Here is a 56122-nt window from a genome sequence, read left to right as displayed (position 1 = left end):
GCCCGGTTACATTCCGAACCCGGAAGCTAAGCCTCACAGCGCCGATGGTACTGCAGGGGGGACCCTGTGGGAGAGTAGGACGCCGCCGAACAAATTTTGATAAAGGGTTGGACCCAGGACTTCGGTTCTGGGTCCAACCCTTTTTTGCTGTCCGTCACTTGAAGTTCACGTTGCGGAACCACCATCCGTTTCATGGGTACTGCTGCAATGCTCAGGGCCGCCGGCGTCGGAGTCGGTGACGAGGTCGTCGTGCCGGCCTTCGGGAACGCAGATGTCGCCGAGGCCGTGATCCTGGCCGGTGCGCTTCCGGTGTTCGCCGACATAGATCCCGTGACGTACTGCTTGGACGCGCAGGCTGTCGAAGCGGTCGTCACCGCCAGGACCGCCGCTGTCGTCGTCGTGCACCGCTTCGGCAGGTCCGCCGACATCGCGCGGCTGCACGCACTGGGACAGCGGCACGGGCTCCTCGTGCTGGAGCAGGGGGAGTCCGAGGCGCCGTACGACGAGATCGCCCAGCGGCGGCAGCGGGCCGCCTACCTGGACGCGAAGCTGAAGGGTGTCCGCACGCCCGACGGGGGCGACGGGCACACCTACCAGCAGTACGTCGTGCGCGTACCCGGCAACGGTCGGCCCGACCGGGACGCCTTCGCTCGCGCCGTACGGGCCCGCGGTGTTGACTGCTCGGTGCCGGTGAAGACGCCCGTGCACCGGTTGCCCGAGTTCCGTCGCTGCGTGTCCCTGCCGGAGACCGAGCGGGCCGCCGACGAGACGCTCACACTGCCCGTCGACGCCGTGCTGACGCGCCGGGACATGCACCGCATCGTCTCCGCGTGCAACGCGCTGGGTGGTCTGTTGCAGGCCGCGGTGTAGTGATCGCCGCGGCTGAGGACCTGGTTCGAAGCACGCGCGAATTCAGGGTATGATCTCTCTTGTTGCCGCGCGGGAGACCGCGAAGGGAACAGGCCCCTATAGCTCAGTCGGTAGAGCGTCTCCATGGTAAGGAGAAGGTCAACGGTTCGATTCCGTTTGGGGGCTCAAGAAGAAGAGGCCTCCGCCCTCGTGGGCGGGGGCCTTTCTCATGTCCCCGGTGGCCCGGGGACCTTGAGGTCTCAGTCCGTGTGGAGGCCGGGCACGCGCATCGCCAGGATCGCCATGTCGTCGGACGGGGCGTCCGAGGCGAAGCGCTCGACGGCGCGCATGATGCGCGCGGCGACCGCGCCGGCCGTCAGCCCCGTACAGGTCGTCAGGACGTCGCTGAGGCCGTCGTCGCCGAGCATGCGGGTGCCTTCGCGGCGCTCGGTGACGCCGTCCGTGACGCAGAGCAGGACGTCTCCGGGATCGAGGGTGACCGTCTGCTCGTAGAGCTCCAGGTCCTCCATCACGCCGAGCAGCGGCTGGGGTTCGGCGGCCGGTTCGACCGTGCCGTCCTGGCGCAGGCGGAGCGGGAGCGGGTGGCCGGCGCAGACCACCTTGAGTTCGGCGCTGCCGTCCTCCTGGGGGCGCATCTCGCCGTACAGGAGGGTCAGGAAGCGGCTGCGGGCGCCCTCGTCGAGGATCGCGGAGTTGAGGCGCTCCAGGACCGCCGGGCCGCTGAGGCCCTCGCGGGCGAGGAGCCGCAGGGCGTGGCGGGCGAGGCCGGTCACCGCGGCCGCGTTCGGGCCGGTGCCGCAGACGTCGCCGATGGCGAAGCCGTACGCGCCGTCGCTGATCGGGAAGAGGTCGTAGAAGTCACCGCCGACCTCGTTGCCCTCGCCGGCCGCGCGGTAGATGACCTCGACCTCGACGCCGTCGATCTCGGGGAGTTCCGGCGGCAGGAGGCTGCGCTGGAGCGACTGGCTGATGGCCGTGCGCTCCGAGTACAGGCGGGCGTTGTCCAGGGCGAGGGCGGCCCGGCGGGAGAGGTCCTCCGCCAACTCCAGGATCTCCTGGCGGAAGTGTTCGTCCGTCGGCTTGCCGAGGGTCAGCATGCCGATGACACGGTTGCGGGCCACCAGGGGCAGGACGACGGTCTCGCCGCCCACGGCCGAGGCGGTGGCGAGGGTCGGGCCGATGCCCGAACCGGTCCGGGGGAGTGTCTCGCCCAGGCCGAGGCTGCGCATGGAGGAGCGCAGGGCCGCCTGGTGGGCCGCCTCGGCGGGCGCGGGCCAGATGCGGGCGCCCGGGGTGGGCACCGGGTCGGGCGGGGCGATCTTGGAGAGCAACGACTTGATGCCGTCGATGAGTTCCTCGTCCTCGTGCAGGACGTACGACAGGTAGGGCTCGGAAGCCTGGTCGGCGATCGTGTAGACGGCGCACCAGGTGGCCAGCGTCGGGACCGTCATCTGGGCCATCAGGGCGAGGGTCTGGTCGCGGTCCAGGGTGCCGGCGAGGAGGTCGGAGGCCTCGACCAGGAAGCTCAGGGAGCCGCGGCGCAGGCGTTCCAACTCGCCCAGGCGGGCGGACTCGACGGCCAGGGCGATGCGGTCGGCGGCGAACTGAAGGCGCAGGGCCTCTTCGTTGGAGTATCTGCCGGGGGCCTCGGCCGCGACGCCGAGGGAGCCGGTGAGGCGGCCCTCGACCTTCAGCGGGACGGTCACCACCGAGCGCATCCCGGTGCCGCCGAGCAGGGGGACGGCACCCGGGACGGCGGACAGGTCGTCGTGGACGGCCGGCATGCGCGCGGAGCCGTAGCGGCCGGGGCCCGCCTCGACGGGCACGCGCGCGAAGCGCTGGCGGGCGCTGGGCAGGCCGGTGGAGGCGCGGACCTCCAACTCGGTCTCGTCGTCGGTCGCCAGGAGCAGGAAGGCGGAGTCGCCGTCGAGCATGTCGCGGGCGCGCTCCACGGTGCGCTGGAGGAGACCGTCGAGGTCGTCCGGGGCGGGCGAGCCGATGAACACCTCGAAGGGGTCGGCGCTCTGTCCCTCGCCGGACCCGCTGTCGGAGGCCGGCATGCGCAACGGCGTCTGAAGGACCGCGCGTTCGTTGTCCCGGACCAGGAGGCAGACCGTGGAGGGGTCGCCGTCGGTGTCGCGGACCCGGAGGTGGGAGGCGTAGACCGGGGTGATCCGGCCGCTGGCGCCGCGGATGCCGTAGCTGCCCTCCCAGCGGGACAGTTGGAGGGCTTCCGCGATACCGGTGCTGGTGCCGGGGGTGTGCGGCCAGGCGGCGAAGTCGGTGAGGGGTTTGCCGGTGACCTGCTCCGCTGCGTAGCCGAAGAGTTCCTCGGCGTCCTCGTTCCAGGCGGAGACGGAGCCGGTGCGGTCGATCTGGATGACGGCGACGCGGACCCGGCCGTCGGCGAGGGGGAGGAGGTCGGCGGGGAGGGAGGGGCCGGCCGCCCTGGTGCCCACCGGGCGTTGGGGGAGGTCCAGTTGGAACCAGACCTGCTTGTGGGTGGGGGCGTACTCCACGCCCCAGCGGCCGGCCAGGGCCGCGCACAGCTGGAGGCCGCGGCCGCCCTCGCGGTCGAGGCTGCCCATGTTGACGGCGGCGCCCTGGAGCGGCACCTCGCGCTCCGGGTAGCGGTCCGCGACCTCGATGCGCACGCCGTCCTCGGAGCGCAGGCACAGCACGTCGGCGGAAGTGCCCGCGTGCACCACGGCATTGGTGACCAGTTCGCTGGTGAGGACGACGGCGTCGTCGACGATGTCGGCGAACCCCCAGCCCTGGAGGGTGTCCCGGACGAAGGAGCGGGCGCTCGCGACCGATCGTCCGACGGGCTCGAAGCTGGCGGCCGCGCGCGCGGTGATCACTGAACTCCTCGACCGGTTGTCGACGTGCAGGGCTCCGTGGCCGACCGGCTCCTGCCGCTGATGCGGCAGGCCGCCCTTCGGCCGGGGTTCCGAGGGCTGCTCCCCCGGGATCAGTCCGGTGGTCATGTTGTGCGGCCGCCCCTCCGATGCCCGCTCGTTTCCGTGCCACCGCCCTAGCCGGACGGACCGGTGCGGCTGGACAGCCGCTGCCAAGGTTACTTACCTTCGCCGTCCACGCGGATGCCGGTCTGCAGTGTTTCCGCCCGGAGGGTGTGCGGACGGTGTGCGAAGCTGCCGAACTGTTATGGCCGGGTTCGGCCGGGGTGAAACACTGGGCAGGCTTCTTGTGATGGTCCGGGCAGCCTGAGTGGGCCCGGTGCCCCGCGGGCAGCAGCCCGTGGTGCGGACTGATGCATCGGGCAGGATGACGCAGCAGCAACCGGCGTATCGAACAGGTGTGCCGGGAGTACGGCAGTGACGGTCGACCCCCGCGGGAGGGACACGTGGAGTCTGGCGCAGCGACGCGGGGCACGAAGGCGCGCGCGAAAGGCGGACAGGCCCAGATGAACCAGCGCAAACCGCGTGGCGGTACCACCGCGGTGGACACGGCCGCGCTGAACCGCCTGCTGGCGGCCCTGGTGTCGATGCGGGAGGGCAACTTCCGCAAGCGGCTCACGGTGTCCGGCGACGACGTGATGTCGGAGATCGCCGCGGTCTTCAACGAGGTGGCCGACCGTAATCTGCATCTCACCGGTGAGCTGTCCCGCGTGCGGCGTACGGTGGGCCGCGAGGGCAAGCTCACGGAGCGGCTGGAGACGGGCGCCTGCGAGGGCTCCTGGGCGGCCGCGATCGACAACTCCAACGCGCTGGTCGACGATCTCGTACGGCCCGTCTCGGAGGTCGGACGGGTCCTGACGGCGGTCGCCGAGGGTGATCTGTCGCCGCGCATGGAGCTGCGGACGCAGGCTCCGGACGGTGCCGGGCATCCGCTGCGCGGGGAGTTCCTGAAGGTCGGCCGTACCGTCAACAATCTGGTCGACCAGCTGTCCACGTTCACCGACGAGGTCACCCGGGTGGCCAGCGAGGTCGGTACCGAGGGCAAGCTCGGCGGGCAGGCGCGGGTGCGGGGCATGTCGGGTTCGTGGAAGGACCTGACGGACTCCGTCAACACCATGGCGTACCGGCTGACCGCGCAGGTGCGGGACATCGCGCTGGTGACCACGGCCGTGGCCAAGGGTGACCTGTCGCGGAAGGTCACCGTCCATGTGGCCGGCGAGATGCTGGAGCTGAAGAACACCGTCAACACGATGGTGGACCAGCTGTCGTCGTTCTCCTCCGAGGTGACCCGGGTGGCCCGCGAGGTGGGCACCGAGGGTGAGCTGGGCGGGCAGGCGCAGGTGCCGGGTGTGGCCGGGGTGTGGAAGGACCTCACCGATTCGGTGAACCTGATGGCCGGCAACCTCACGGCCCAGGTGCGCGGTATCTCACAGGTCACCACGGCCGTCGCCAACGGTGATCTGTCGCAGAAGGTGACCGTGTCGGCGCGCGGCGAGGTCGCGCAGCTCGCGGACACCATCAACCAGATGACCGAGACGCTGCGGATCTTCGCGGACGAGGTCACGCGTGTGGCGAACGAGGTCGGTGCCGAGGGCCAGCTGGGCGGCCAGGCCAATGTGCCGGGTGCCGCGGGCACCTGGAAGGACCTCACCGACTCCGTCAACACGGTCTTCCGGAACCTGACCATCCAGGTGCGGGACATCGCCGCCGTGACCACCGCGGTGGCCAGCGGTGACCTCTCGCAGAAGGTCACCGTCGACGTGGCCGGCGAGATGCTGGAGCTGAAGAACACCGTCAACGGCATGGTCGACCAGCTGTCGTCCTTCGGCTCCGAGGTCACGCGCGTGGCCCGGGAGGTCGGTGTCGAGGGCGAGCTGGGCGGGCAGGCGCAGGTGCCCGGGGCCGCGGGAACGTGGAAGGACCTGACGGACTCCGTCAACACCGCGTTCCGGAACCTCACCGGGCAGGTGCGCAACATCGCCCAGGTGACGACGGCGGTGGCCAACGGCGACCTGTCGCAGAAGGTCACCGTGGACGTCTCCGGCGAGATGCTCCAGCTGAAGAACACCGTGAACACGATGGTGGACCAGCTCTCGGCCTTCGCCGACCAGGTGACCCGGATGGCCCGGGACGTGGGCACCGAGGGCCGCCTGGGCGGTCAGGCGGTCGTGCCGGGCGTGTCGGGCACCTGGAAGGAGCTGACCGACTCCGTCAACTTCATGGGTGGCAACCTCACCTCGCAGGTGCGGCAGATCGCCCAGGTGACGACGGCCGTGGCGCGCGGCGACCTCTCCCAGAAGATCGACGTGGACGCGCGCGGCGAGATCCTGGAGCTGAAGAACACCATCAACACGATGGTCGACCAGCTCTCCGGCTTCGCCGAGCAGGTGACCCGGGTGGCCCGCGAGGTGGGCACCGAGGGCCGCCTCGGCGGACAGGCGCAGGTGCCCGGCGTGGCCGGTGTGTGGCGCGACCTGACCGACTCCGTGAACGGCATGGCCGGCAACCTCACCGCCCAGGTCCGCAACATCGCGCAGGTCGCCACCGCGGTGGCCCGGGGTGATCTGTCCCAGAAGATCACCGTGGACGCCCGCGGGGAGATCCTGGAGCTGAAGAACACCCTGAACACGATGGTGGACCAGCTGTCGTCCTTCGCGGAGGAGGTCACCCGGGTCGCCCGTGAGGTGGGTACGGAGGGGCAGCTCGGCGGGCAGGCCGAGGTGCAGGGTGTCTCCGGCACCTGGAAGGACCTCACCCAGTCCGTGAACTTCATGGCGAACAACCTGACCATCCAGGTGCGCAACATCGCCGAGGTCACGACCGCGGTGGCCAAGGGCGACCTGTCGAAGAAGATCACCGTCGACGCGAAGGGCGAGATCCTCGAACTCGTCACCACCGTCAACACGATGGTGGACCAGCTGTCCTCTTTCGCCGAGCAGGTGACCCGGGTGGCCCGCGAGGTGGGCACCGAGGGCATCCTGGGCGGCCAGGCCCATGTGCCCGGTGTGGTCGGCATCTGGAAGGACCTCAGCGACAACGTCAACCTGATGGCCAAGAACCTGACCATGCAGGTGCGGAACATCTCCCAGGTCGCGGCGGCCGTCGCCAACGGTGACCTGACCCGGACGGTGACGATCGAGGCGCGCGGCGAGGTGCAGCAGCTCGCCGACACCTTCAACACCATGGTGAAGACGCTGAGTTCGTTCGCCGACCAGGTCACCAAGGTGGCCCGCGAGGTGGGCACGGACGGCATCCTGGGCGGTCAGGCGCACGTGCCGGGTGTGGCGGGCACGTGGAAGGACCTCACCGACTCGGTGAACGGCATGGCGTCCAACCTGACCGGTCAGGTGCGGAACATCGCCATGGTCACCACCGCCATCGCCAAGGGCGACCTGACGAAGAAGATCGACATCGACGCCCGGGGCGAGATCCTGGAGCTGAAGACGACCATCAACACGATGGTGGACCAGCTGTCGTCCTTCGCGGAGGAGGTCACCCGGGTCGCCCGCGAGGTGGGTACCGAAGGGCAGCTCGGCGGCCAGGCACGCGTGCGGGACGTCGACGGCACCTGGCGCGACCTCACCGAGTCGGTGAACGAGATGGCCGGGAACCTGACCCGGCAGGTGCGCGCCATCGCGCGCGTGGCGACCGCGGTGACCCGCGGCGATCTGAACCTGAAGATCGACGTCGACGCCTCCGGCGAGATCCAGGAGCTCCAGGACTACATCAACAAGATGATCGCCAACCTGCGGGACACCACGATCGCCAACAAGGAGCAGGACTGGCTCAAGGGCAACCTGGCCCGGATCTCGGCGCTGATGCAGGGCCGCCGCGACCTCCAGGACGTGGCCTCGCTGATCATGAGCGAGCTGACCCCGGTGGTCTCGGCGCAGCACGGCGCGTTCTTCCTGGCCATGCCCGACGCGACCCAGACCGCCGAGGACCAGTACGAGCTGCGGATGCTGGGCTCGTACGGCTACTCGATGGGGTCCATGCCGACCTCGTTCCGGCCCGGTGAGGCGCTGGTCGGGACGGCGGCGCAGGAGAAGCGCACGATCCTGGTGGAGAACGCGCCCAGCGGCTATCTGAAGATCTCCTCCGGGCTCGGCGAGGCACCGCCCGCGCAGGTGATCGTCCTGCCGGTGCTGTTCGAGGGCCAGGTGCTCGGAGTGATCGAGCTGGCCTCGTTCACCGCGTTCACGCAGATCCAGAAGGACTTCCTGAACCAGATCGCGGAGATGATCGCGACCAGCGTCAACACCATCTCCGTCAACACCAAGACCGAGCAGCTGCTGAAGCAGTCGCAGGAGCTGACCGAGCAACTCCAGGAGCGGTCGGCGGAGTTGGAGAACCGGCAGAAGGCGCTCCAGGCGTCCAACGCCGAACTGGAGGACAAGGCCGAGCTGCTGGCCCAGCAGAACCGTGACATCGAGGTGAAGAACACCGAGATCGAGGAGGCGCGGCAGGTCCTGGAGGAGCGCGCCGAGCAACTCGCGGTGTCGATGCGCTACAAGAGCGAGTTCCTCGCCAACATGTCGCACGAGCTGCGCACCCCGCTCAACTCGCTGCTGATCCTGGCCAAGCTGCTCGCCGACAACGCCGAGGGGAATCTCTCCCCGAAGCAGGTCGAGTTCGCCGAGACGATCCACGGCGCGGGTTCCGACCTGCTCCAGCTGATCAACGACATCCTGGACCTGTCCAAGGTCGAGGCCGGGAAGATGGACGTCTCCCCGACACGCATCGCCCTGGTCCAGCTGGTGGACTACGTGGAGGCGACCTTCCGGCCGCTGACCGCGGAGAAGGGCCTGGACCTGTCGGTCCGGGTCTCCCCGGAGCTGCCCGCGACGCTCCACACCGACGAGCAGCGGCTCCTCCAGGTGCTGCGCAACCTGCTGTCCAACGCGGTGAAGTTCACCGACTCCGGGTCGGTCGAACTGGTCATCCGGCCGGCCGCGGCGGACGTTCCGGTCGCGATCCGGGAGCAGTTGCTGGAGACCGGTTCGCTGCGGGACGCGGACGCCGGGCTGATCGCGTTCTCGGTGACCGACACCGGCATCGGGATCGCCGCCAGCAAGATGCGGGTGATCTTCGAGGCGTTCAAGCAGGCCGACGGCACGACCAGCCGCAAGTACGGCGGTACGGGCCTGGGGCTGTCGATCTCCCGGGAGATCGCGCAGCTCCTCGGCGGCGAGATCCACGCGCAGAGCGAACCGGGCCGCGGCTCGACCTTCACCCTGTACCTGCCGCTGCACCCGAGCGAGCTGCCGCCGCAGGGGTACCAGCAGGCGATGCCCGCCCTGGAGGCCGGTGACCTGGTGGCGTCCGCGGCCGAGTTGTCCGAGCTGGCCGAGGCGGAGATCGAGACGCCGGCCGAGGTGAAGTCGTACCGGGAGACGCAGAACGGTGCCGCCGCGCTGTTCCGGCGCCGTCGCCGGCCCGAGCTGGAGCCCCGGCCTGCCCCGCAGGAGCAGTGGCCGTCGGTGGAGCGGGAGCCCGCGCCGCAGGTGCGCCGGGGCATCCGGTTCGGCGGCGAGAAGGTGCTGATCGTCGACGACGACATCCGCAACGTCTTCGCGCTCACCAGCGTCCTGGAGCAGCACGGCCTGTCGGTGCTGTACGCCGAGAACGGCCGTGAGGGCATCGAGGTGCTGGAGCAGCACGACGACGTGGCGGTCGTCCTGATGGACATCATGATGCCGGAGATGGACGGCTACGCGACGACCACGGCGATCCGCAGGATGCCGCAGTTCGCCGGGCTGCCGATCATCGCGCTGACCGCCAAGGCGATGAAGGGCGACCGGGAGAAGGCGATCGAGTCGGGCGCCTCCGACTACGTCACCAAGCCCGTCGACCCGGACCACCTGCTGTCGGTGATGGAGCAGTGGATGCGGGAGGAGTGACGGGATCGGTCGGGCTTCGTACGGGCCCCGTGAGCATGCCGTCACCTGGGCGTGCGGCGTCCTACGGTGTTCACACGGAGTACCCGACCCGCTGTGCCGGAAGTCGTGTAGAGGGGCGGGAAACGGGGAACGTTCTGGTCTCCTGCCGCGTTTCTGGTAAGTGCACAGTGACATCGCGGTGACAGGGTGTGGCGACGGGCGGGGTGCGGCTACCATGACCGGCACGAGGACGGGCGGCGCAAGGGAGTCGTCCCCCGGGGCGGCGCCGGTCGGTGCTGCCCCGAGTCCTGCGGACAGGGGAGGCCCCATGCCGGGGCGAGGAGGGCGGGCCATGGTGCAGAAGGCCAAGATCCTCCTGGTCGATGACCGGCCGGAGAATCTGCTGGCGCTGGAGGCGATCCTCTCTGCGCTCGATCAGACCCTGGTCCGGGCATCGTCCGGGGAGGAAGCGTTGAAAGCGCTGCTCACGGACGACTTCGCGGTCATTCTGCTGGATGTGCAGATGCCGGGGATGGACGGCTTCGAGACCGCCGCGCACATCAAACGGCGCGAGCGGACCCGGGACATCCCGATCATCTTCCTCACCGCGATCAACCACGGGCCGCACCACACCTTCCGCGGGTACGCGGCGGGCGCGGTCGACTACATCTCCAAGCCGTTCGACCCGTGGGTGCTGCGCGCGAAGGTCTCGGTGTTCGTCGAGCTGTACATGAAGAACTGCCAGCTCAGGGAGCAGGCGGCGCTGCTGCGGCTCCAGTTGGAGGGCGGCGGCAAGGTGGCGGGGACCGAGCCGAAGGAGCCGGCGGGGCTGCTCGCCGAGCTGTCGGCGCGGCTCGCGGCGGTCGAGGAGCAGGCCGAGGCGCTGTCGAAGCAGCTCGACGACGAGTCGGCGGACGCGGCGGCGGTGGCCACGGCGGCCCACCTGGAGCGCAAACTCACCGGACTGCGGCGGGCGCTGGACGCGCTGGAGCCCGGCACCGGCAGCGCCTCCTCGGTGCCCTCGCAGAACTGATGCCCCGATGACGCGTGTTGGAGGCGGCCTCCCGGTGAACGTGCGTCAGTTCAGCGCCGTCACAACGGCGACACGAACGGGTGAAGCAGTGGGCACACGTGTCCGCCGTCGTCTCCACCGGTAATCTCACACCCATGGCCTCACGTCCCTCCGCAGCCAAGAAGCAGCCCGCGAAGAAGGCGGCCGCTCCCGCGAAGGGTCCGGTGAAGAAGGCCGCCGCGAAAAAAGCCCCCGCGAAGAAGGCGCCCGCCAAGAAGGCAGCGGCGGGCCGACCCGCGCCCAAGCCGGCCCCCAGCCCCACCGGGGGCGTCTACCGCCTGGTGCGCGCCCTGTGGCTGGGCCTCGCGCACGCCGTCGGCGCGGTGTTCCGGGGGATAGGGCAGGGCGCCAAGAACCTCGACCCGGCCCACCGCAAGGACGGTGTCGCGCTGCTGCTGCTCGGCCTCGGCCTGATCGTGGCCGCCGGCACCTGGTCCAACCTGCGCGGTCCGGTCGGCGAACTGGTCGAGATGCTGGTGACCGGCGCCTTCGGCCGGCTCGACCTGCTGGTGCCGATCCTGCTCGCGGTGATCGCCGTACGGTTCATCCGCCACCCGGAGAAGCCCGAGGCCAACGGCCGGATCGTGATCGGTCTGTCGGCGCTCGTCATCGGCGTCCTCGGCCAGGTGCACATCGCCTGCGGCTCGCCCGCGCGCAGCGACGGCATGCAGGCGATAAGGGACGCCGGCGGTCTCATCGGCTGGAGCGCGGCGACCCCGCTGACGTACGCGATGGGCGAGGTGCTCGCCGTACCGATGCTGGTCCTGCTCACCGTCTTCGGGCTGCTGGTGGTCACCGCCACCCCGGTCAACGCCATTCCCCAGCGGCTGCGTCAGCTCGGGGTCCGGCTCGGGGTGCTGCACGATCCCGGGGTGTCGGAGTTCGCCGACGACGACGAGCGCTACGACGAGCAGTGGCGTGAGGGGCTGCCCGCGCGCGGCCGCAGGCGCGGCACCCCGCCCGAGGGGTACGACCCGGACGGCGCCGAGCAGGAGGCGCTTACGCAGCGACGGGGCCGTCCCCGCCGGTCGGCCGTCTCCCAGCCCGACATGGGCCGCCCCATGGACGCCGTGGACGTCGCGGCCGCGGCTGCCGCCGCGCTCGACGGGGCGGTGCTGCACGGCATGCCGCCCTCGCCGATCGTCGCCGACCTCACCCAGGGCGTCAGCGTCGGAGACCGCGAGGAGACCACCCCGGCACCGACCCCCGTTCCGGCCGCCCGGCCCCGTCAGGAGCGGCTGCGGGGCGAGGTCGCCGACCTCACCAAACCGGCGCCGGAGGCCCCCGCCGACCTGCCGCCGCGCGCCGAGCAGCTCCAGCTGTCCGGCGACATCACCTACTCACTGCCCTCGCTGGACCTCCTCGCCCGCGGCGGCCCCGGCAAGGCGCGCAGCGCGGCCAACGACGCCGTCGTCGCCTCCCTCACCAACGTCTTCTCCGAGTTCAAGGTCGACGCCGCCGTCACCGGCTTCACCCGCGGCCCGACCGTCACCCGCTACGAGGTCGAACTGGGCCCGGCCGTGAAGGTCGAGCGGATCACCGCGCTGACCAAGAACATCGCCTACGCGGTGGCCAGCCCGGACGTCCGGATCATCTCGCCGATCCCCGGCAAGTCGGCGGTCGGCATCGAGATCCCCAACACCGACCGGGAGATGGTCAACCTCGGTGACGTGCTGCGCCTCGCGGCCGCCGCGGAGGACGACCACCCGATGCTGGTGGCGCTCGGCAAGGACGTCGAGGGCGGCTATGTGATGGCCAACCTGGCGAAGATGCCGCACGTCCTGGTCGCCGGCGCCACCGGTTCGGGCAAGTCGTCCTGCATCAACTGCCTGATCACCTCGATCATGGTCCGGGCGACCCCCGAGGACGTCCGTATGGTCCTCGTCGACCCCAAGCGGGTGGAGCTGACCGCCTACGAGGGCATCCCGCACCTGATCACACCGATCATCACCAACCCCAAGCGGGCCGCCGAGGCCCTCCAGTGGGTCGTGCGGGAGATGGACCTCAGGTACGACGACCTGGCGGCCTACGGGTACCGGCACATCGACGACTTCAACCAGGCGATAAGGGACGGCAAGGTCAAGTCGCCGGAGGGCAGCGAGCGCGAGCTCCAGCCGTACCCGTACCTGCTGGTCATCGTCGACGAGCTCGCCGACCTGATGATGGTCGCGCCGCGGGACGTCGAGGACGCCATCGTGCGCATCACCCAGCTCGCCCGCGCGGCCGGCATCCACCTGGTGCTCGCCACGCAGCGACCCTCCGTCGACGTGGTGACCGGCCTGATCAAGGCGAACGTGCCCTCCCGGCTGGCCTTCGCCACCTCCTCGCTCGCCGACTCGCGCGTCATCCTCGACCAGCCCGGCGCCGAGAAGCTGATCGGCAAGGGCGACGGACTGTTCCTGCCGATGGGGGCCAACAAGCCCACCCGTATGCAGGGCGCGTTCGTCACCGAGGACGAGGTCGCCGCGGTCGTCCAGCACTGCAAGGACCAGATGGCGCCCGTCTTCCGGGACGACGTCACCGTGGGCACCAAGCAGAAGAAGGAGATCGACGAGGACATCGGCGACGACCTGGACCTGCTGTGCCAGGCGGCCGAGCTGGTGGTCTCCACCCAGTTCGGCTCGACGTCCATGCTCCAGCGCAAGCTGCGGGTCGGGTTCGCCAAGGCGGGCCGGCTCATGGACCTGATGGAGTCCCGGAACGTGGTCGGTCCGAGCGAAGGCTCAAAGGCTCGTGATGTTCTTGTGAAGCCTGATGAGCTGGATGGCGTGCTCGCGCAGATCCGCGGGGAGGCTTGAGACGAGGCCGGTGCGGGCGAGCCGCCGATGTCCGATCGTGACTCACCCGTAAGGGATCAGTGAGCAACCGTTTCCCTTCGACGCACGTCAAGTTGAGGGAAGCAAAAAGCTCCCGCCCCACCATCGGTGTGTCCGGCCATACCGATGGCGTACAAAGTCCCACCGTCCGGTTGCCCCTCCCTTTCGCACCCCCCCTAGACTGAACCTCCAGCACAGGTGGCTACACGCTCGAAAGGCGCCCCCGTGTCCATCGGCAACTCCCCTGAAGACGAGCGTCCGTTCGAAGACGTTTCCGACGAATCCCGCACCTCGGTCGGCCGTGCCCTCCAGCAGGCCCGCATTGCTGCCGGGCTGACCGTCGACGACGTCAGCAACGCCACCCGGGTCCGCCTGCCCATCGTCCATGCCATCGAGGCCGACGACTTCGCCCCCTGCGGCGGCGACGTCTACGCCCGCGGCCACATCCGGACCCTGGCCAGGGCTGTCGGCATCGACCCGGGTCCACTCCTCGCCCAGTACGACGCGGACCACGGCGGCCGTCCGGCGCCGACCCCGGCGGCCCCGCTGTTCGAGGCGGAACGCATCCGCCCGGAGCGGCGCGGTCCGAACTGGACCGCCGCCATGGTCGCCGCGATCGTCGCGGTGGTCGGCTTCGTCGGGTTCACCGCCTTCAAGGGCGGCGACGAGGGCGGCTCGGCGCAGGTCGCCGACGGCGCCACGCCGTCCGCCGGCAAGTCCGCCACGTCCGAGCCCAAGACCGAGAAGCCCGAGGACCCCAAGCCCGAGCCCTCGGACAGCGCCATCGCCGCAGCGCCCCAGGACAAGGTGACGGTCAAGGTCAGCGCCCCCGACGGCAAGAGCTGGATCTCCGCCAAGGACCACAACGGCCGGCTCCTCTTCGACGGGCTGCTCCAGCAGGGTGAGTCGAAGACCTTCCAGGACAGCGAGAAGATCAACCTCGTCCTCGGTGACGCGGGCGCGATCCAGCTCTACGTCAACGGCAAGAAGATCGACGACGACTGGCGCCCCGGCGCCGTGGAGCGCCTCACCTACACCAAGGGCGACCCGCAGGTCGGCTGAGAGCGGTGCAGGTCCGTACGGGGTTGGCCAAGATCGGCCAACCCCGTCGACGTGGGGTGTCAGCGAGACAAAGTAGTCTTGAGCCCATGCCTGAACGCCGTACCGTCGCACTCGTCACTCTTGGCTGCGCCCGTAACGAGGTGGACTCGGAGGAGCTCGCAGGCCGCTTGGAGGCGGACGGCTGGGACCTCGTGGAGGACGCCTCCGACGCGGACGTCGCCGTCGTCAACACCTGCGGCTTCGTCGACGCCGCCAAGAAGGACTCCGTGGACGCCCTCCTGGAGGCCAACGATCTCAAGGGCCACGGAAGAACCCAGGCGGTGGTGGCGGTCGGCTGCATGGCCGAGCGGTACGGCAAGGACCTCGCGGAGGCCCTGCCCGAGGCCGACGGCGTCCTCGGCTTCGACGACTACGCGGACATTTCCGACCGCCTCCAGACCATCCTGAGCGGCGGCATCCACGCCTCCCACACCCCACGCGACCGGCGCAAGCTGCTGCCCGTCAGCCCCGCCCTGCGTCAGGAGTCCGCCGCCGAGGTCGCCCTGCCGGGCCACGCCCCGGTGGACCTTCCCGAGGGCCTCGCGCCCGCCTCCGGGCCCCGCGCGCCCCTGCGCCGCCGCCTCGACGGCGCCCCCGTCGCCTCGGTGAAGCTCGCCTCCGGCTGCGACCGGCGCTGCTCCTTCTGCGCCATCCCCTCCTTCCGGGGCTCCTTCATCTCGCGCCGCCCGAGCGACGTGCTGAACGAGACGCGCTGGCTGGCCGAGCAGGGTGTGAAGGAGGTCATGCTGGTCTCCGAGAACAACACCTCCTACGGCAAGGACCTCGGCGACATCCGCCTGCTGGAGTCCCTGCTGCCCGAGCTGGCCGAGGTCGACGGCATCGAGCGGGTCCGGGTGAGCTACCTCCAGCCCGCCGAGATGCGGCCCGGACTGATCGACGTGCTCACCTCCACCCCCAAGGTCGTGCCCTACTTCGACCTCTCCTTCCAGCACTCGGCCCCCGACGTGCTGCGCTCGATGCGCCGCTTCGGCGACACCGACCGCTTCCTGGAGCTGCTCGACACCATCCGGAGCAAGGCCCCCCAGGCGGGCGTGCGCTCCAACTTCATCGTGGGCTTCCCCGGCGAGTCCGAGGCGGACCTGGCCGAGCTGGAGCGTTTCCTCAACCACGCCCGCCTCGACGCCATCGGCGTCTTCGGCTACTCCGACGAGGAGGGCACCGAAGCGGCGACGTACGAGAACAAGCTCGACGTGGACGTGGTCGCCGAGCGGCTGGCGCGGGTCTCGCAGCTGGCCGAGCAGCTGGTCTCGCAGCGCGCCGAGGAACGCGTCGGCGAGACCGTGCGGGTGCTGGTGGAGTCCCTCGACGAGGAGGAGGGCGTGTACGGCCGCGGTGACCACCAGGCGCCGGAGACGGACGGCCAGGTGCTGCTCACGAGCGGCGCGGGGCTGAGGGTCGGCCGTATCGTCGAGGCGAAGGTGGTCGGCACCGAGGGGGTCGACCTGGTGGCCGAGCCGCTCGACGGCGTGCCCGTACCCGGTGAGGAGGGGGCCAGATGACGGGAGTCCCGGCATCCGCCGCGGGCGGTTCCGCCAAGGCGGCGCCGGCCGGCCCGCCCCCCGGTGAGACCGGGGGCGCCAAGCCGGTCCGGGGCGGGAAGATCGCGGCGGCGGCCGTCAACCAGGCCAGCGTCTGGAACATCGCCAACCTGCTGACCATGCTCCGGCTGCTGCTGGTGCCGGCGTTCGTGGCGTTGATGCTGGCCGACGGCGGCTACGACCCGGCGTGGCGCTCGCTCGCCTGGGCGGCCTTCGCCATCGCCATGATCACCGACCTGTTCGACGGTCACCTGGCGCGGACGTACAACCTGGTCACCGACTTCGGGAAGATCGCCGACCCCATCGCCGACAAGGCGATCATGGGCGCGGCGCTGATCTGTCTGTCGGCGCTCGGCGATCTGCCGTGGTGGGTGACGGTGGTGATCCTCGGCCGGGAACTCGGGATCACCCTGATGCGTTTCCTGGTCATCCGGTACGGCGTCATCCCCGCCAGCCGGGGCGGCAAGCTCAAGACCCTCACCCAGGGCGTGGCCGTCGGCATGTACGTGCTGGCACTGACGGGGTGGCTGGCCACCCTGCGGTTCTGGGTGATGGGTGCGGCGGTCGTCCTGACGGTGCTGACCGGGCTGGACTACGTAAGACAGGCCATTGTGCTGCGCAGAGAGGGAATCGCCGCGCGCGAGGCCGCGTTGGAGGAGACGGAAGCGTGAGTTCCCCGGCCGCCGACGTGGTGCGACTACTGATGGTGAGGGGTGAGACCCTCGCCGTCGCTGAATCGCTCACCGGTGGCCTCGTGGCGGCGGAGATCACCGCGGTCCCCGGTGCCTCCAAGGCGTTCCGGGGCTCGGTGACGGCCTACGCCACCGAACTCAAGCACCGCGTGCTGGGCGTCGACCAGACCCTGCTGGAACGGCGGGGCGCGGTGGACGCGCAGGTCGCCGCCCAGATGGCGGCTGGCGTACGGACGGTTCTGGGCGCCGACTGGGGCGTCGCGACCACCGGCGTCGCCGGACCGGACGAGCAGGACGGGCACCCTGTCGGCACCGTCTTCGTGGCCGTGCAGGGACCCCTCGCGGCGCATCCCGGCTCCTTCGGTGGCGGGAAAGTGGCCTCGCTGCGGTTGAACGGCGACCGGGCGGAAATTCGTATGGAGAGTGTACGGAGCGTACTCGCGTTGCTCCTTCAGCAGCTTGCGAGCGAACAGACCGAGAATGAGCGGGCACAGGATACGGAACAGAACGGGGGGTTTTGATGTTTGCAGCCCTGAGTGAACACGACATCGCTCCCCGCACGGCCGCAGCGCGAGGCGGTACGGTGGGGCGTGAAGGATGCGGCTACGCGGTCCGAGGAGGGAGCCACCGATGATTCTGCTCCGTCGCCTGCTGGGTGACGTGCTGCGTCGGCAGCGCCAGCGCCAGGGCCGTACTCTGCGCGAAGTCTCCTCGTCCGCCCGAGTCTCACTCGGCTATCTCTCCGAGGTGGAGCGGGGGCAGAAGGAGGCATCCTCCGAGCTGCTCTCCGCCATCTGCGACGCGCTGGACGTACGGATGTCCGAGCTCATGCGGGAAGTGAGCGACGAGCTCGCCCTCGCCGAGCTGGCCCAGTCTGCTGCGGCCACCCCCAGTGAGCCCGTGCCCACGTCGGTCCGGCCGATGCTGGGTTCCGTCTCGGTGACCGGCGTGCCACCGGAACGGGTGACGATCAAGGCGCCCGCGGAAGCTGTGGACGTGGTCGCCGCGTGAGTCCCACGCGCGAGCATGAGTCGATCGTGCGTTCGATCAGGCGCTGAGGACGTGTGCGAAGCCCCGGCCGGGGCCCCTCCGGAGGACTGGAGAGGCGACGGCCGGGGCTTTCGTGCATCGTGGTGCGGGGGACTCGGGGCCCGCACACCGATCGGAGTATCCGAATGTACGTCGTCAAGAGCCCGTTGCCCGAGGCCGACCTGAAGACCGTGTCCGAGGCGCTGAAGGGCGCCCTCGTCGACCTGGTGGACCTCGCCCTGGTGGCGAAGCAGATCCACTGGAACGTGGTCGGACCGCGCTTCAGGACCGTCCACCTCCAACTGGACGAGGTCGTGGACATCGCGCGGGCCCACTCCGACACGGTCGCCGAACGGGCCTCCGCGCTGGGCGTGCCGCCCGACGGGCGGGCCGCGACGGTGGCAGCGGGCAGCGGCATCGCGGCGGTACGGGACGGCTGGATCAAGGACGTGGACGCGGTGGGGACGCTGGTGGACGCGCTCGGCGCGGTCATCGCCCGGATGCGCGAGCGGATCGAGGCCACCGGTGAGGCCGACCCGGTCAGCCAGGACATCTTCATCACCATCACGGCGGACCTGGAGAAGCACCACTGGATGTTCCAGGCCGAGAACGGGTGATGCCGCGACGGTGACATCGGTCCGCGCTGCTTCCGTGCCCCGCCGATGCGCCCTCCCGGCGGGGGCGGGCGGTGATCTAGCTTCGGGCTGTTCGGGCTGGAGGTGGCGGTCATGGCGGGGATAGCGCGCTGGGGGGCTGCGCTCGGCGCCGGGGCACTGTGGTGGTGGGCCGTGCTGCGGCTCGCCGTGGCGCCGGACGCCGGAGCGGTGGAGGGGGCCATCGCCGCCGGAGGCTGGGGACTGAGTCTGCTGCCGGTGCACTCGGTGCCGAAGGCGCGGGCGGCCGGGGTTCTCGCGGCGGGGCGGTGGGGCCGGGCCTGGCGCACGGGCCGGATCACCACGGCATCGCCACACCCCCGTTCGGACGGAGGATCTGACCCGTCGTGAACGCGGACGCGTCCGAGGCCAGGTAGAGCACCGCGTGGGCCACGTCCTCCGGGGTGCCGACCCGGCCCAGGGGCGCCGTCCTGGCCATGCGTGCCTCGGTGTGCGCCTGTGCCGCCTCGTCGTGGCGGTCGGTCATCGGCGTGCGGATCCAGCCGGGGGCGACGGCGTTCACCCGGATGCCGTAGCGGCCCACCTCGGTGGCGAGGGTCCTGGTCAGCTGGACGACGGCCGCCTTGGCCGCGCCGTAGCAGAGCAGCCCGGGGGCGCCGGTGTCGACGGCGCCCGAGGCCATGGTGACAATGCTGCCCCGGACGCGCTGGGCGAGCATCAGCCGGGCTGCCTCCTGGCAGGCGTGGAGGACCCCCTTGAAGTTGACGCTCAGGACGCGGTCGAGGTCCTCGTCCGTCGTCTCCAGGACCGGGCTGCTGTGCATGATCCCGGCGATCGCGGCCATCACGTCGAGGCGGGCGCAGGAGGCGACCGCCTCCTGGAGGCCGGCCCGGTCCGTGACGTCGAGGTGATGGAGGTGGGCGGTGCCGCCCTCGTCCTTGATCCGGGTCGCCGTGTCGTGCAGCCCGCGCGGGTCGCGGTCCGCGCAGTGCACGGTGGCTCCGGCCGCCGCGAGCAGCACGGCCGAGGCGCGGCCGATGCCGCCGGCGGCTCCGGTGACGAAGGCGGTGCGTCCGGTGAGGTCGTACGCGCTGACGGCCATGGAGGGACCGTACGAGCATGTCTGACGGTCCGTCAATTGGCGGGGCGGCGGTTGCGGCCCGGTGCGGGGGACGGGCCGCTCTGGCAGCTCGGGCACCAGTACGTGGGGCGTTCGCGGGAGCCGTCGCCCTGCTGGGCGGTGCGGATCGGGGTGCGGCAGCGCAGACAGGGGCGCGGGGCCCGGCCGTAGACGAAGAGGTCCTGGCCGCGCAGGCCCGTGGTGCTGCGCGCCGGGCGCTCCCGGTTGGCTTCGAGGAGCTTCTTGGCGAGGACGGGGAGCAGGGACGCGCGCTCGGGCGGGAGGGCGCCGACGGGGAGCCAGGGGGTCACGCCCAGGAGGAAGCACAGCTCGCTCTTGTAGATGTTGCCGATGCCGGCGAGGTTGCGCTGGTCCAGGAGGGCCTCGCCCAGGGCGCGGCCGGGGTCGGCGAGCAGGTTGGCGAGGGCCTGCTCCGGGTTCCAGTCCGGGCCCAGGAGGTCGGGGCCGAGGTGGCCCACGGCGCGGGACTCCTCGCTGGTGCGCAGCAGTTCGAGGACCGGGAGGCGGTAGCCGACGGCCGCCAGGTCGGCGGTGGCGAGGATCGCGCGGATCTGGTGGGCGGGGCCGCCCGTCCAGCGCTGCCCGGCGGCGTAGATCCGCCAGGAGCCCTCCATACCGAGGTGCGAGTGCACGGTCAGGCCGCCCTCGACGCGGGTGAGGAGGTGCTTGCCGCGCGCGGTGACGTCCAGGACGGTGCGGCGGCTGAGGTCGGCCGTGGCGAACTTGGGCACCCGGAAGTCGCTGCGGGTCAGGGTGGTGCCCGCGAGGGCTGTGCGCAGGCGTTTCGCGGCCTGCCAGACCGTGTCACCTTCGGGCATGGGTCAAGGGTGGCATGGGGGGGTGCTCCTGGGGGTTCCTGTCACGGGGGCCGGGTTCAGGCGCGCAGGCGCAGGCCGCGGGGGGTGGCGACGAAACCGGCGCCTTCCAGGAGTGTGCCGGTGGGGGAGGTGAGCGCCGGGCTGCCGTTGATCCGTTCCACGGTGACCGTGCCCAGCGCGCCGGCGCGGGCGGCCGCGGCGAGGGCCTCGGCGGCGGCGGGCAGCCGGGGGTCGTCCGCGGGGGAGTCGTCCGGGGCGGTGGGCCAGGCCAGCAGGGTCTTGCCGCCGCGTTCCATGTAGAGGGTCAGTTCGCCGTCGACCAGGACCACCAGCGAGCCCGCCTTGCGGCCCGGCTTGTGGCCCGCGCCCGTCGGGGGCTCCGGCCAGGACAGGGCGGCGCCGTACGCGTTCGCCGGGTCCGCGGCGGCGAGGACCACCGCCCGGGAGTCCGGGGCGGAGCGGGGCGGGCGTGCCGGGGAGCGGAAGTCGCGGGGCGAGACGTACTCGTCGGGTCGGGCGGGCGGGTGCGGGGCCGCGTCCTCGAAGCCCTCGCCGAGACCCGTGGCGAAGCCGTGGTCGGTGAAAACCTGGTCGTTGAACGCGTGGTCGGTGAAGGCGTCCGGCGGGAGGGTGGCGTCCGGGAACGCCGCGTTCGGGAAGGACCCGGCCGGGAAGGACCCCGCCGGGAGTGCCGAGGCGGGCAGAGCCTCGCCGCGGTCGCGGGCATTGGCCACCGCGCGCAGCCGGTCCACGGCACCGTCCATCGCGAACTGCGCCGCGCCGAGCCCCTCCACCACATAGCCGCGCCGCGCCTGACCGCTCTCCTCGAACACGGACAGAATCCGGTACGTCGCGGAGAAGCCGCCCTCCACGCCTTCCGCGGAGACCGCGCCCCGGGTCACCACGCCGTGCCGGTCGAGGAGGGTGCGGGCCAGGGCGTGCGCGCGCACGGTCGGGTCGGACTCGTGCGCCGGGAGCAGGGACCAGCGCCCCGCCACCGTCGGCGGGCCGGAACGGGAGGCCGGGCGGGCGGCGGCCGTGAGCGAGCCGTATCGCCCGCGCGGGACCGTGCGCCGGGCGCGGTGGGCCGTGGCACCGGCGGTCCGGCCGGAACCCAGCAGGGAGCGCATCGGGGCCAGTGTGTCGTTGGTCAGCCGGCCCGACCAGGACAGGTCCCAGAGGGCGTCGGCCAGCTGCGGGTCGGTGGCCTCGGGGTGCGTGGTGGCGCGGACCTGGTCGGCGATCTGCCGGAAGAACAGGCCGTAGCCCCCGGACAGCGCGTCCAGGACCGACTGGTGGAGCGCGGTCAGCTCCAGCGGATGGGGCGCGGGCAGCAGCAGGGGCGCCGCGTCCGCCATGTAGAGGGAGACCCAGCCGTCCTTGCCGGGCAGGGCGCCGGCCCCCGCCCACACCACCTCTCCCGCGGAGGTCAGTTCGTCGAGCAGGGCGGGGCTGTAGTTCTGCACCCGGGACGGCAGGACGAGCTTCTCCAGCGCGGAGGCGGGCACCGAGGCACCCTGCAACTGCTCGACGGCGCGCACCAGTCCGTCGATGCCACGCAGTCCGTGCCCCTTGCCGATGTGCTGCCACTGCGGGAGGAACTGGGCCAGCGCGGCCGGCGGCACCGGCTCCAGCTCGTGCCGCAGCGCGGCGAGCGAGCGTCGCCGCAGGCGCCGCAGGACGGTCGCGTCGCACCACTCCTGACCGATCCCGGCGGGATGGAACTCGCCCTGCACGACCCGGCCCGACGCCGCGAGCCGCTGGAGCGCGCCCTCCGTGACCGCGGTGCCCAGGCCGAAGCGGGCCGCCGCGGTGACCGAGGTGAAGGGGCCGTGGGTGCGGGCGTAGCGGGCGAGGAGGTCGCCGAGCGGGTCCTTCACCGGTTCCGTGAACGCCTCGGGCACGCCGACGGGCAGCGCGGTGCCCAGCGCGTCGCGCAGGCGGCCCGCGTCCTCGATCGCCGCCCAGTGGTCGGTGCCGGCGACACGGACCCGGATGGCGCGGCGGGCCGCGGCGAGTTCCGGCGCCCACTGCGGATCCGCGCCCCGCTCGGCCAGTTCGGCGTCGGTCAGCGGGCCGAGCAGCCGCAGCAGGTCCGCGACGCCCTCGGTGTCCTTGATCCGCCGGTCCTCGGTGAGCCACCGCAGTTCCCGCTCCAGCTCGGCCAGCACCTCGGCGTCGAGCAGCTCGCGCAGTTCCGCCTGGCCGAGCAGCTCCGCCAGCAGCCGGGAGTCCAGGGAGAGCGCGGCGGCGCGGCGCTCGGCGAGCGGTGAGTCGCCCTCGTAGAGGAACTGGGCGACGTAGCCGAACAGCAGGGAGCGGGCGAAGGGGGAGGGTTCGGGGGTGGTGATCTCGACCAGGCGCACCTTCCGGGACTCCAGGTCGCCCATCAGCTCGGTGAGTCCGGGTACGTCGAAGACGTCCTGAAGGCATTCGCGGACCGCCTCCAGCACGATCGGGAACGAGCCGAACTCGCTCGCCACCTGGAGGAGCTGCGCCGCCCGCTGGCGCTGCTGCCACAGCGGGGTGCGCTTGCCGGGGTTGCGGCGCGGCAGGAGCAGGGCACGCGCGGCGCACTCCCGGAAGCGGGAGGCGAACAGCGCGGAGCCGCCGACCTGGTCGGTGACGATCTGATCGACGTCGCCCTTGTCGAAGACGACGTCAGCGGCGCCCACCGGAGCCTGGTCGGCGTCGAACTCGGTGCCCGCTTTGCGGGGCTCCTGGTCGAGCAGGTCCAGGCCCATCAGATCGGCGTCCGGCAGGCGCAGCACGATGCCGTCGTCGGCGTGCATCACCTGTGCGTCCATGCCGTACCGCTCGGAGAGCTTCGCGCCGAGCGCGAGCGCCCAGGGGGCGTGCACCTGGGCGCCGAAGGGGGAGTGCACGACGACCCGCCAGTCGCCGAGCTCGTCACGGAAGCGCTCGACCACGATCGTGCGGTCGTCGGGGATGTGACCGCACGCCTCACGCTGTTCGTCCAGGTACGACAGGACGTTGTCCGCCGCCCAGGCGTCCAGGCCCGCCGCGAGCAGGCGCAGCCGGGCGTCCTCCTTGCTCAGTGAGCCGACCTCGCGCAGGAACGCGCCCACCGCGCGGCCCAGTTCCAGCGGGCGGCCGAGCTGGTCGCCCTTCCAGAAGGGCAGCCGGCCGGGCACCCCGGGCGCGGGCGAGACCAGGACCCGGTCGCGGGTGATGTCCTCGATGCGCCAGGAGCTGGTGCCCAGGGTGAAGACATCGCCCACCCGTGACTCGTAGACCATCTCCTCGTCGAGCTCGCCGACCCGGCCGCCGCCCTTCTTGGGGTCGGACCCGGCGAGGAACACCCCGAACAGTCCCCGGTCGGGGATGGTGCCGCCGGAGGTCACGGCGAGGCGCTGGGCGCCGGGCCGGCCGGTGATCGTCCCGGCCACGCGGTCCCAGACCACGCGCGGGCGCAGCTCGGCGAAGGCGTCCGAGGGGTAGCGCCCCGCGAGCATGTCCAGGACGGCGGTGAACGCCGACTCGGGCAGCGAGGCGAAGGGCGCGGCCCGGCGGACCGCCGCGAGCAGGTCGTCGAACTGCCAGGTGTCCATCGAGGTCATGGCGACGACCTGCTGGGCCAGCACGTCCAGCGGATTGGCCGGAACCCGCAGCGACTCGATCGCGCCGATCCGCATCCGCTCGGTGACCACGGCCGCCTGGACCAGGTCACCGCGGTACTTCGGGAAGACCACGCCCGTGGAGACGGCGCCCACCTGGTGTCCCGCGCGGCCCACGCGCTGGAGACCGGAGGCCACCGACGGCGGGGACTCCACCTGGACGACCAGGTCCACTGCGCCCATGTCGATGCCCAGTTCGAGACTGGACGTCGCGACGACGGCGGGCAGCCGGCCCGCCTTCAGGTCCTCCTCGACCAGCGCGCGCTGCTCCTTGGAGACCGAGCCGTGGTGCGCGCGGGCGATGACGGGCGGGGCGCCCTGGGCGGCCCCGGAGCCGCCCATCAGCTCGGCGGGGGAGTGGTGCTCGTCCAGCGGCACACCGGTGGCCCGCTCGTACGCGATTTCGTTGAGGCGGTTGCACAGGCGCTCCGCCAGACGGCGGGAGTTGGCGAAGACGATGGTGGAGCGGTGCGACTGGACGAGGTCGGTGATCCGTTCCTCGACGTGCGGCCAGATCGACGGGCGTTCCGCGCCCTCGTTGCCGTCGGCCACCGGGGAGCCGCCCAGCTCGCCCAGGTCCTCGACCGGGACCACCACCGAGAGGTCGAACTCCTTGCCCGACCGCGGCTGCACGATCTCCACCTTGCCGCGCGGGGAGAGATAGCGGGCGATCTCGTCGACCGGGCGGACCGTGGCGGACAGCCCGATCCGGCGGGCCGGACGGGGCAGCAGCTCGTCCAGCCGCTCCAGGGACAGCGCGAGGTGGGCGCCGCGCTTGGTGCCCGCCACCGCGTGCACCTCGTCCAGGATCACCGTGTCGATGCCGGTCAGCGCCTCGCGGGTGGCCGAGGTCAGCATCAGGAACAGGGACTCGGGCGTGGTGATCAGGATGTCCGGCGGCCGGGTGGACAGCGCGCGGCGCTCGGCGGCGGGGGTGTCGCCGGAGCGGATGCCGACCTTGACCTCCGGCTCGGGCAGCCCCAGCCGGACGGACTCCTGCCGGATACCGGTCAGCGGGGAGCGCAGATTGCGCTCGACGTCCACCGCGAGGGCCTTCAGCGGCGAGACGTACAGCACCCGGCAGCGCTTCCTCGGGTCGGCGGGCGGCGGCGTCGACGCCAGCTGGTCCAGGGCGGCCAGGAACGCGGCGAGGGTCTTGCCGGAGCCGGTCGGGGCCACCACCAGCACGTCCGAGCCCTCGGCGATGGCCTGCCACGCGCCCGCCTGGGCCGCGGTGGGCGCGGAGAAGGCCCCCGTGAACCAGCCGCGGGTCGCGGGGGAGAAGCCGTCCAGGGCCTTGTGGGCGGAGCTGACCATGCGTCCATCCTGCACCCGGCCACTGACAATCGCCCCGACCTGCGCGAACGGGGCGGCTGCGCGGCCGGTCGGGGTGCGGTGAGAATGGGGGCATGGCGGGTTCGGGCGAGCGGGCACGGCACTGGCGGTACGCGGAACTGCCCGGTGTCGACCTCCTGCGTGCCCGGTACATACGCAAGACCTTCGTCCGCCACACCCACGAGAACTTCGTGATCGCCGCCATCGCCGACGGCGTCGAGGTCTTCCACCACCGCGGTTCCGACCAGTACGCCGGGGCCGGGGCGCTCGCGCTGGTCAATCCCGACACCCCGCACACCGGCCGGGCCGGGGTGCCGGAGGGCTGGCGGTACGGAGCCGTGTACCCGTCCCCCGAGGTCGTGGCCGAGATCGCGGCCGAGACCACGTCGATCCGCGGCACCCCCGGATTCGTCTCCCCGGTGCTGGACGACCCCTACACGGTGTCCCTGGTCCACCAAGTGCTGCGCGCCGCCGACGAGGGCAACGCCCTGGCCGCCGACACGCTGCTGCGGGTCGCCGTGACGAGGCTGCTCCGGCTGAACGGCGGGACGCTGCCGCAGCGCGAGATCCGCACGGCGGGGGCCCGGCTCGCGGCACGCGCGCGTGCGGTGCTCCAGGAGCGGATGGCCGGGCCGCCCACGCTGGAGCGCCTCGCCGCGGAACTGGGGACCAGCCCGTTCGCCCTGCTGAGGGCCTTCCGGGACGCCTACGGGATGCCGCCGCACACCTGGCTGACGGACGCCCGGGTACGGCGTGCCCGCGACCTGCTGGACGCCGGCGTGACACCGGCCGAGGCCGCCCTCGCCGTGGGCTTCGCCGACCAGCCCCACCTGAACCGGCACTTCACCCGGATCGTGGGGGTACCCCCGGGCGCCTACCGGCGTGAGCGCAAGAACGTACAAGACCTGGCCGGGCGGCTGCTCCTACCGTCGGAGCCGTGACAGACACAACACTCACCAAGACACGGGACGGCGAGGGCAAGCCGGACTCCGCCGTCGTCCGCGACGGGCTGGGGGTGGGCGTCGCGGTAGGACTGTCGGGGTTCGCCTTCGGGGTGACCTCGGCCGGCAGCGGGCTCACGCTGTGGCAGACCTGCGCGCTCAGCCTCCTGGTCTTCACCGGCGCCTCCCAGTTCGCGCTCGTCGGGGCGCTGGCCGCCGGGGGCGGGGCCTTCGCGGCGGCCGCCGGAGCCTTCTTCCTCGGTGTGCGCAACGCGTTCTACGGGCTGCGTCTGTCACAGGTGCTCGCCCTCCCGCGCGCGGTGCGGCCGTTCGCCGCCCAGTGGGTCATCGACGAGACGGCCGCGGTCGCGCTCGCGCAGCCCACCCGGCGCGCCGCGCGGATCGGCTTCGTGGTGACCGGGCTCAGCCTGTACGCGCTGTGGAACCTCACCACGCTGGCCGGGGCGCTCGGCGCCGAGGCCATCGGGGACACCGACGCCTGGGGCCTCGACGCGGCCGGGCCCGCCGTCTTCCTGGCGCTGCTCGCGCCCATGCTGAAGACCACGACCGAACGCGCCGTGGCCGGTGGTGCGGTCCTCCTGGGGCTCGGGCTGTTGCCCGTCCTGCCCGCCGGAGTGCCGGTCCTGGTCGCGGCGCTCGCCGCGCCGACGGTGCTGTGGGCCGAGGGCCGGCGCGGGAAGCGCGGGGAGGACCGGTGAACATCTGGATCGCCGTCGGCCTGACCGTCGTCGGCTGCTACGCCGTCAAGCTCGCCGGGCTCCTGGTGCCCGCCGGCGTCCTGGAACGGCCCCTGGTCCGTCGGCTCGCCGCGCTGCTGCCCGTGGCGCTCCTCGCCGCGCTCACCGCTCAGCAGACCTTCGCCGACGGGCGGGTGCTGACGCTGGACGCGAGGGCGGCCGGACTCGCCGCGGCCGCGGTGGCACTGGTGCTGCGTGCTCCCTTCCTGCTGGTCGTCGCGGCGGCCGTGGTGGTGACGGCGGGGGTGCGGGCGCTGGGCGGCTGACGGCGGGGGTACGGGGCGCGCGGGGCGGCCGACGGCGGGGGTACAGGGCGCGCGGGGCGGCCGACCGCTCAGCCGATGGCCCGGCCGTACGCCCTCAGGGTGTGCAGGGCGTCGATCGTGACCATCGGACGGGCCTCCAGCGCGGGGCCGGGGGACCACTGGCGCCAGCGGATCGGCCAGCCGCCGTCCTCCTGCTGCCCCGCGGCCAGGAAGTCCAGCGATCGGGCCATCTCGTCGTCGGTGAACCACGCGCGTGCCAGCGAGTGCGGGGTCCTGGCGTAGTCGTGCGGGAAGTGGTGCTCGGTGGGCGCGTAGCCGGGTGCGACCGGGTACGCGCCCAGGTCGCCGGGGTCCAGCGCGGCGAGTCGCTGCGCGCGCATCAGGCGGCCGAGCCGGTCCGCGGCGGCCTCCGCGCGCGGGCGGTCCGGAGCGTGGTCCAGGAACGCGACCGCGGCCTCGATCTCGTACGGGTGGGACTTCTCCAGCGCGTCCACCGCCTGCCAGCAGAAGTCCGTGGCCCGGAACAGCCAGGCGTGCCACACCTCGTTGCGGTGCAGCACCCCGACCACCGGTCCGGTGGCCAGCAGTTCGCTCGGCGGGTCGTCCACGACCGGCACGAACGGCGCCGAGGGATAACCGCGCTGGCTGGGACGGACCACCGGCAGGGCGCCGTCCGCGGTGGAGACCGAGGTCAGATAGCGGCATACGCGCTCCACCCGCTGCCCGCCGCAGCGGCCGACGGCGTCCAGCACCCGCAGCGCGTGCGCGGTGTGCAGCGGCTGGCTGACCGGGCCGCGCAGATCGGGCTCCAGCCCGTGACCGTAGCCGCCGTCGTCGTTGCGGTAGGCGTCCAGCGCGGTCTCCACCGGGTCGGTGCCGCCGTGCAGGAAGTGGTGTGCGAACAGGCGCTGTTCCAGTACGCGCGCGGTGAGCCACACGAACTGCTCGGCGCGGAAGAGCGGGGAGCGCGCCGGGGGCGTCGGGGGGAGTGGGGAAGCTCCGGTTTCGGCCATGCGTCAGACCGTAGGCCGGAAAGCCCCCTCGGTGAGGGGTCCCGGCTCGGGCCCACCCCCAGGGGCGGGATACTTACGTCATGAGGTTGACGGTCTTCTGGGAGCGCATGGCGGAGCACTTCGGTACGGGCTACGCCGAGACGTTCGCGCACGATCACGTGATGACGGAGCTCGGCGGGCGTACCGTCCACCAGGCACTGGACGCCGGCTGGGAGGCCAAGGACGTGTGGCGAGTGGTCTGCCACGTCATGAACGTGCCACAGGAACAGCGCTGACAGGTCACGAAGATCGAGGGACGGCATCCGGTTGTCGGTGGCGTGGGCGAGACTTGCTCCGTGGCACCCACTGACGACACCGAACAGCTCGCTCCCCAGCCCTCCTCCTCCGGCACGACGCCGGCCGGCCCTCCGGCCGACGGCGTCGCCGCGCGGCCCCCGGCCCGCATGCCGCGCTGGCTGCCGCGCGCCATGGTGCTCGCACTCGCGCTCTTCGGTGCCTTCCAGCTCGGCAGCTGGGCCTTCCACCAGCTCACCGGGCTGCTGGTCAACATCCTGATCGCGTTCTTCCTGGCGCTGGCGATCGAACCCGCGGTGAGCTGGATGGCCGCCCGGGGGATGCGCAGGGGGCTGGCCACGGGCCTGGTGTTCCTCGGTGTGATGGTGGTCTCCGCCGGCTTCGTCACCCTGCTCGGCTCGATGCTCGCGGGCCAGATCATCACGATGGTCGAGGGGTTCCCGGACTACCTGGACTCCGTGATCAACTGGATCAACACCCACTTCCAGACCGATCTGAGACGGGTGGACATCCAGGAGGGTCTGCTGCGCTCCGACTGGCTGCGCAACTACGTGCAGAACAGCGCCACCGGTGTCCTCGACGTCTCCGCCCAGGTGATCGGCGGCCTCTTCCAACTGCTGACGGTCACGCTGTTCTCGTTCTACTTCGCCGCCGACGGCCCCCGGCTGCGCCGCGCCCTGTGCTCCGTCCTGCCCCCCGCCAGGCAGGCCGAGGTGCTGCGCGCCTGGGAGATCGCGGTGCGCAAGACCGGCGGCTACCTGTACTCGCGTGGTCTGATGGCGCTGATCTCCGGCATGGCCCACTACATCCTGCTGGAGTTCCTGGGCGTACCGTACGCGCCCGTGCTCGCCGTCTGGGTGGGCCTGGTCTCGCAGTTCATCCCCACCATCGGCACCTATCTCGCGGGTGCCCTGCCCATGCTGATCGCCTTCACGGTCAACCCCTGGTACGCGCTGTGGGTGCTGATCTTCGTGGTGATCTACCAGCAGTTCGAGAACTATGTGCTCCAGCCCAAGCTGACCGCGAGGACGGTCGAGGTGCACCCCGCGGTGGCCTTCGGCTCCGTGATCGCCGGTACCGCGCTCCTCGGCGCGGTGGGCGCGCTGATCGCCATCCCGGTGGTGGCCACGCTCCAGGGGTTCCTGGGCGCGTACGTGAAGCGCTACGACGTCACGGACGATCCGCGAGTGCACGGGCACCGGGCCCGGCAGACCGGTCCCGGACTCCTCGGGCGTCTGCTGTGGGCGCGGGCGGCGCGGGAGCGTGCCGTGGGGACGGGCTCCGTGGGGGCGGGTTCCGTGGGGATGGGTTCCGCGGGGGAGCGTGACGCGTCCGCGGAGGGCGGCTCCTTTGCCGAGGAGGACAAGGGCTGACCCCTCGGCCCCCTCGGCAGGTCGAGCCGCATCAGCCCAGGTCGAGCCGCATCAGCCCAGGTCGAGCCGCATCAGCCCAGGTCGAGCCGCATCAGGATCCTGGGATGGCCGGCCAGCACCGAGGTGGTGTCGGCGGCCTTCACGAACCCGGCGCGCTCGAAGTTCGCACGCAGCCCGGCGTACGCCATCGTGAGGTCGACCCGGGCGTCGCCGTTGTCGAGGGGGTACGCCTCCACGGCCGGGGCGCCGTGGTCGCGGGCGAATTCCACCGCGCCCGCGATGAGGGCGTGGGAGATGCCCTGCTTGCGGTGGCCGGGGCGGACCCGGACGCACCACAGGGACCACACCGGCAGGTCGTCGACGTGCGGGATCTTGCGGTTGCGGGCGAAGGAGGTGTCCGTGCGCGGAGCCACCGCCGCCCAGCCGACCGGCACGTCGCCGTCGTAGGCGACCACCCCGGGAGGCGGGTCGGAGCGGCACAGGCCGGCGACGTACTCACCGCGGTCCGGGCCGCGCAGCTCGTTGTTGAGCTTGGACGGGATCCGGTAACTCAGACACCAGCAGACGTTCGCGGTGGGTGACTTCGGGCCGACGACGGCCTTGACGTCCTCGAAGACCGACGCCGGGCGAACCTCGATGGTCATAGCTGCACCCTAGACGCAGGGGGCCGGGCGCACAGGGGTTCCGCGTGGTGCGCCGAGTACCGCGTGGTGCGCTTGACACCAAAATCGAACATCCATTCTTATGGAAGCTCCGGCAAGGGTTTCGGTGGGTGTTTTGGCGCTTTTTGATGCGATGTGCACCCCAGTTATCCACAGGCCGGGCGGGCGTCGGGGCGCATTGTCAGTGGCAGGCGTTAGCGTCTTTGACGTGAAGCGATCGACTCAAGCAAATCGGGTGGAACCCATGGCAGGAACCGACCGCGAGAAGGCCCTGGATGCCGCACTCGCACAGATTGAACGGCAATTCGGCAAGGGCGCGGTCATGCGCATGGGCGAGCGGTCGATGGAGCCCATCGAGGTCATCCCGACCGGCTCGACCGCGCTCGACGTGGCCCTCGGCGTCGGCGGCCTGCCGCGCGGCCGTGTCGTCGAGATCTACGGACCGGAATCCTCCGGTAAGACGACCCTGACCCTGCACGCGGTGGCGAACGCGCAGAAGGCCGGCGGCCAGGTCGCCTTCGTGGACGCCGAGCACGCCCTCGACCCCGAGTACGCCAAGAAGCTCGGCGTCGACATCGACAACCTCATCCTGTCCCAGCCGGACAACGGTGAGCAGGCCCTGGAGATCGTGGACATGCTGGTCCGCTCCGGCGCCCTCGACCTCATCGTCATCGACTCCGTCGCCGCGCTCGTCCCGCGCGCGGAGATCGAGGGCGAGATGGGCGACAGCCACGTCGGCCTCCAGGCCCGTCTGATGAGCCAGGCGCTGCGGAAGATCACCAGCGCGCTCAACCAGTCCAAGACCACCGCGATCTTCATCAACCAGCTCCGCGAGAAGATCGGCGTGATGTTCGGCTCGCCGGAGACCACGACCGGTGGCCGGGCGCTGAAGTTCTACGCCTCGGTGCGTATCGACATCCGCCGCATCGAGACCCTCAAGGACGGCACCGACGCGGTCGGCAACCGCACCCGCTGCAAGGTCGTCAAGAACAAGGTCGCGCCGCCCTTCAAGCAGGCCGAGTTCGACATCCTCTACGGCCACGGCATCAGCCGCGAGGGCGGCCTGATCGACATGGGCGTGGAGCACGGCTTCGTCCGCAAGGCCGGCGCCTGGTACACGTACGAGGGCGACCAGCTCGGCCAGGGCAAGGAGAACGCGCGCAACTTCCTCAAGGACAACCCCGACCTGGCGAACGAGATCGAGAAAAAGATCAAGGAGAAGCTGGGCGTCGGCGTGCGTCCCCAGGAGCCGGCCGCCGAGCCGGGTGCGGACGCCGCGGGCTCCGCCGCCACCGACGAGGCAGCCAAGTCGGTGCCCGCTCCGGCCGCGGCGAAGACCGCCAAGAAGGCCGCCGCCGCCAAGAGCTGACCCATGACACGACGAACCGACTGGGCCGAGTACGCCGCTCCCGAACCGCCGAGGGCGCGGGACGGGAGAGGCGTCGGCGGTCCCACCGGGGTGGGCGGCGAGTACGGCGATGACGGACCGTACGGCTTCGGCGTCGATGACGGCGACTACGGGCCGTACGGCGACACCACCGGCCCGCAGACGGACGGGCCGTACGGTGACGGGCCTTGGGGGGACCGTGGTCCTGAGCCCGAGGCCGAGGGGCTTGCCGGCGGTTCGCGCCGGAGAGTCGGCGGGGCCCGTGGCGCGGGCGGCGCCCGGGGGCGTCGCCGGCGCGGTCGCGAAGAACCGTCCGGTGAGGACGGAGGCACCTCTTCCTCGTCGAGGGCCGAGAAGGGGGAGCTCCCCGGGGACCCGGTGGAGCGGGCACGGGCGATCTGCCTGCGCCTGCTCACCGGGACTCCGCGCACCCGCAAACAGCTCGCCGACGCACTGCGCAAGCGGGAGATTCCCGACGATGCCGCGGAGCAGGTGCTGTCGCGGTTCGAGGAGGCCGGACTGATCGACGACAGCGCGTTCGCGGACGCCTGGGTGGAGTCCCGGCACCACGGGCGGGGGCTGGCCCGCCGTGCGCTCGCACGTGAACTGCGGACCAAGGGCGTCGACTCCTCGCTGATCGACGCGGCCGTCGGACAGCTCGACTCCGAGCAGGAGGAGGCGACGGCCCGCGAACTCGTCGACCGCAAGCTCCGGTCCACCCGGGGTCTCGATCGCGACAAGCGGCTGCGCCGCCTCGCCGGGATGCTCGCCCGCAAGGGGTACCCCGAGGGAATGGCGCTGCGGGTGGTCCGACAGGCGCTGGAGGCGGAGGGGGAGGACACGGAGTTCCTGGAGGGCGAGGGGTACTGACGCGGTACGCGGGAGCCCCGTGGGATGCATGCGCCGCAGGCTTACCTTGCGTTCCCGGGAGGGTCGGGTGTGCTCCGGGTGGCTGTACCGTCTGCCGTCGTCGCGCGGACGTCCGAGCCTGGGTGGGCTTCAAGTCTGTGTCCCCACCGACGAGTTGACCCTCACGCCTCCCTGCGGAGGCCTCCTCCGTGCGCCCCGAAAGGCAGCCCGCCATGCCTTGCTCCGTCCGTCGCGGCAGACCGCTGGCCGTGTCCCTCCTCGGTTGCAGTCTGATCCTCAGCGGCTGTGGACTGCTCCAGCCCGAGACCCAGAAGAAGAGCGACGGCCCGCTCACGCTCGGGTTCGTCAACGGCGGCACCTCGCCGTTCCACAAGTGTCTGGAAGCGGCCGTCGACGACACCGCGCGCAACAACCTCGCCGACGTCCACATCGCCAACTCCGGTCAGGACGCCGCGAACGAACTGGCCAACATCGAGGACATGATCGCCCGCGGGGTGGACGCGATCATCGTGCAGACGGTGGACGTGGAGGCACTGCGCGACGACATCGCCAAGGCGAAGACCGCCGACGTCCCCGTCTTCCTCACCTCCGTCGTCCCCGACGACACCAGCGACATCCTCGGCGCCGTCGTCGTGGACCTGGAGCAGGTCGGCCGACTGGACGCCGACTGGATCGAGAAGGACGCCGAGGGCGAGGAGGTCCAGGTCGGCATCGTCGCGGGGGCGCCGGGAGCCGCCTCGGACCTCCTGGTGGGCGGTTTCGAGTCCGGGCTGCCCTCGAACGCGGAGGTCGTCGTGAACGAGCCCGGCATGTTCGACCCCGACAAGGCACGGCAGGTCGCCGCGGAGATGATCCGGGACCGTCCCGACCTCGACTACGCCTTCGTGGCCAACGAGGCGATGGCCTTCGCCGTCCGGGAGGCGCTCGACGAGGGTGGTGGGGACGCCGTCAGGATCGTCACCGTCAACGGCACCGACGAGGGGCTCGCCGCCCTCAAGGACGGCCGCTTCGCCGCGACCGTCGCCAACTCGGCGGCCGACACCGGCGAACTGGCGGTGACCAACACCATCGCCCTGCTGCGCGACTGGGGCGCCGACCGGATCGCCCACACCCCGGTGCGCCTGGTGACCGCCGACAACGCGGACACCGCTCCGCTCTACTGCCCGGCGAACGCGGAGTAGGCCGAGCGGGGGTGGCGCGGCGCGGGCCGAGCCGGCGCTGGTCAGGCGGCCGAGCCGGAACCCGAGCCGGAACTATTCCGAGGCGGGACCCGAGCCGGAGTCCGACTCCGAGCCGGACTTCGTGGCCGATCCGGACTTCGTGGCCGATCCGGGTTCGGCGCCGGTCACCGGTAGTCCCGCCGTGCGCCACGCCTGGAATCCGCCGACCAGATCGGTCGCCCGGCGCAGACCCAGCCGGTGCAGGGACTCGGCCGCCAGACTGGACGCGTACCCCTCGTTGCAGACGACCACCACGCGAAGGTCGTGGCCGCTCGCCTCCGGCACCCGGTGGCTGCCCCGCGGATCCATCCGCCACTCCAGCTCGTTGCGCTCCACCACCAGGGCGCCGGGGATCAGCCCGTCCCGCTCGCGCAGGGCCGCGTACCGGATGTCCACCAGCAGCGCCTCCCCGCTCAGCGCGGCTTCGTGGGCCTCGCGCGCGGTGATACGCACGTAGCCCGCCCGTACCCGCTCCAGCAACTCGTCGATGCCGACCGGACGTTCGTCGGAGCCGCTCACTGCCAGTCCTCCGGGCGCTCCACCTGCTCCAGGCGCAGCACGGGTCCGGTACGGCTGTACCGGCGGATGCGGGGGAGCGGCGGGTAGTAGGCGTGGACGGAGATCGCGTGGTGGTCGGGTGACTCGTTGAGGACCTCGTGGACATGGTGGTGGCCGAAGGACCGGCCCCTGCCGGCCGGCAGCCGGCGCTCACGGTCCACGTCCTCGCTGAGTTCCAGCGTCTTCCAGCCGTCCGTGGGCAGCCGGGCGGCGAGCGAGTTCTCCTTCAGCTCGCCGGCCGCCGTCAGGAACGCGCCGACCGAGTCGGCGTGGTCGTGCCAGCCGGTGCCCGACCCGGGCGGCCAGCCGATCAGCCAGGCCTCGCTCCCGGCGGGCCCCTCCAGACGCACCCAGGTGCGGCCCTCGGGGTCGAGCGGGAGGGAGGAGATCAGCTCGGTGTCGGCGGCCGTACGCCGGACGAAGTCGAGGAGGTCCGCCTGCGTGGGAGCGGCGGCGACAACGGAAGCGGAAACAGAGGAAGGGGAGGGGGAGACAGACACTTCGACCGTCCTGATGAGTGTTCGCGGAGAGCGCGCGGCGGCACGACGGCGGGCGCGCGGGTGTGGAGAGATGCGAATTCAGCAGGAACAGGTACACATGCAGCCCGCGTAGCGGACCAGGTCCACATGGACCTTCCGCCACAGGTGCACACAGGTGTACGTCACGAACCGGAGTACACCATGGTGGTGGGGACCGGTCAACTCACCCTCATTATGTGGACGGTGCGCGGTGAGGGCGCGCGGGGGCGCTCAGCGGAACCCCTTGGACGAGCCCCCTGGACGCGACCCCTTGGACGAGCCCTCTTCGGCGCGCCCTCATCAGCGCGCCCTCTTCAGCGCGTCCCTGCGGTCGCCTCCGCCTCCGCTTCCGCCTCCACCGGTCCGCCCAGCGTCGCCTCCGCCGCGGCGTACAGATCCGCCGGGCGCACTCCGTTCAGCGCGGTGACGAGGTGGCCGTCGGGCCGTACGAGCAGGACCGTGTGCGCGGCGGCACCCGGGTAGCTCTCGGCGACCAGCAGCTCCGCCGGATGCGGCAGCGCCGCCACCGCCGCCGCCAGCCGGGGCATGATTCCGGCGGTCACCCAGTGCTTGCGGTCCCACACACCCGTGCCCGGCGCGATCAGCAGCACCAGCAGCGCGCCCCGCCCGAGCCGCTCCCGCAGCTGCACGAACGAGCCGTCCTCCGCGGTCACCCGCACATCGCGGACCGGCGCGCCCACGGGCGTGTCGACGGAGACCTCGCCCTCCAGGTGGCGGGGTGCCAGGGGTGAATCGGTGTGTGCCCCCGGAGCGCCGAGCGCACCGCGCCCGAGGTGGCCCTCAGCGAGCAGCGCGTCATGGCCGCGGGCCGAGCCGGGCACGTACGCGCGCAGCCCGCCGCCACCGCGCAGCAGCGGGAGTGCCTGGTCCGCGGCGCGCAGGCGGGCGGCGACGATCGCGCGCCGCTCCGTCTGGTAGCTGTCCAGCAGTGCCTTGTGCGGACCGTGGTGCCAGGCCAGTGCCAGTTTCCAGGCGAGGTTGTCGGCGTCCCTGAGCCCCTCGTCGAGGCCGTGCGTGCCGAGCGTGCCGAGCAGATGGGCCGCGTCCCCGGCGAGGAAGACACGCCCGGCCCGCCAGCGGCGCGCCAGCCGGTGGTGCACCGTGTGGACCCCCGTGTCGAGCAGCTCGTACGCCGGGGTCGCGCCGCCCGTCCAGCCGGCCAGCGTCTCCCGGACGCGGGCCACCAGCAGCTCCGGCGTCACCAGGTCCTTGCCCGGCGGGAGGAGCCAGTCCAGCCGCCAGGCGTCCTCCGGCAGCGGACGCGCGGTGACCTCGCCGGCCGAGGGGCCCGAGGTACGCCACGGCGGCATCCGGTGCAGCATCGCCTCGTCGGGCCAGGGGAGTTCGGCGCGCAGTGCGGCGACCGCGTGCCGTTCGACGGCGGTGCGGCCGGGGAAGCGGATGTCCTGGAGCTTGCGCACCGTGGAGCGGGGGCCGTCGCAGCCGACCAGGTAACTCCCGCGCCACCAGGTGCCCTTGGGGCCACGGGTGTGCGCCGTGACGCCGGAGGGCTCCTGCTCGATGCCGTCGAGGCGGCTGTCCGTCGTGACGCGCGCCAGCCGCTCGCCGGCGAGGGCGGCGCGCAGGGCGTCGGTGAGGACGTGCTGGGCGACGTGCACGGGTGCCGCGTGGTCGAAGGAGACCTCGCGCATCACCTGCTTGCGCCGCATCGACCGCCAGCCGGCCAGTCGGCAGCCGGCCCGCCCGAGGGACAGTCCGGTCAGACGCTCCATCAGGGCGGCGGTGTCCTCGCGCAGTACGACGGTGCGCGCAGGTCGGGGTTCGTCCTTGCCGGGCCCCTCGTCGAGGACGACGGACGGCACTTCCTGACGCGCCAGCGCCAGGGCGAGCGTGAGCCCGACGGGCCCCGCTCCGACGATGATCACCGGGTCCACGGTGTGGTGCCCCCTGCCCGCGACGGTGCCCAGAGGGACGCGTGTGAACAGGAGGTTTGAGCAGGGTGCACGATCACAGAACGTATGCAACCCATTGCCGGTGCTTGCGTCAAGTGACGGAGGGCAGTGGCGATCAAGCCACTGCCCTCCGTCCGCGCGAACGATGTGACTCCGGGTCAGACAGACCCTCCGGCACCCGTGCCGTAAGTACCACCGGTGGCCGCCGGGTTCAGCTCCTCCATGTCCTCCGCGCCCAGCACCGCCCCCGTGCCGCGCTTGCTGCGCCGCAGCCTGCCCTCCAGCCAGCCGGCGAAGCTGGTCAGGATGAAGTTGAGGACGATGAAGATGACCGCCACCACGATGAAGCTCGGGATGACGTTGGCGTAGTTGGCCGCCAGCGTGCCGCGCGAGTTCAGCAGCTCGGTGAAGCCGAGCATCACACCGCCCAGGGCGGTGTCCTTCACGATGACCACCAGCTGGCTGACGATCGCCGGAAGCATCGCCGTGACCGCCTGCGGGAGCAGGATGCTGGACATCGTCTGGCCCTTGCGCAGACCGATCGCCTGGGCGGCCTCCGTCTGTCCCTTGGGCAGGGCCAGGATGCCGGCCCGGACGACCTCGGCGAGGACCGAGGCGTTGTAGAGCACCAGGCCGGTGACGACCGCGTAGAGCGGGCGGTCGGCGCTGCTGACGTCGGTGGAACGGGCGTAGAACTCGTTCGCGAACAGCATCAGCAGCAGGACCGGGATGGCCCGGAAGAACTCGACGACCGTGCCGGCCGCGCCGCGCACCCAGCGGTGGTCGGACATCCGGGCGATGCCGAAGACGGCGCCCAGCGGCAGCGCGATGACCATGGCCAGCGCCGCGGCCTTGAGGGTGTTGGCCAGACCGGGCAGGAGGTACGTCGTCCATGCCGCGGCCTCGGTGAACGGCTTCCACAGGGACCATTCCAGCTGGCCCTTGTCGTCCATCACCTGCCAGACCCACCACGCGAGCAGGGCGAGCAGGACGACGAAGACGATCGAGAGGATCAGGTTGCGCCGTTTGGCCTTGGGGCCGGGCGCGTCGTACAGAACCGAGGTCACCGCTTCACCGCCAGTCGCTTGCTCAGCCAGCCGAGGAACAGGCCGGTGGGCAGGGTCAGAACCACGAAACCGAAGGCGAAGATCGCGCCGATGAGGAGCGTCTGGGCCTCGTTCTCGATCATTTCCTTCATCAGCAGGGCCGCCTCGGCCACACCGATGGTCGCCGCCACCGTGGTGTTCTTGGTGAGCGCGATCAGCACGTTGGCCAGCGGGCCGATGACCGCGCGGAACGCCTGTGGCAGGACGATCAGCCGGAGCACCTGGCTGAAGCTCAGCCCGAGGGCGCGGGCCGCCTCGGCCTGGCCCACGGGGACCGTGTTGATGCCGGAGCGCAGCGCCTCGCAGACGAAGGCGGCCGTGTACGCGACCAGACCGAGGATCGCCAGGCGGAAGCTCTGGGCCTTGAAGTCGTCGGGCGCGCCCATCGTCATCCTGAAGATGTCGGCGAGGCCGAGCGAGGTGAAGACGATGATGACGGTCAGGGGGATGTTCCGGACGATGTTCACGTAGGTGGTGGCGAAGCCGCGCATCAAGGGGACCGGGCTGACCCGCATGGCCGCCAGCAGGGTGCCCCAGACCAGGGAACCGATGCCCGAGAAAATGGTGAGCTGCACCGTCACCCAGAAGGCGCCGAGCAGGCTCGGGTCGTCATAGTCAGAAAGAAAGTCGAACACGATCTCCCGCGCTTCCGGGTGTGAGGCGTACGTGGTGCACGGGCGGCGGTCGTGTCGGTACGCCGCCCGTGCTGACGTGCCGCGCCGCCGTGTGGGTCAGGCCGACGGCGGCGGCGCGGGCGCGGATTCCGCGTTACTGAACGATGTTGCCGATCTTCGGGGCGGGCTCGTTCTTGTACTCGGCGGGGCCGAAGTTGTCCTCGACGGCCGTCTCCCAGGCACCGTCGCTGACCATCTTCTCCAGCGCGGCGTTGATCTTGTCCGTGGTCTCGGTGTCGCCCTTCTTGACGCCGATGCCGTAGTTCTCGTTGCTGAGCTTCAGGCCGGCGAGCTTGAACTTGCCCTTGTACTGGTCCTGCGCGGCGAAGCCGGCGAGGATCGAGTCGTCGGTGGTGACCGCGTCGACCGCGCCGCTCTGCAGGCCGGCGATGCACTCGGAGTACGTGCCGTACTCCCTCAGCTGAGCGTCCGGGGCGATCTCGTCCTTGACGTTCTGCGCCGAGGTCGAACCGGTGACCGAGCAGAGCTTCTTGCCGTTGAGGTCGGTGCCCTCGGCGATGTCGGAGTCCGCCTTGACCAGCAGGTCCTGGTGGGCCAGGAGGTACGGGCCGGCGAAGTCGACCTTCTCCTTGCGCTCGTCGGTGATCGAGTAGGTGGCGGCGATGAAGTCCACGTCGCCCCGGGCGAGCGCGTTCTCGCGGTCGGCGCTCTTGGTCTCGATGAACTCGATCTGGTTCTCGTCGTAGCCGAGTTCCTTCGCCACGTAGGTGGCGACGTCCACGTCGAAGCCGGAGAAGGAACCGTCGGGCGTCTTCAGGCCCAGACCGGGCTGGTCGTACTTGATGCCGACCTTGATCTTGTCGCCGCCACCGCTGGAACCGGTGTCCCCGCTGCTGCTGTCGTCGTCGCCGCCACAGGCGGTCGCGGTGAGGGACAGGACGAGCGCAGCGGCCGCCGCGGCGGTGACCTTGCGGAGCTTCATGGTGAACATCCTTTGTCTGTGAAGAGGTGCGAGCCGTCGGTGCGGGTGACGCAGGTCCGTCGAGGACGTCGGTGGTGCGTGGTCGCGTCGCCGGCGAGAAGCGGAAACGCGTCGTCGGGGATGCGGGGTTCGCGTCGTCAGGGGCGCGGGGTTTGCGTCGTCAGGGTCGCAGAACCGCGTCCGTCGGGGTTGCGAAACCGCATGCGTCGGGGTTGCGAAACCGCATTCGTCAGGGGTGCGGAATCGCGTTCGTCAGTGGTGCAGGATCTTGGACAGGAAGTCCTTGGCGCGGTCGCTGCGCGGGTTGCTGAAGAACTGGTCCGGCACAGCCTCTTCGACGATCCGGCCGTCCGCCATGAAGACCACCCGGTTGGCGGCCGAACGGGCGAAGCCCATCTCATGGGTCACGACGATCATGGTCATGCCGTCCCGGGCGAGCTGCTGCATGACCTCCAGCACCTCGTTGATCATCTCCGGGTCGAGGGCCGAGGTCGGCTCGTCGAAGAGCATGACCTTGGGGTCCATCGCCAGGGCGCGCGCGATGGCCACACGCTGCTGCTGGCCGCCGGAGAGCTGGGCGGGGTACTTGTCCGCCTGGCTGGCCACACCCACCCGGTCGAGCAGGCCGCGGGCCTTCTCCTCGGCCTTCTTCTTGTCGGTCTTGCGGACCTTGGTCTGGCCCAGCATGACGTTCTCGAGCACGGTCTTGTGCGCGAACAGGTTGAACGACTGGAACACCATGCCGACGTCGGCGCGGAGCCTGGCCAGCTCCTTGCCCTCCGCGGGCAGCGGCTTGCCGTCGATCGTGATCGCGCCCGAGTCGATCGTTTCCAGCCGGTTGATGGTGCGGCACAGGGTGGACTTCCCGGACCCGGAGGGCCCGATGACCACGACGACCTCGCCGCGGGCGATCGTCAGGTCGATGTCCTGGAGCACGTGCAACGCGCCGAAATGCTTGTTGACGCTCTTCAGAACGACCAGGTCGCCGGTCGCGGCCGCGTCCTCCTTGGCCACCGATACTTCGGTCATCGCTCTCAGGCTCCGTCCTCCTCGGTTTCGGAGGACAGTAATAACCGTATCCGACCTGCGTCATTAGTTCTGAGGGGAATCTGAGCATCACGATCCGATAGCAATCGGACACATGTCGTAGCACTTGCGAACCGGGCGCGTACCGGCTGGATAACGACAAGCCCCGGGGAACCGGAACCCACTTGACGGCGTCGTCGTCCATCAGCGTGACTGCCTTGATGCACGCGCGCGTGCGCGTGACGTGTTTAGCCGGACCACCCGTACGGCCGATGAACAGGAAGGGGACGCGATGAGACTGCTCCTCGTCGAGGACGACAACCACGTCGCCGCCGCCCTCTCCGCGGTCCTCGCGCGGCACGGCTTCGAGGTCACGCACGCCCGCAGCGGCGAGGAGGCGCTCCAGGCGCTGGTCCCGGAGGGCGCCGGCTTCGGCGTCGTCCTGCTCGACCTGGGCCTGCCCGACCAGGACGGCTACGAGGTGTGCGGCAAGATCCGCAAGCGCACCAGCACCCCGGTGATCATGGTGACGGCCCGCTCGGACGTGCGGTCGCGCATCCACGGCCTGAACCTCGGCGCCGACGACTACGTCGTCAAGCCCTACGACACCGGCGAGCTGCTCGCCCGGATCCACGCCGTCAGCCGGCGCGCAGTCCCCGAGGACCCGGCGGCCGCGGCGGACACCGTGCTGCGGCTGGGCCCGGTCCACATCGAGCTGCCCACCCGGCAGGTGAGCGTGGACGGCTCCGTCGTCCAGCTGACCCGCAAGGAGTTCGAACTGCTGGCCCTGCTCGCGCAGCGGCCCGGCGTGGTCTTCCGCCGGGAGCAGATCATCAGCGAGGTGTGGCGCACCAGCTGGGAGGGGACCGGGCGCACCCTGGAGGTCCATGTGGCCTCCCTGCGCGCCAAGCTGCGCATGCCGACCCTGATCGAGACCGTGCGCGGCGTCGGCTACCGGCTCGTCGCCCCGGCGGGCTAGCGGGTACGGGTGCGCACTCGACTCCTCCCGCTGCTCATCGTGCTGATGGCGGCCGTACTGCTGGCGCTCGGGATCCCGCTCGCGGTCAGCCTGGCCGCGGCCCAGCAGCAGACGGTGGTCGTCGACCGCATCGACGACACGGCCTACTTCGCCGCCATGGCACGCTCCGCCATGAACACCCCCGAGGGGCCGCGCGACGAGGGCCGCGCCCTCAGCCGCGAGCTGGAGAGCTACTACGGCGTCTACGGCATCCGGGCCGGTGTCTTCCTGCCGGGGGACACCCCGCTTGCCAACGCGCCCGAGACCTGGTTCCTGCCCGGGTCCGGCGAGGTGCGCGACGCCTTCGAGGAGGCCCTGCTGAGCAGGCGCAGCCACGATCCGCGGCAGGTGTGGCCCTGGCAGCGGGGCCGCCTGGTCGTCGCCTCACCGGTGGTCCGGGACGGCGACGTCGTCGCGGTGGTCGTCACCGACTCGCCCACCGGTGGGATGCGCTCACGGATCCTGCACGGCTGGCTCGTCATCGCCGCCGGTGAGGTCGCCGCGATGCTGCTGGCCGTGGGCGCCGCGCTGCGCCTGACCGGCTGGGTGCTGCGGCCCGTGCGGATCCTGGACGCCACCACGCACGCCATCGCGAGCGGCAGGCTCAAGTCCCGGGTCGCCGCGGCCGGGGGGCCGCCGGAGCTGCGGCGGCTGGCCCGGTCCTTCAACGAGATGGCGGACAACGTCGAGGACGTGCTGGAGCAGCAGCGCGCCTTCGTCGCCGACGCCTCGCACCAACTGCGCAATCCGCTGTCGGCCCTGCTCCTGCGGATCGAACTGCTCGCCCTGGAACTGCCCGAGGGCAACGAGGAGATCGCCTCCGTGCAGACCGAGGGCAAGCGGCTGGCGCAGGTCCTGGACGACCTGCTCGACCTGGCGCTCGCCGAGCACACCGCGGCCGACCTCCGGCTCACCGACATCGGCGCGCTGGCCGCCGAGCGGGTCGCGGCATGGTCGCCGACGGCCACGGCGAAGGGGGTCGACCTGGTGGGCGACTGTCCGCCCACGACCGCCTGGGTGGACCCGGTGGCGCTGTCGTCCGCGCTGGACGCGGTGATCGACAACGCGGTGAAGTTCACCCCGGACGGGCGGCGCGTGGAGGTCACCGTGGCGTCCAACGGCGACACCGCGTCCGTCATGGTCGCCGACCTCGGTCCGGGACTGACCGACGAGGAGCTGGCCCGGATCGGCGACCGCTTCTGGCGCAGCGGCCGCCACCAGAACGTCAAGGGCTCAGGGCTCGGCCTGTCCATCTCCCGCGCGCTGCTCTCGGCGGGCGGAGGTTCGATCGCCTACGGCCATCACGAGCCGCAGGGCCTGAAAGTGACGGTGCGGGTGCCGCGCAGTGCCGCCGAGCCGGGGTCCGCTCAGGGCTTGACCGAGCGGTAGAACCGCCGGGCCCCCTCGTGCAGGGGCAGTGGGTCGGTGTAGATCGCCGTGCGGACGTCGACGAGCTGGGCGGAGTGGACGTGGGCGCCGATGCCGTCCCGGCTGTCGAGCACGGTCCGGGTGAGCCACTCGGTCAGCCGGGGATCCATGTCGGCGCGGGTCACCAGCAGATTGGAGACGGCCATCGTGGCGACCGTCGCCCCGTTCTGGATGGTCTCGTACGCCGACTCCGGCATGTTGGTCGACCGGTAGTAGTGGGTGGCGCCGCCCTGCGCGTGCACCTTGGCGACCAGCTTCTCCTCGATCGGCACGAACCGGAACGTGGAGGTCTCGGCGATCTCCTTCAGCCCGCGCGTGGGCAGCCCGCCCGACCAGAAGAACGCGTCCAGGTCCATGCCCAGCCGCTTGGGGCCGGTGTTGATGCCGTCCTCGCGGGGGGTGATGTCCTGCTCCGGGTCGATGCCGGCCGCCTTCAGGACGCGGGTGGCGATCAGCCGCACGCCCGAGTCGGGCAGCCCTATGGCCACGCGTTTGCCCCGCAGGTCGGCTACGGAGTGGATGTCGGAGTCCGGCGGGACGACGAGCTGCACGTAGTCGTCGTAGAGCCGGGCCACTCCGCGCAGCCGGTCGGCGCCCGGCCGATCGGCGAGTTCGTAGGTCTCCACCGCGTCGGCGGCGGCGATGGTGAAGTCGGCCTTGCCGGTCGCCACCCGTTCGACGTTCTCCTGGGATCCCTCGCTGGGGTCGAGCTCCACCTTCAGATCCGGCATGTCCTTGGCCAGCTCGGCCCGCAGCCGTTCGCCGTACTCGTGGTAGACACCCGCCTCGGTGCCCGTGCTGAAGGTGATCGTCCCGCTCGGCGGCTTCTCGCCCAGGGGCAGCAGCCACCAGAGCAGCAGCCCGAGGACCACGACCGCGGCGCCCGCGCCCGTCAGGGCCCGGCGCCTGCCGATACGGGGGAGCAGCGTGGACATGCGGGCGATCCTGCCAGGCGGTGCGCCCTGCTGACCAGGGGCGGCGTGCGGTCCCGGGGTCGGTAGGGTCGCGTCATGACCTCCTCGCCCGCCGATCTGGTACGCGCCTTCCACCACGCCTTCGGGCTCGACGCCCGCTCCGCGCCCTCCGAGGTGTCGCCGCAACTGGCCGCGCACCGGGGGGAGTTGCTCGCCGAGGAGGCCGCGGAGGTGGCCGAGGTCTCCGTCACCGGGCCGCTCGACAGACTCGCCCACGAACTGGCGGACGTCGTCTACGTGGCGTACGGCACGGCGCTCGTGCACGGGATCGACCTCGACGCGGTGATCGCCGAGGTGCACCGCTCCAACATGACCAAGCTCGGGCCCGACGGCAGCGTGTCCCGCCGTGCCGACGGCAAGGTGCTCAAGGGGGCCCACTACGACGCCCCCGACGTGGCCGGTGTCCTGCGCCGCCAGGGCTGGCCCGGCGACACGGCATCCGAGCCCCGCCCCTGAGCCGCCGCCCGGCGCGTCTCCAGCGCCGCGGCTCCCTCTCCGCGCTGCCGGGCCCCGCAGGGCCCTCCGGCGGCTCGCAGGGCTCCTCCGGGTTCCCTGGGGGTGAGAGCCACCACGGGAGACCCGCCCGGTCCGCACAAGGGGCGTCACCCGGCGACCTGACCGACGCCACGCCGCTGCGTGGACGGTTTCCGTGTCCTCGGCGTGGCGGGGACACTCCCGTTCTTCTCCCTGGGCCGGGCTGAGGCGGCCCGTCCGGCCCTCCGGGGCGCGCGTGGCGCCCTCCGGGCATGTCGGGGCGCGCCCCGAGGCGGACTCGGCTCCGCCGGGCGGGCGCCATCTGGTCGGTCCGCCGGAGCCAGTGCTGGTCCGGCGCACGTCCCTGAGCCGACGGACGGCGTGTCTCTCGGCGTGGCGGGACGCTCCGGGTTTTCCCTGGGCCGGGCTGAGGCGGCGCGTCCGGCCCTCCGGGGCGCGCGTGGCCCCTCCCGGCATGGCGGGGCGCGCCCAGTGGGTCAGCCTCGGCTCTGCCCGCGGGCGTCACCTGGTCGGTCCGCGCAGCGCCAGGCTGGTCCGGCGCGGCGTCGCCTGGCTCCGCAGATGCCACGGTTCGTCCGGCGCCACGCCGCTGTGCGGACGCTCGGCGTGTCTGTCGGCGGGGCGGGGACGTCTGCGGCTCCCGAGCCGGGGCGGGGCGCCCACTGCCTTCTTCTCGCGGCGCCGGCCCCGGCGGCCCTCCGGGCCCGACGGGGCCCGAGCCCCCACGGAGAAGACCGGCCCGGCTTCTCCGTGGGGGCGGCACCCGGTCGCCCCGCTACAGGGGCGCCGTCTCCTCCGCCGCCTCCAGGGGCTGCGGCTTGCGGCGTCGGCCGAGCCACCACATGGCCGCCGGTTCCGTGAACCGTGCCGTCAGGGGGCCGACGACGACCAGGATGAGGACGTAGGCCGTGGCCAGGGGGCCCAGCGAGGGTTCGATGCCCGCGCTGACCGCCAGGCCCGCGATGACGATCGAGAACTCGCCGCGGGCCACCAGGGCCCCGCCCGCGCGCCAGCGGCCCTTCTCGGAGATGCCGGCCCGCCGGGCCGCCCAGTACCCCGTGGCGATCTTCGTGGCCGCCGTGAGCACGGCGAGCGCGAGCGCGGGCAGCAGGACCGGCGGGATGCTCGCCGGGTCGGTGTGCAGCCCGAAGAAGACGAAGAAGACCGCGGCGAACAGGTCCCGCAGCGGGCTGAGCAGCGTGTGCGCGCCCTCCGCGACCTCCCCGGACAGCGCGATGCCGACCAGGAACGCGCCCACCGCCGCGGACACCTGGAGCTGCTGGGCGACGCCCGCGACCAGGATGGTCAGACCCAGCACCACCAGCAGGAGCTTCTCGGGGTCGTCGCTGGAGACGAACCGGGAGATGATCCGGCCGTAGCGGACCGCGACGAACAGGACCAGCCCCGCCGCGCCCAGGGCGACGGCCAGGGTGACGCTGCCGGCCAGCAGACCCGCCCCGGCGACCAGGGCCGTCACGATGGGCAGGTACACCGCCATCGCCAGGTCCTCCAGGACCAGCACGCTGAGGATGACCGGGGTCTCACGGTTGCCGACCCGGCCCAGGTCGTTCAGCACCTTGGCGATGACCCCGGACGACGAGATCCAGGTGACCCCGGCCAGGACCACGGCCGCCACCGGCCCCCAGCCCAGCAGCAGCGCCATCGCCGCGCCCGGGAGGGCGTTGAGGGCGCCGTCGACGAGTCCGGCGGGGTAGTGGGACTTGAGGTTGGTGACGAGATCGCCGGCCGTGTACTCCAGGCCCAGCATGAGCAGCAGCAGGATGACGCCGATCTCGGCGCCCGCGGCGACGAACTCCTCGCTGGCCCCGAGCGGCAGCAGCCCGCCCTCGCCGAAGGCCAGCCCGGCGAGCAGGTACAGGGGGATCGGCGAGAGCCGGAAACGGGCGGCGGCCCGGCCGAGCAGGCCCAGGCCGAGGATGATCGAACCGAACTCGATCAGCAGGATGCCGGAATGCACCGGTTCACTCCTGCCCGAGTATCGACGCGGCGGAGTCCACGCCTTCGCGGGTGCCGATGACGATCAGCGTGTCACCACCCACCAGGCGGAAGTCCGGCGCGGGCGAGGGAATCGCCTCGGCCCGGCGCAGCACCGCCACCACGGAGGCGCCCGTCTCGGTCCGCATCCGGGTGTCGCCCAGCAGGCGTCCGTTCCAGCGCGAGGTGGAGGCCACCTCGATCCGCTCGGCGACCAGGCCCAGGTGGGTGGTGTGCAGCAGGTTCGGGCTGTGGTGGGACGGCTTCAGCGCGTCGATCAGGGAGTCCGCCTCGGGGCCGGTCAGCCGCAGGGACTGGAGGCAGGAGTCGGGATCGTCGGCCCGGTACACGTTCACCGTGCGCAGTCCGTCACGGTGGGCCACCACGGACAGATGGCGGTGTTCCCGCGTCACGAGGTCGTACTGGACCCCGATGCCGGGCAGCGGTGTCGCCCTCAGACGTGGCGCAGACACGTTGCTCTTCCCCTCACTTGTCAACTCACTCGTCAACTCACTCGTCAACACGTTCCCTCGGCACGGCGCTGCGGCGGTGCCACGGCCGCCCGCGATCAAGCGGCCCCGTCGCATGTTTCCATTCGCCCGTACGGTGGCGACATGGGTGCTGGCACGGATATACGCGATCGGACTCGAGCGGCGATGCTGGTGACGGCGGTGCCATGGAGAGCCGGAAGGAGTCGGAACGCGCCCGTGTCCCTGTTCTGGCGGATCTTCTCGCTCAACGCGGCCGGCCTGGTCGTGGCCGCCGCGATGCTGCTCGGCCCGGTCACCGTCTCCACCCCGGTGCTGCCCGCCGAGGCCCTGGTGGTGGTCGTGGGCCTGGCGCTGCTGCTGGTCGGCAACGCGGTCGTGCTGCGCCTCGGGCTCGCCCCGCTCCGCCGGCTGGGCCGCGCGATGGCCGACGCCGACCTGCTGCGGCCCGGGGCCCGGGAGGTGGTCGCCGGTCCGGCCGAGGCCGCCGAGCTGATCAGCACGTACAACAGCATGCTGGACCGGCTCCAGAGCGAGCGGGCCGCCGGTGCCGCCCGGGCGCTGTCCGCGCAGGAGCGGGAGCGGCACCGGATCGCGGCGGAGCTGCACGACGAGGTGGGCCAGACCCTGACCGCCGTACTGCTCCAGCTCAAGCGGGTCGCCGACCGGGCGCCCGCGGGCCTGCGCGAGGAGGTCGGGCAGGCCCAGGAGGCCACCCGCGCCGGGCTCGACGAGATCCGGCGCATCGCCCGCCGCCTGCGCCCCGGTGTCCTGGAGGAACTCGGCCTGGTCAGCGCCCTGCGCTCACTGGCCGGCGAGTTCACCGCGCACGGGCTGACCGTCCGCCACCACGTCCCCGCCGAACTGCCCCCGCTCACCGAGGAGGCCGAGCTAGTGCTCTACCGCGTCGCCCAGGAAGGCCTGACCAACACCGCCCGCCACTCGGGCGCCGACCGCGCCGAGGTCGAGCTGACGGGCCGGCCCGACGGGGTCGAACTCGTCGTGCGCGACAACGGCACGGGTATCGGCGGCTCACCGGAGGGCGCCGGGATCCGGGGCATGCGGGAGCGGGCGCTGCTGGTGGGAGCCGAGCTGTCGGTGCGGCCGGGACGGGAGCGGGGCACGGAGATCAGGCTGCGCGTCCCGGCCGGGGGAGGGCGCTGATGCCGGGCGCCGCGGGCAGGCGGAACGGGCCGATCCGGGTACTCCTCGCCGACGACCACACCCTGGTCCGCCGGGGGGTGCGGCTCATCCTGGACGGCGAACCGGACCTGGAGGTGGTCGCCGAGGCCGCCGACGGTGCCGAGGCGGTCGCGCTGGCCCGGGCCGGGGAGGTGGACCTGGCGGTGCTCGACATCGCCATGCCGCGGATGACCGGCCTCCAGGCGGCCCGGGAACTCTCCCGGCGCCTGCCGGAGCTGCGGATCCTGATCCTCACCATGTACGACAACGAGCAGTACTTCTTCGAGGCGCTCAAGGCCGGCGCGGGCGGCTATGTGCTGAAGTCGGTCGCCGACCGCGATCTGGTCGAGGCCTGCCGGGCGGTCTTCCGCGACGAGCCGTTCATCTACCCGGGCGCCGAACGGGCCCTGGTCCGTTCGTACCTGGAGCGGCTCCACGGCGGCGACCGGCTGCCCGAGCGGCCGGTGACCGAGCGCGAGGAGGAGATCCTCAAGCTGGTCGCCGAGGGCCACACCTCCAAGGAGATCGGCGAGCTGCTCTTCATCAGCGCCAAGACGGTCGAGCGGCACCGGGCCAACCTCCTCCAGAAGCTGGGCGTGCGGGACCGTCTGGAGCTGACCCGGTACGCGATCCGCGCGGGCCTGATCGAGCCCTGAGCCGCGGGTCTGGACTGCGGACCGGCAGGCCGTCATCATGACGCTGCCATGACAATAAGGATGCGCTTCCTCAGGGCGGCACTGGTCGCCGTGCTCCTCCTGGTCCCGCTGACCTCCGTGCCCGCCCAGGCCGCCGCCGAGGAGGAGTGGACGGGCCCGCTCAGCACCCGGGGTCGCTGGATCGTCGACGCGGACGGCGACCGCTTCAAGCTCCGCTCGGGCAACTGGCACGGCGCCAGCGGCACCTGGAACGGCTCGGGGAGCACCGAGGAGGACGCCAACCACCACGCGGGCGAGAACTCCGGGCGCGTTCCGCTCGGCCTCGACCGCGCGCCCATGGCCGAGATCATCGCCGGCTTCCGGGAGATCGGGATCAACAGCATCCGGCTCCCCTTCTCCAACGAGATGATCCACGACACCCGCCCGGTCACCGACGACGCCGTCGCGGCCAACCCCTCCCTGCGCGGCCGGACCCCGCTCCAGGTCTACGACACCGTGGTCGGCGAACTCACCGCCGCCGGTCTCGCCGTCATCCTCAACAACCACACCAACACCACGCGCTGGTGCTGCGGGGTCGACGGCAACGAGCGCTGGAACGCCTCGCAGCCGACCGGGGTCTGGGAGGACGACTGGCTGTTCATGGCCCGCCGCTACCAGGACAACAAGCGCGTCGTCGGCGCCGACCTCTACAACGAGGTCCGCCGCAACGTCTGGGACGACCCCAACTGGGGCCTGGGCGACCACCACGACTGGTTCGCCGCCTCCCAGCGCGTCGCCGACCGCATCCTCACGGAGGCCGACCCCGACCTCCTGATCGTCGTCGAGGGCATCAACTGGACCGGCATCCCCATCGACGGCTTCGCCCACGAACGCCCCACCCTGGAGCCCGCGCGCCGCCTCTCGCACACCCTCGTCGACTCCGGGAAACTCGTCTACTCGGCCCACTTCTACGACTACACCGGCCCGAACCACAGCGGGGCGACCGGGACCGGCGAGACCACCGACCCCCGCTACCGCGACCTGAGTCGGAGCGAACTGGTCTCCGTCCTGAACCGCCAGGCGTTCTTCGTCTCCGGCGAGGCGGACCAGCACTTCACCGCCCCCGTCTGGATCAGCGAGTTCGGCGTCGGCGGCCGCGAGGAGACCGGGGCCGAGCAGCGCGCCTGGTTCGAGAACTTCGTCGACCACCTCATCCGCACCGACGCCGACTTCGCGTACTGGCCGCTCGTCGGCTGGCACGAGAACCGCCGCGGCAACGGCTGGGCACTCCTGCACTGGGACGCGGCCGGACACCGCATGGGCCTCTACGACGGCGACGACTGGCGGGCCGCCGCCTGGACCCGGCTGACCGGGGCGCAGGGCCGTACCGGGCCCGTGGCACCCGTCGCCGACTGGTCCCTGCTCAGCCCCGACCACGGCGACTTCATCGCCTCCCGGCGGATGCGCGCCCTGCCCGACTTCGACTCCGGCGCCCGCAAGGCCGCCTGCCCCGACGGACAGCGTCTGATCGGCCTCGCCCACACCGGCAACCGCGGCCTGTGCACCGACGCCGGCCTCACCTTCCGGCCCGGGGCCCACGCGGTGGTCACCGACGAACGGCACGTCCGGCCCGGCCAGGACTGGGCGTCCGGCTACACCAAGCTCCAGTGCCCCGAGGGCTCCCTGCTCACCGGCTACAGCGTGCGCGGCGCCGCCGTCTCGGCCGCCCTGTGCGCGGCGGGCCCGGTGAGCGCCACGAGCGGCCGCACGGTCTGGTTCGACCGCGGCGACAACCGCGGCACGGCACCCAAGGGCGGCGACTTCGCGTACGGCCGCTACAAGGGGCAGTGCGCCGCGGACGAGTACGCGGCCGGCATCGCGTACACCGGCCGGATCGGCTCCGGACGCACCCCGGACGCCCTGTACTGCCGCGGCCTGTGACGCCGTGACCTGCCGGGTCCTGCCCCTGGCGCAACCGGGCGGGAAGGGCGTCCCCGGAGCGCCCTTACCCTTGTTCCATGAGCAGCAGCATCGACCGGAGCCACGCCGTGGACGTCAAGCGAACGTATGAGGTGCGCACCTACGGGTGCCAGATGAACGTCCACGACTCCGAGCGATTGTCCGGACTGCTGGAGGACGCGGGGTACGTCCGCGCCCCCGAGGGCGCCGACGGCGACGCCGACGTCGTCGTCTTCAACACCTGCGCCGTCCGCGAGAACGCCGACAACCGCCTCTACGGCAACCTCGGCCGCCTCGCCCCGCGCAAGGCCTCCCGCCCCGGCATGCAGATCGCGGTCGGCGGCTGTCTGGCGCAGAAGGACCGGGACACCATCGTCAAGAAGGCGCCCTGGGTCGACGTCGTCTTCGGCACGCACAACATCGGCAAGCTGCCCGTCCTGCTGGAGCGCGCCCGCGTCCAGGAGGAGGCGCAGGTCGAGATCGCCGAGTCCCTGGAGGCGTTCCCCTCGACCCTGCCGACCCGGCGCGAGAGCGCCTACGCGGCCTGGGTGTCGATCTCCGTCGGCTGCAACAACACCTGCACCTTCTGCATCGTCCCGGCCCTGCGCGGCAAGGAGAAGGACCGCCGCACCGGCGACATCCTCGCCGAGATCGAGGCCCTGGTCGGCGAGGGCGTCTCCGAGATCACCCTGCTCGGCCAGAACGTCAACGCCTACGGCAGCGACATCGGCGACCGCGAGGCCTTCAGCAAGCTCCTGCGGGCCTGCGGGAAGATCGAGGGCCTGGAGCGGGTCCGCTTCACCTCCCCGCACCCGCGCGACTTCACCGACGACGTCATCGCCGCCATGGCCGAGACCCCGAACGTGATGCCGCAGCTGCACATGCCGATGCAGTCCGGCTCGGACACGGTCCTGAAGGCGATGCGCCGCTCGTACCGGCAGGAGCGCTACCTGGGGATCATCGAGAAGGTGCGGGCCGCGATCCCGCACGCGGCGATCACCACCGACATCATCGTGGGCTTCCCCGGCGAGACCGAGGAGGACTTCGAGCAGACGCTGCACGCCGTCCGCGAGGCCCGCTTCACCCAGGCGTTCACCTTCCAGTACTCCAAGCGGCCCGGAACCCCGGCCGCCACCATGGAGGGCCAGATCCCCAAGGAGGTCGTCCAGGCGCGCTACGAGCGTCTCGTCGCCCTCCAGGAGGAGATCTCCTGGGAGGAGAACAAGAAGCAGGTCGGCCGCACCCTGGAGCTGATGGTCGCCGAGGGCGAGGGCCGCAAGGACGGCGCCACCCACCGTCTGTCCGGCCGCGCCCCCGACAACCGGCTGGTCCACTTCACCAAGCCCGACCAGGAGGTGCGCCCCGGCGACGTGGTCACCGTCGAGATCTCCTACGCCGCCCCGCACCACCTGCTCGCCGAGGGCGCCGTCCTCGGCGTCCGCCGCACGCGCGCGGGTGACGCCTGGGAGAAGCGCAACGCCGCCGAGGCCGCCAAGCCGGCGGGCGTGATGCTCGGCCTGCCGAGGATCGGCGCCCCGGAACCGTTGCCGGCCGCTACGGGCAGCGGCTGCGGCTGCGACTGACCCGGCCGGCCGTGCCCGCGCGGTGACGCGGGCGCGCGCCGGGCCGAGCGGCGGGGATACCCTGCCGATCATGCTTGTCGCCGCCGCCGTCTGCCCCTGTCCGCCGCTGCTCGTGCCCGAGGTCGCCGCGGGCGCCGCGCCCGAACTGGACGCGGCGCGAGCCGCCTGCGCGGACGCGCTCGGCGTGCTCGCCGCCTCGCGCCCCGACCGGCTCGTGGTGGTCGGACCCGCCGCCGAGGACGAGCCGGGCACCCACCCCGAGGGAGCGCCGGGTTCCTTCCGGGGCTTCGGCGTCGATCTCGACGTACGGCTGGGTGGGGAGAAGGCGGCGGACTCCGCGCGCCCGCTCCCGGTCTCCCTGGCGGTGGCCGCCTGGCTGCTGGAGCGCACCGGATGGGCCGACGCGCCGATCGAGGGTCTCGCGGTGGCGGACGGACTCGACGCCGAGCGGTGCGCCGGGACCGGGATCGGGGTCGCCGCGGGCCCGGACCGCGTGGCGATGCTCGTGATGGGCGACGCCAGCGCCTGCCGCACGCTGAAGGCGCCCGGCTACCTCGACGAGCGCGCGGAACCCTTCGACACGGCCGTCGCCCGCGCCCTGGGCACGGCGGACCTCGCCGCGCTCGACGCGCTGGACGCCGAACTGGCGCGGCGGCTCAAGGTGTCCGGCCGGGCCCCCTGGCAGGTGCTCGCGGGCGCGGCGCGGGACTCCGGCCTCTCCGGCTCGCTGCTGTACGAGGACGCGCCGTACGGCGTGGGATACGTGGTCGCGGCCTGGTCCTAGCGCGGTTGCTCCGGAACGGCCCCCGGCCCCTCCGGAAACGGCGACGGACGGCCCGGAGCCGTGCTCCGTGGCCGTCCGTCGCCGGACGCCGGGTTCAGGAAGCCGGCGGCGGAGTGCTCGGCGGGGTACCGGTGCCGCCGCCCTTGCCCTCGTCCTTGTGCGCGAGCCGGTCCATGGCGTCCTTGGCCTTGCCGGTGCCGGTCTGGATCTTCTCGCTGTACTTGCCCTTGGTCCTGTCGTCGACAGCCTTGGCCGCCTTGTCCAGACCCTGCTGGATCTTGCCCCCGTGCTGCTGGGCCAGGTCGGAGACCTTGCCCTTCGCCGGGCCCAGCTTGCCCTTCAAACTGTCCAGGAGACCCATCGCTCACCTTTCCCGCACCAAAACGCCCGTATCACCTCCATACGGTACTCGGGCGGCCGAAGTGACGCTTCGTCGCGCAACTCCTGCGAGACGACCCTCCGGGGTTTGCGAGACTGTTGCGGTGAGCAGCACACCCTCCAGTCCCCGCGTCATCGCCGTCGTCGGCCCCACGGCCGCCGGAAAGTCCGACCTGGGCGTCTTCCTCGCCCAGCGGCTCGGCGGCGAGGTCGTCAACGCCGACTCCATGCAGCTGTACCGCGGGATGGACATCGGCACGGCCAAGCTGACCCCGGAGGAACGCGGGGGCGTCCCGCACCACCTGCTGGACATCTGGGACGTCACCGTCACCGCCTCGGTCGCCGAGTACCAACGCCTGGCGCGGGAACGGATCGACGCGCTGCTCGCCGAGGGACGCTGGCCCGTCCTGGTCGGCGGCTCCGGCCTGTACGTCCGGGGCGCGGTCGACAACCTGGAGTTCCCCGGCACCGACCCCGAGGTGCGCGCACGGCTGGAGGAGGAACTCGCGCTGCGCGGCTCGGGCGCCCTGCACGCCCGGCTGGCCGCCGCCGACCCGGACGCCGGGCACGCCATCCTGCCGAGCAACGGCCGCCGGATCGTCCGCGCCCTGGAGGTGATCGAGATCACCGGCCGGCCCTTCACCGCCAACCTCCCGGGCCATGACTCCGTCTACGACACCGTGCAGATCGGCGTCGACGTGGCCCGCCCCGAACTCGACGACCGCATCGCCCGCAGGGTCGACCGGATGTGGGACGCGGGGCTCGTCGACGAAGTGCGCGCACTGGAAGCGCGGGGGCTCAGTGAGGGGCGTACGGCCTCCCGCGCGCTCGGCTACCAGCAGGTGCTCGCGGCGCTCGCCGGGGAGTGCACCCTGGACGAGGCCCGCGCCGAGACCGTACGCGCCACCAAACGCTTCGCGCGCCGTCAGGATTCATGGTTCAGGCGCGACCCCCGGGTGCACTGGCTGAGTGGGGCTGCGGCGGATCTCACAGAACTTCCGCACCTCGCACTGGCGTTGGTCGAACGACCGGTCACAGCCTGATCACGTCATGGCATCGGGACGCTCCGGCCGTCATCGCGGCCTCCGGCGCCGTGCCATCATCGAGCTTCGATCGACCAAGTGGAGTCCGAGTTGGGAGGGCGCGTGGCGATGGAGGCCGGCCCTCGCGACACCGCACGAAGCACCGAGTCCGTCACCAGTGACCGGGGTGAACCGGAGCAGGACGGCGACCGTCTGAGCCCGGACGGACCCGACGAGATCCAGGGCGGCGTGACCGCCGACGGCCCCGGGCCCGAGGAGATGTTCACCGGCGGCCCCGAGGTCGAGGTCGAACTGCGCCCGCAGCGCAGGCTGCGCATCTGGCAGCTCGCCCCCATCGTGTCCCTGGCCGCGGTCGGCTCCCTGATGTTCGCCTTCCCGCTGGCCTTCGACTTCGGCGACAGCGGCGCCGTGATCGCCATGCTGGGGCTGCTGATCTGCTCGTGCGCGGCCGGCTGGGGCATGATGGCCGCCCGCCGGGTGGGGCACACCTGGCCCGGACTGCCCTCGCGCGGCTCCGGCCGGCGCCCGGACTGGCGGGTCGTCCTCACCTACGCGCTGGTCGTCGCGGTCGTCGTGGTCCTCGCCGTGTGGCGCGTGGCCCGGCTGCGCTGAGGCCGGCACCGCCCTCGGTCGTCGAGCCCCGGCACCGTTTCCGCCGCTGTCGGCGCCGCACCGTACGATCGGGGCATGAGCACGCGGATCGCCTTCCTCAAGGGGCACGGCACCGAGAACGACTTCGTGATCGTCCCGGACCCCGAGAACGCCGTCGACCTGTCCCCATCCGCCGTCGCCGCCCTGTGCGACCGGCGCGCGGGCATCGGCGGTGACGGGCTGCTGCACGTCGTGCGGTCCGCCGCGCACCCCGAGGCCGCGCACCTGGCGGCCGAGGCCGAGTGGTTCATGGACTACCGCAACGGCGACGGCTCGATCGCGGAGATGTGCGGCAACGGCGTACGGGTCTTCGCGCGCTACCTCCAGCGCGCCGGACACGTCACCGAGGGCGACCTCGCGGTGGCCACCCGCGGCGGTGTCAAGCGCGTGCACATCGCCAAGGCCGGCGCCGGCGCCGGATCCGGTGAGGGGGACGTCACCGTCGGCATGGGCCGGGCGCTGCTGCCCGAGGGCGACGTCATGG

At 71.8% G+C, this 56122-nt stretch carries 48 protein-coding genes, 1 tRNA gene and 1 rRNA gene (1 of these 50 only partly in view); 32 read left to right on the top strand and 18 right to left on the bottom strand.

Features of this window, described 5'->3' with window-relative positions:
• The 3 genes from rrf to AB0E07_RS20490 form a co-directional block, all read left to right on the top strand.
• Positions 1-91 (top strand): 5S ribosomal RNA (gene rrf, locus AB0E07_RS20500); the annotation flags it as partial.
• Between the two features lie 116 nt (positions 92-207).
• A complete protein-coding gene (locus tag AB0E07_RS20495; RefSeq protein WP_362253740.1) occupies positions 208-870 on the top strand; it encodes a DegT/DnrJ/EryC1/StrS family aminotransferase in 663 nt (220 codons plus the stop codon).
• Positions 871-962: 92 nt separating this feature from the next.
• Positions 963-1035, top strand: a tRNA-Thr gene (locus AB0E07_RS20490).
• Between the two features lie 74 nt (positions 1036-1109).
• Here the strand turns inward: AB0E07_RS20490 and AB0E07_RS20485 are convergent.
• The gene (locus AB0E07_RS20485) at positions 1110-3857 is read right to left on the bottom strand and encodes a SpoIIE family protein phosphatase (RefSeq protein ID WP_362253726.1); all 2748 of its coding nucleotides are present in this window, start codon (positions 3855-3857) and stop codon (positions 1110-1112) included.
• 437 nt (positions 3858-4294) lie between these two features.
• Between AB0E07_RS20485 and AB0E07_RS20480 the strand changes: the two genes are divergently transcribed.
• The 10 genes from AB0E07_RS20480 (at position 4295) to AB0E07_RS20435 (ending at position 18940) form a co-directional block, all read left to right on the top strand.
• Positions 4295-9688: a HAMP domain-containing protein gene (locus AB0E07_RS20480; protein ID WP_362253723.1), complete on the top strand. Its 5394-nt coding sequence runs from the start codon at positions 4295-4297 to the stop codon at positions 9686-9688.
• 331 nt (positions 9689-10019) lie between these two features.
• Positions 10020-10700, top strand: coding sequence for a response regulator (locus AB0E07_RS20475; protein WP_362253720.1), 681 nt, complete (start codon positions 10020-10022; stop codon positions 10698-10700).
• A 134-nt stretch (positions 10701-10834) separates the two neighbouring features.
• Positions 10835-13537: a DNA translocase FtsK gene (locus AB0E07_RS20470; protein WP_362253717.1), complete on the top strand. Its 2703-nt coding sequence runs from the start codon at positions 10835-10837 to the stop codon at positions 13535-13537.
• Between the two features lie 243 nt (positions 13538-13780).
• Positions 13781-14617, top strand: coding sequence for a RodZ domain-containing protein (locus AB0E07_RS20465; protein WP_362253713.1), 837 nt, complete (start codon positions 13781-13783; stop codon positions 14615-14617).
• Positions 14618-14703: 86 nt separating this feature from the next.
• Positions 14704-16176, top strand: coding sequence for a 30S ribosomal protein S12 methylthiotransferase RimO (gene rimO, locus AB0E07_RS20460; RefSeq protein WP_362253710.1), 1473 nt, complete (start codon positions 14704-14706; stop codon positions 16174-16176).
• A complete protein-coding gene (gene pgsA, locus AB0E07_RS20455) occupies positions 16173-16886 on the top strand; it encodes a CDP-diacylglycerol--glycerol-3-phosphate 3-phosphatidyltransferase (RefSeq protein ID WP_362253707.1) in 714 nt (237 codons plus the stop codon). The genes rimO and pgsA overlap by 4 nt, the downstream gene beginning before the upstream one ends.
• Positions 16883-17428 carry a CinA family protein gene (locus AB0E07_RS20450; RefSeq protein ID WP_362253704.1) on the top strand — a complete coding sequence of 182 codons (546 nt, stop codon included), beginning with the start codon at positions 16883-16885 and terminating at the stop codon, positions 17426-17428. Before pgsA ends, AB0E07_RS20450 begins: the two co-directional genes overlap by 4 nt.
• A 109-nt stretch (positions 17429-17537) precedes the next feature.
• A complete protein-coding gene (locus tag AB0E07_RS20445) occupies positions 17538-17918 on the top strand; it encodes a helix-turn-helix transcriptional regulator (protein WP_015657463.1) in 381 nt (126 codons plus the stop codon).
• 164 nt (positions 17919-18082) lie between these two features.
• The gene (locus AB0E07_RS20440) at positions 18083-18553 is read left to right on the top strand and encodes a DNA starvation/stationary phase protection protein (RefSeq protein WP_362253700.1); all 471 of its coding nucleotides are present in this window, start codon (positions 18083-18085) and stop codon (positions 18551-18553) included.
• 111 nt (positions 18554-18664) lie between these two features.
• Positions 18665-18940 (top strand): hypothetical protein, encoded by a 276-nt coding sequence (locus AB0E07_RS20435; RefSeq protein WP_362253698.1) that lies wholly within the window; start codon positions 18665-18667, stop codon positions 18938-18940.
• On the opposite strand, the gene AB0E07_RS20430 is transcribed toward AB0E07_RS20435, so the two are convergent.
• From AB0E07_RS20430 to AB0E07_RS20420, 3 genes are read right to left on the bottom strand one after another with little or no spacing between them, the layout of a single operon-like run.
• Positions 18888-19652: an SDR family NAD(P)-dependent oxidoreductase gene (locus tag AB0E07_RS20430; RefSeq protein ID WP_362253695.1), complete on the bottom strand. Its 765-nt coding sequence runs from the start codon at positions 19650-19652 to the stop codon at positions 18888-18890. The genes AB0E07_RS20435 and AB0E07_RS20430 overlap by 53 nt on opposite strands.
• Before the next feature lie 32 nt (positions 19653-19684).
• On the bottom strand, positions 19685-20509 hold the full coding sequence (locus tag AB0E07_RS20425) for a DNA-formamidopyrimidine glycosylase family protein (protein WP_362253692.1): 825 nt from the start codon (positions 20507-20509) through the stop codon (positions 19685-19687).
• A gap of 56 nt (positions 20510-20565) precedes the next feature.
• Positions 20566-25464 carry an ATP-dependent helicase gene (locus AB0E07_RS20420; protein ID WP_362253689.1) on the bottom strand — a complete coding sequence of 1633 codons (4899 nt, stop codon included), beginning with the start codon at positions 25462-25464 and terminating at the stop codon, positions 20566-20568.
• A gap of 92 nt (positions 25465-25556) precedes the next feature.
• On the opposite strand from AB0E07_RS20420, the gene AB0E07_RS20415 reads away from it, so the two are divergent.
• Genes AB0E07_RS20415 through AB0E07_RS20405 form a run of 3 tightly spaced genes read left to right on the top strand, consistent with a single transcriptional unit; the run spans position 25557 to position 27447 of the window.
• The gene (locus tag AB0E07_RS20415) at positions 25557-26423 is read left to right on the top strand and encodes an AraC family transcriptional regulator (RefSeq protein WP_362253686.1); all 867 of its coding nucleotides are present in this window, start codon (positions 25557-25559) and stop codon (positions 26421-26423) included.
• Entirely contained in the window at positions 26420-27142 is a 723-nt protein-coding gene (locus AB0E07_RS20410) for an AzlC family ABC transporter permease (protein WP_362253683.1), read from the top strand. The genes AB0E07_RS20415 and AB0E07_RS20410 overlap by 4 nt, the downstream gene beginning before the upstream one ends.
• Positions 27139-27447: an AzlD domain-containing protein gene (locus AB0E07_RS20405; RefSeq protein WP_362253680.1), complete on the top strand. Its 309-nt coding sequence runs from the start codon at positions 27139-27141 to the stop codon at positions 27445-27447. Before AB0E07_RS20410 ends, AB0E07_RS20405 begins: the two co-directional genes overlap by 4 nt.
• Positions 27448-27515: 68 nt before the next feature.
• Here the strand turns inward: AB0E07_RS20405 and AB0E07_RS20400 are convergent, their stop codons facing one another.
• Entirely contained in the window at positions 27516-28460 is a 945-nt protein-coding gene (locus AB0E07_RS20400; RefSeq protein WP_362253677.1) for a hypothetical protein, read from the bottom strand.
• An 80-nt stretch (positions 28461-28540) separates the two neighbouring features.
• Here AB0E07_RS20400 and AB0E07_RS20395 point away from each other — a divergent pair, with 80 nt between their 5' ends.
• Together AB0E07_RS20395 and AB0E07_RS20390 are read left to right on the top strand one after the other, a co-directional pair.
• The gene (locus AB0E07_RS20395; protein ID WP_362253674.1) at positions 28541-28735 is read left to right on the top strand and encodes a DUF3046 domain-containing protein; all 195 of its coding nucleotides are present in this window, start codon (positions 28541-28543) and stop codon (positions 28733-28735) included.
• A gap of 60 nt (positions 28736-28795) precedes the next feature.
• Complete coding sequence (locus AB0E07_RS20390) at positions 28796-30127, top strand: AI-2E family transporter (RefSeq protein WP_362253672.1); 1332 nt, start codon at positions 28796-28798, stop codon at positions 30125-30127.
• A gap of 71 nt (positions 30128-30198) precedes the next feature.
• On the opposite strand, the gene AB0E07_RS20385 is transcribed toward AB0E07_RS20390, so the two are convergent.
• Positions 30199-30771 carry a GNAT family N-acetyltransferase gene (locus tag AB0E07_RS20385; RefSeq protein ID WP_362253669.1) on the bottom strand — a complete coding sequence of 191 codons (573 nt, stop codon included), beginning with the start codon at positions 30769-30771 and terminating at the stop codon, positions 30199-30201.
• A gap of 262 nt (positions 30772-31033) precedes the next feature.
• Here AB0E07_RS20385 and recA point away from each other — a divergent pair, with 262 nt between their 5' ends.
• From recA to AB0E07_RS20370, 3 genes are all read left to right on the top strand, one after another.
• Complete coding sequence (recA, locus tag AB0E07_RS20380; protein ID WP_362253666.1) at positions 31034-32158, top strand: recombinase RecA; 1125 nt, start codon at positions 31034-31036, stop codon at positions 32156-32158.
• Between the two features lie 3 nt (positions 32159-32161).
• On the top strand, positions 32162-33046 hold the full coding sequence (gene recX, locus AB0E07_RS20375; protein WP_362253663.1) for a recombination regulator RecX: 885 nt from the start codon (positions 32162-32164) through the stop codon (positions 33044-33046).
• Positions 33047-33258: 212 nt separating this feature from the next.
• Complete coding sequence (locus AB0E07_RS20370) at positions 33259-34227, top strand: sugar ABC transporter substrate-binding protein (protein ID WP_362253660.1); 969 nt, start codon at positions 33259-33261, stop codon at positions 34225-34227.
• Positions 34228-34299: 72 nt separating this feature from the next.
• On the opposite strand, the gene AB0E07_RS20365 is transcribed toward AB0E07_RS20370, so the two are convergent.
• The 8 genes from AB0E07_RS20365 to AB0E07_RS20330 all read right to left on the bottom strand — a co-directional run bounded on the left by AB0E07_RS20365 (position 34300) and on the right by AB0E07_RS20330 (position 41028).
• Positions 34300-34785 (bottom strand): rhodanese-like domain-containing protein, encoded by a 486-nt coding sequence (locus AB0E07_RS20365; RefSeq protein WP_362253657.1) that lies wholly within the window; start codon positions 34783-34785, stop codon positions 34300-34302.
• Entirely contained in the window at positions 34782-35324 is a 543-nt protein-coding gene (locus tag AB0E07_RS20360) for a cysteine dioxygenase (RefSeq protein ID WP_362253654.1), read from the bottom strand. Before AB0E07_RS20360 ends, AB0E07_RS20365 begins: the two co-directional genes overlap by 4 nt.
• Positions 35325-35402: 78 nt before the next feature.
• A complete protein-coding gene (locus AB0E07_RS20355; RefSeq protein WP_362253737.1) occupies positions 35403-35474 on the bottom strand; it encodes a putative leader peptide in 72 nt (23 codons plus the stop codon).
• Positions 35475-35656: 182 nt separating this feature from the next.
• Positions 35657-37258: an FAD-dependent monooxygenase gene (locus tag AB0E07_RS20350; protein WP_362253650.1), complete on the bottom strand. Its 1602-nt coding sequence runs from the start codon at positions 37256-37258 to the stop codon at positions 35657-35659.
• Between the two features lie 176 nt (positions 37259-37434).
• Positions 37435-38343 carry an amino acid ABC transporter permease gene (locus AB0E07_RS20345; protein WP_362253647.1) on the bottom strand — a complete coding sequence of 303 codons (909 nt, stop codon included), beginning with the start codon at positions 38341-38343 and terminating at the stop codon, positions 37435-37437.
• Complete coding sequence (locus tag AB0E07_RS20340) at positions 38340-39017, bottom strand: amino acid ABC transporter permease (protein WP_362253645.1); 678 nt, start codon at positions 39015-39017, stop codon at positions 38340-38342. The genes AB0E07_RS20345 and AB0E07_RS20340 overlap by 4 nt, the downstream gene beginning before the upstream one ends.
• Before the next feature lie 133 nt (positions 39018-39150).
• Positions 39151-39999: a glutamate ABC transporter substrate-binding protein gene (locus AB0E07_RS20335; RefSeq protein ID WP_362253642.1), complete on the bottom strand. Its 849-nt coding sequence runs from the start codon at positions 39997-39999 to the stop codon at positions 39151-39153.
• A gap of 252 nt (positions 40000-40251) precedes the next feature.
• On the bottom strand, positions 40252-41028 hold the full coding sequence (locus tag AB0E07_RS20330) for an amino acid ABC transporter ATP-binding protein (RefSeq protein ID WP_362253639.1): 777 nt from the start codon (positions 41026-41028) through the stop codon (positions 40252-40254).
• Between the two features lie 289 nt (positions 41029-41317).
• Between AB0E07_RS20330 and AB0E07_RS20325 the strand changes: the two genes are divergently transcribed.
• Both AB0E07_RS20325 and AB0E07_RS20320 read left to right on the top strand, forming a co-directional pair.
• On the top strand, positions 41318-42004 hold the full coding sequence (locus tag AB0E07_RS20325) for a response regulator transcription factor (protein WP_362253636.1): 687 nt from the start codon (positions 41318-41320) through the stop codon (positions 42002-42004).
• A 9-nt stretch (positions 42005-42013) separates the two neighbouring features.
• Positions 42014-43432 carry a HAMP domain-containing sensor histidine kinase gene (locus tag AB0E07_RS20320; protein ID WP_362253634.1) on the top strand — a complete coding sequence of 473 codons (1419 nt, stop codon included), beginning with the start codon at positions 42014-42016 and terminating at the stop codon, positions 43430-43432.
• On the opposite strand, the gene AB0E07_RS20315 is transcribed toward AB0E07_RS20320, so the two are convergent.
• Positions 43411-44406 carry a TAXI family TRAP transporter solute-binding subunit gene (locus AB0E07_RS20315; RefSeq protein WP_362253631.1) on the bottom strand — a complete coding sequence of 332 codons (996 nt, stop codon included), beginning with the start codon at positions 44404-44406 and terminating at the stop codon, positions 43411-43413. The two genes, AB0E07_RS20320 and AB0E07_RS20315, sit on opposite strands and share 22 nt — an antisense overlap.
• A 75-nt stretch (positions 44407-44481) precedes the next feature.
• Here AB0E07_RS20315 and AB0E07_RS20310 point away from each other — a divergent pair, with 75 nt between their 5' ends.
• A complete protein-coding gene (locus AB0E07_RS20310; RefSeq protein ID WP_362253628.1) occupies positions 44482-44901 on the top strand; it encodes a MazG nucleotide pyrophosphohydrolase domain-containing protein in 420 nt (139 codons plus the stop codon).
• Positions 44902-45715: 814 nt separating this feature from the next.
• Here the strand turns inward: AB0E07_RS20310 and AB0E07_RS20305 are convergent.
• Positions 45716-46918 (bottom strand): cation:proton antiporter, encoded by a 1203-nt coding sequence (locus AB0E07_RS20305; RefSeq protein ID WP_362253625.1) that lies wholly within the window; start codon positions 46916-46918, stop codon positions 45716-45718.
• Between the two features lie 4 nt (positions 46919-46922).
• On the bottom strand, positions 46923-47408 hold the full coding sequence (locus AB0E07_RS20300) for a TrkA C-terminal domain-containing protein (RefSeq protein WP_362253622.1): 486 nt from the start codon (positions 47406-47408) through the stop codon (positions 46923-46925).
• 234 nt (positions 47409-47642) lie between these two features.
• On the opposite strand from AB0E07_RS20300, the gene AB0E07_RS20295 reads away from it, so the two are divergent.
• The 5 genes from AB0E07_RS20295 (at position 47643) to AB0E07_RS20275 (ending at position 53566) form a co-directional block, all read left to right on the top strand.
• Entirely contained in the window at positions 47643-48587 is a 945-nt protein-coding gene (locus AB0E07_RS20295) for a sensor histidine kinase (protein WP_362253619.1), read from the top strand.
• The gene (locus tag AB0E07_RS20290) at positions 48587-49261 is read left to right on the top strand and encodes a response regulator transcription factor (RefSeq protein WP_362253616.1); all 675 of its coding nucleotides are present in this window, start codon (positions 48587-48589) and stop codon (positions 49259-49261) included. Before AB0E07_RS20295 ends, AB0E07_RS20290 begins: the two co-directional genes overlap by 1 nt.
• Positions 49262-49309: 48 nt before the next feature.
• A complete protein-coding gene (locus AB0E07_RS20285) occupies positions 49310-51181 on the top strand; it encodes a cellulase family glycosylhydrolase (RefSeq protein WP_362253614.1) in 1872 nt (623 codons plus the stop codon).
• Between the two features lie 77 nt (positions 51182-51258).
• The gene (gene miaB, locus AB0E07_RS20280; protein ID WP_362253611.1) at positions 51259-52782 is read left to right on the top strand and encodes a tRNA (N6-isopentenyl adenosine(37)-C2)-methylthiotransferase MiaB; all 1524 of its coding nucleotides are present in this window, start codon (positions 51259-51261) and stop codon (positions 52780-52782) included.
• A gap of 70 nt (positions 52783-52852) precedes the next feature.
• Positions 52853-53566 carry a class III extradiol dioxygenase subunit B-like domain-containing protein gene (locus AB0E07_RS20275; RefSeq protein WP_362253608.1) on the top strand — a complete coding sequence of 238 codons (714 nt, stop codon included), beginning with the start codon at positions 52853-52855 and terminating at the stop codon, positions 53564-53566.
• A 94-nt stretch (positions 53567-53660) separates the two neighbouring features.
• Here the strand turns inward: AB0E07_RS20275 and AB0E07_RS20270 are convergent, their stop codons facing one another.
• Complete coding sequence (locus tag AB0E07_RS20270) at positions 53661-53927, bottom strand: antitoxin (RefSeq protein ID WP_362253605.1); 267 nt, start codon at positions 53925-53927, stop codon at positions 53661-53663.
• 121 nt (positions 53928-54048) lie between these two features.
• Between AB0E07_RS20270 and miaA the strand changes: the two genes are divergently transcribed.
• The 3 genes from miaA to dapF all read left to right on the top strand — a co-directional run.
• Positions 54049-54987 (top strand): tRNA (adenosine(37)-N6)-dimethylallyltransferase MiaA, encoded by a 939-nt coding sequence (miaA, locus tag AB0E07_RS20265; protein ID WP_362253603.1) that lies wholly within the window; start codon positions 54049-54051, stop codon positions 54985-54987.
• Positions 54988-55095: 108 nt separating this feature from the next.
• A complete protein-coding gene (locus AB0E07_RS20260) occupies positions 55096-55599 on the top strand; it encodes a hypothetical protein (protein ID WP_362253600.1) in 504 nt (167 codons plus the stop codon).
• 75 nt (positions 55600-55674) lie between these two features.
• On the top strand, positions 55675-56122 hold the 5' portion of the coding sequence (gene dapF, locus AB0E07_RS20255; protein WP_362253597.1) for a diaminopimelate epimerase. It continues 446 nt past the right edge of the window; 448 of the gene's 894 nt are visible here — the first part of the coding sequence; the start codon lies at positions 55675-55677; its stop codon lies off the right edge, out of view.

It is taken from the genome of Streptomyces sp. NPDC048002 (genome assembly GCF_040653275.1).
GTDB lineage: Bacteria > Actinomycetota > Actinomycetes > Streptomycetales > Streptomycetaceae > Streptomyces.
This window is presented reverse-complemented; position numbering and strand designations above follow the sequence as displayed.

What these genes read in the sequence shown, in the direction of transcription:
- AB0E07_RS20260 (WP_362253600.1), top strand. Translation starts at nt 55,096, where the DNA reads ATGGAGGCCGGCCCTCGCGACACCGCACGAAGCACCGAGTCCGTCACC.
- AB0E07_RS20425 (WP_362253692.1), bottom strand. Translation starts at nt 20,509, where the DNA reads ATGCCCGAAGGTGACACGGTCTGGCAGGCCGCGAAACGCCTGCGCACA.
- AB0E07_RS20395 (WP_362253674.1), top strand. Translation starts at nt 28,541, where the DNA reads ATGAGGTTGACGGTCTTCTGGGAGCGCATGGCGGAGCACTTCGGTACG.
- AB0E07_RS20400 (WP_362253677.1), bottom strand. Translation starts at nt 28,460, where the DNA reads ATGGCCGAAACCGGAGCTTCCCCACTCCCCCCGACGCCCCCGGCGCGC.
- AB0E07_RS20420 (WP_362253689.1), bottom strand. Translation starts at nt 25,464, where the DNA reads ATGGTCAGCTCCGCCCACAAGGCCCTGGACGGCTTCTCCCCCGCGACC.
- AB0E07_RS20330 (WP_362253639.1), bottom strand. Translation starts at nt 41,028, where the DNA reads ATGACCGAAGTATCGGTGGCCAAGGAGGACGCGGCCGCGACCGGCGAC.
- rimO (WP_362253710.1), top strand. Translation starts at nt 14,704, where the DNA reads ATGCCTGAACGCCGTACCGTCGCACTCGTCACTCTTGGCTGCGCCCGT.
- AB0E07_RS20315 (WP_362253631.1), bottom strand. Translation starts at nt 44,406, where the DNA reads ATGTCCACGCTGCTCCCCCGTATCGGCAGGCGCCGGGCCCTGACGGGC.
- AB0E07_RS20285 (WP_362253614.1), top strand. Translation starts at nt 49,310, where the DNA reads ATGACAATAAGGATGCGCTTCCTCAGGGCGGCACTGGTCGCCGTGCTC.
- AB0E07_RS20430 (WP_362253695.1), bottom strand. Translation starts at nt 19,652, where the DNA reads ATGGCCGTCAGCGCGTACGACCTCACCGGACGCACCGCCTTCGTCACC.
- pgsA (WP_362253707.1), top strand. Translation starts at nt 16,173, where the DNA reads ATGACGGGAGTCCCGGCATCCGCCGCGGGCGGTTCCGCCAAGGCGGCG.
- AB0E07_RS20385 (WP_362253669.1), bottom strand. Translation starts at nt 30,771, where the DNA reads ATGACCATCGAGGTTCGCCCGGCGTCGGTCTTCGAGGACGTCAAGGCC.
- AB0E07_RS20480 (WP_362253723.1), top strand. Translation starts at nt 4,295, where the DNA reads ATGAACCAGCGCAAACCGCGTGGCGGTACCACCGCGGTGGACACGGCC.
- AB0E07_RS20335 (WP_362253642.1), bottom strand. Translation starts at nt 39,999, where the DNA reads ATGAAGCTCCGCAAGGTCACCGCCGCGGCGGCCGCTGCGCTCGTCCTG.
- AB0E07_RS20445 (WP_015657463.1), top strand. Translation starts at nt 17,538, where the DNA reads ATGATTCTGCTCCGTCGCCTGCTGGGTGACGTGCTGCGTCGGCAGCGC.
- AB0E07_RS20470 (WP_362253717.1), top strand. Translation starts at nt 10,835, where the DNA reads ATGGCCTCACGTCCCTCCGCAGCCAAGAAGCAGCCCGCGAAGAAGGCG.
- AB0E07_RS20310 (WP_362253628.1), top strand. Translation starts at nt 44,482, where the DNA reads ATGACCTCCTCGCCCGCCGATCTGGTACGCGCCTTCCACCACGCCTTC.
- AB0E07_RS20485 (WP_362253726.1), bottom strand. Translation starts at nt 3,857, where the DNA reads ATGACCACCGGACTGATCCCGGGGGAGCAGCCCTCGGAACCCCGGCCG.
- AB0E07_RS20495 (WP_362253740.1), top strand. Translation starts at nt 208, where the DNA reads ATGCTCAGGGCCGCCGGCGTCGGAGTCGGTGACGAGGTCGTCGTGCCG.
- AB0E07_RS20290 (WP_362253616.1), top strand. Translation starts at nt 48,587, where the DNA reads ATGCCGGGCGCCGCGGGCAGGCGGAACGGGCCGATCCGGGTACTCCTC.
- AB0E07_RS20435 (WP_362253698.1), top strand. Translation starts at nt 18,665, where the DNA reads ATGGCGGGGATAGCGCGCTGGGGGGCTGCGCTCGGCGCCGGGGCACTG.
- AB0E07_RS20275 (WP_362253608.1), top strand. Translation starts at nt 52,853, where the DNA reads ATGCTTGTCGCCGCCGCCGTCTGCCCCTGTCCGCCGCTGCTCGTGCCC.
- miaB (WP_362253611.1), top strand. Translation starts at nt 51,259, where the DNA reads ATGAGCAGCAGCATCGACCGGAGCCACGCCGTGGACGTCAAGCGAACG.
- AB0E07_RS20415 (WP_362253686.1), top strand. Translation starts at nt 25,557, where the DNA reads ATGGCGGGTTCGGGCGAGCGGGCACGGCACTGGCGGTACGCGGAACTG.
- recX (WP_362253663.1), top strand. Translation starts at nt 32,162, where the DNA reads ATGACACGACGAACCGACTGGGCCGAGTACGCCGCTCCCGAACCGCCG.
- AB0E07_RS20475 (WP_362253720.1), top strand. Translation starts at nt 10,020, where the DNA reads ATGGTGCAGAAGGCCAAGATCCTCCTGGTCGATGACCGGCCGGAGAAT.
- AB0E07_RS20325 (WP_362253636.1), top strand. Translation starts at nt 41,318, where the DNA reads ATGAGACTGCTCCTCGTCGAGGACGACAACCACGTCGCCGCCGCCCTC.
- AB0E07_RS20440 (WP_362253700.1), top strand. Translation starts at nt 18,083, where the DNA reads ATGTACGTCGTCAAGAGCCCGTTGCCCGAGGCCGACCTGAAGACCGTG.
- recA (WP_362253666.1), top strand. Translation starts at nt 31,034, where the DNA reads ATGGCAGGAACCGACCGCGAGAAGGCCCTGGATGCCGCACTCGCACAG.
- AB0E07_RS20370 (WP_362253660.1), top strand. Translation starts at nt 33,259, where the DNA reads ATGCCTTGCTCCGTCCGTCGCGGCAGACCGCTGGCCGTGTCCCTCCTC.
- AB0E07_RS20270 (WP_362253605.1), bottom strand. Translation starts at nt 53,927, where the DNA reads ATGGGTCTCCTGGACAGTTTGAAGGGCAAGCTGGGCCCGGCGAAGGGC.